At 55.0% G+C, this 55965-nt stretch carries 59 protein-coding genes and 1 other annotated feature (1 of these 60 only partly in view); of the genes, 30 read left to right on the forward strand and 29 right to left on the reverse strand.

The window, feature by feature from the left end:
* The 4 genes from WFK85_RS06125 to WFK85_RS06140 all read left to right on the forward strand — a co-directional run.
* Positions 1–1084 (forward strand): polymorphic toxin type 25 domain-containing protein (locus tag WFK85_RS06125; RefSeq protein ID WP_336714243.1); only part of this gene is annotated, 1084 nt, incomplete at its 5' end.
* A 4-nt stretch (positions 1085–1088) separates the two neighbouring features.
* The gene (locus tag WFK85_RS06130; RefSeq protein WP_336707329.1) at positions 1089–1547 is read left to right on the forward strand and encodes a hypothetical protein; all 459 of its coding nucleotides are present in this window, start codon (positions 1089–1091) and stop codon (positions 1545–1547) included.
* A gap of 109 nt (positions 1548–1656) precedes the next feature.
* Positions 1657–1854, forward strand: a complete 198-nt coding sequence (locus WFK85_RS06135) for a hypothetical protein (protein ID WP_336707328.1) — start codon at positions 1657–1659, stop codon at positions 1852–1854.
* Entirely contained in the window at positions 1851–2126 is a 276-nt protein-coding gene (locus WFK85_RS06140) for a DUF6966 domain-containing protein (RefSeq protein WP_336707327.1), read from the forward strand. Before WFK85_RS06135 ends, WFK85_RS06140 begins: the two co-directional genes overlap by 4 nt.
* A gap of 194 nt (positions 2127–2320) precedes the next feature.
* Here the strand turns inward: WFK85_RS06140 and WFK85_RS06145 are convergent, their stop codons facing one another.
* Complete coding sequence (locus WFK85_RS06145) at positions 2321–2977, reverse strand: SDR family oxidoreductase (RefSeq protein ID WP_336806086.1); 657 nt, start codon at positions 2975–2977, stop codon at positions 2321–2323.
* 75 nt (positions 2978–3052) lie between these two features.
* Between WFK85_RS06145 and WFK85_RS06150 the strand changes: the two genes are divergently transcribed.
* Positions 3053–3979, forward strand: coding sequence for a LysR family transcriptional regulator (locus WFK85_RS06150; RefSeq protein WP_336707323.1), 927 nt, complete (start codon positions 3053–3055; stop codon positions 3977–3979).
* Between the two features lie 38 nt (positions 3980–4017).
* Here WFK85_RS06150 and yciA read toward each other — a convergent pair whose 3' ends face one another.
* The 4 genes from yciA to WFK85_RS06170 are packed head-to-tail and all read right to left on the reverse strand — an operon-like array spanning position 4018 to position 6191.
* Positions 4018–4413: an acyl-CoA thioester hydrolase YciA gene (yciA, locus tag WFK85_RS06155; RefSeq protein ID WP_008454281.1), complete on the reverse strand. Its 396-nt coding sequence runs from the start codon at positions 4411–4413 to the stop codon at positions 4018–4020.
* A complete protein-coding gene (locus tag WFK85_RS06160; protein ID WP_166992051.1) occupies positions 4413–4949 on the reverse strand; it encodes a septation protein A in 537 nt (178 codons plus the stop codon). Before WFK85_RS06160 ends, yciA begins: the two co-directional genes overlap by 1 nt.
* Before the next feature lie 59 nt (positions 4950–5008).
* Positions 5009–5752, reverse strand: a complete 744-nt coding sequence (locus tag WFK85_RS06165) for a YciC family protein (protein WP_166992054.1) — start codon at positions 5750–5752, stop codon at positions 5009–5011.
* A 28-nt stretch (positions 5753–5780) separates the two neighbouring features.
* The gene (locus WFK85_RS06170) at positions 5781–6191 is read right to left on the reverse strand and encodes a YkgJ family cysteine cluster protein (RefSeq protein ID WP_336707320.1); all 411 of its coding nucleotides are present in this window, start codon (positions 6189–6191) and stop codon (positions 5781–5783) included.
* 285 nt (positions 6192–6476) lie between these two features.
* Between WFK85_RS06170 and ompW the strand changes: the two genes are divergently transcribed.
* Together ompW and WFK85_RS06180 are read left to right on the forward strand one after the other, a co-directional pair.
* Positions 6477–7109: an outer membrane protein OmpW gene (ompW, locus tag WFK85_RS06175; RefSeq protein WP_008454288.1), complete on the forward strand. Its 633-nt coding sequence runs from the start codon at positions 6477–6479 to the stop codon at positions 7107–7109.
* Positions 7110–7237: 128 nt separating this feature from the next.
* Positions 7238–7663: a PH domain-containing protein gene (locus WFK85_RS06180; protein WP_008454289.1), complete on the forward strand. Its 426-nt coding sequence runs from the start codon at positions 7238–7240 to the stop codon at positions 7661–7663.
* Between the two features lie 72 nt (positions 7664–7735).
* Here the strand turns inward: WFK85_RS06180 and trpA are convergent, their stop codons facing one another.
* From trpA to WFK85_RS06205, 5 genes are read right to left on the reverse strand one after another with little or no spacing between them, the layout of a single operon-like run.
* Positions 7736–8542, reverse strand: coding sequence for a tryptophan synthase subunit alpha (trpA, locus tag WFK85_RS06185; RefSeq protein ID WP_008454291.1), 807 nt, complete (start codon positions 8540–8542; stop codon positions 7736–7738).
* Entirely contained in the window at positions 8542–9732 is a 1191-nt protein-coding gene (trpB, locus tag WFK85_RS06190; protein WP_008454293.1) for a tryptophan synthase subunit beta, read from the reverse strand. Before trpB ends, trpA begins: the two co-directional genes overlap by 1 nt.
* Before the next feature lie 12 nt (positions 9733–9744).
* The gene (gene trpCF / locus WFK85_RS06195; protein ID WP_336707317.1) at positions 9745–11106 is read right to left on the reverse strand and encodes a bifunctional indole-3-glycerol-phosphate synthase TrpC/phosphoribosylanthranilate isomerase TrpF; all 1362 of its coding nucleotides are present in this window, start codon (positions 11104–11106) and stop codon (positions 9745–9747) included.
* Between the two features lie 4 nt (positions 11107–11110).
* Positions 11111–12706: a bifunctional anthranilate synthase glutamate amidotransferase component TrpG/anthranilate phosphoribosyltransferase TrpD gene (trpD, locus tag WFK85_RS06200; RefSeq protein WP_166992071.1), complete on the reverse strand. Its 1596-nt coding sequence runs from the start codon at positions 12704–12706 to the stop codon at positions 11111–11113.
* On the reverse strand, positions 12706–14268 hold the full coding sequence (locus WFK85_RS06205) for an anthranilate synthase component 1 (RefSeq protein WP_336707314.1): 1563 nt from the start codon (positions 14266–14268) through the stop codon (positions 12706–12708). The genes trpD and WFK85_RS06205 overlap by 1 nt, the downstream gene beginning before the upstream one ends.
* A gap of 21 nt (positions 14269–14289) precedes the next feature.
* Positions 14290–14387 (reverse strand) — a sequence feature (Trp leader region).
* 142 nt (positions 14388–14529) lie between these two features.
* On the opposite strand from WFK85_RS06205, the gene rnm reads away from it, so the two are divergent.
* The 4 genes from rnm to rluB all read left to right on the forward strand — a co-directional run bounded on the left by rnm (position 14530) and on the right by rluB (position 17953).
* Positions 14530–15426, forward strand: coding sequence for an RNase RNM (gene rnm / locus WFK85_RS06210; protein WP_442892190.1), 897 nt, complete (start codon positions 14530–14532; stop codon positions 15424–15426).
* Positions 15423–16043: an L-threonylcarbamoyladenylate synthase gene (locus tag WFK85_RS06215; RefSeq protein ID WP_008461305.1), complete on the forward strand. Its 621-nt coding sequence runs from the start codon at positions 15423–15425 to the stop codon at positions 16041–16043. The genes rnm and WFK85_RS06215 overlap by 4 nt, the downstream gene beginning before the upstream one ends.
* Before the next feature lie 10 nt (positions 16044–16053).
* Complete coding sequence (locus WFK85_RS06220; protein WP_336707310.1) at positions 16054–16875, forward strand: MerR family transcriptional regulator; 822 nt, start codon at positions 16054–16056, stop codon at positions 16873–16875.
* Positions 16876–17065: 190 nt separating this feature from the next.
* Entirely contained in the window at positions 17066–17953 is an 888-nt protein-coding gene (gene rluB / locus WFK85_RS06225) for a 23S rRNA pseudouridine(2605) synthase RluB (protein ID WP_008461308.1), read from the forward strand.
* Positions 17954–17983: 30 nt separating this feature from the next.
* On the opposite strand, the gene cobO is transcribed toward rluB, so the two are convergent.
* Positions 17984–18574, reverse strand: coding sequence for a cob(I)yrinic acid a,c-diamide adenosyltransferase (cobO, locus tag WFK85_RS06230; RefSeq protein ID WP_336707308.1), 591 nt, complete (start codon positions 18572–18574; stop codon positions 17984–17986).
* Positions 18571–19332 carry a YciK family oxidoreductase gene (locus tag WFK85_RS06235; RefSeq protein WP_336707306.1) on the reverse strand — a complete coding sequence of 254 codons (762 nt, stop codon included), beginning with the start codon at positions 19330–19332 and terminating at the stop codon, positions 18571–18573. The genes cobO and WFK85_RS06235 overlap by 4 nt, the downstream gene beginning before the upstream one ends.
* 256 nt (positions 19333–19588) lie before the next feature.
* On the opposite strand from WFK85_RS06235, the gene sohB reads away from it, so the two are divergent.
* Positions 19589–20638, forward strand: a complete 1050-nt coding sequence (sohB, locus tag WFK85_RS06240) for a protease SohB (protein ID WP_008461314.1) — start codon at positions 19589–19591, stop codon at positions 20636–20638.
* Between the two features lie 36 nt (positions 20639–20674).
* On the opposite strand, the gene WFK85_RS06245 is transcribed toward sohB, so the two are convergent.
* Positions 20675–20926, reverse strand: coding sequence for a YciN family protein (locus tag WFK85_RS06245; RefSeq protein ID WP_008461316.1), 252 nt, complete (start codon positions 20924–20926; stop codon positions 20675–20677).
* Between the two features lie 400 nt (positions 20927–21326).
* Between WFK85_RS06245 and topA the strand changes: the two genes are divergently transcribed.
* The 6 genes from topA (at position 21327) to acnA (ending at position 28904) form a co-directional block, all read left to right on the forward strand.
* Entirely contained in the window at positions 21327–23924 is a 2598-nt protein-coding gene (gene topA, locus WFK85_RS06250; RefSeq protein WP_008461318.1) for a type I DNA topoisomerase, read from the forward strand.
* Positions 23925–24122: 198 nt separating this feature from the next.
* Positions 24123–25097 (forward strand): HTH-type transcriptional regulator CysB, encoded by a 975-nt coding sequence (gene cysB / locus WFK85_RS06255; protein ID WP_008461319.1) that lies wholly within the window; start codon positions 24123–24125, stop codon positions 25095–25097.
* Between the two features lie 344 nt (positions 25098–25441).
* Positions 25442–25555 (forward strand): YmiA family putative membrane protein, encoded by a 114-nt coding sequence (locus WFK85_RS06260; RefSeq protein WP_336707302.1) that lies wholly within the window; start codon positions 25442–25444, stop codon positions 25553–25555.
* A gap of 17 nt (positions 25556–25572) precedes the next feature.
* A complete protein-coding gene (locus WFK85_RS06265) occupies positions 25573–25743 on the forward strand; it encodes a hypothetical protein (protein ID WP_157141453.1) in 171 nt (56 codons plus the stop codon).
* A gap of 158 nt (positions 25744–25901) precedes the next feature.
* Positions 25902–26000, forward strand: a complete 99-nt coding sequence (gene ymiC / locus WFK85_RS06270; protein WP_273969969.1) for a small membrane protein YmiC — start codon at positions 25902–25904, stop codon at positions 25998–26000.
* Positions 26001–26228: 228 nt separating this feature from the next.
* The gene (acnA, locus tag WFK85_RS06275; RefSeq protein WP_166992086.1) at positions 26229–28904 is read left to right on the forward strand and encodes an aconitate hydratase AcnA; all 2676 of its coding nucleotides are present in this window, start codon (positions 26229–26231) and stop codon (positions 28902–28904) included.
* Between the two features lie 48 nt (positions 28905–28952).
* Here acnA and ribA read toward each other — a convergent pair whose 3' ends face one another.
* Positions 28953–29543, reverse strand: a complete 591-nt coding sequence (ribA, locus tag WFK85_RS06280; protein ID WP_008461322.1) for a GTP cyclohydrolase II — start codon at positions 29541–29543, stop codon at positions 28953–28955.
* A gap of 206 nt (positions 29544–29749) precedes the next feature.
* On the opposite strand from ribA, the gene pgpB reads away from it, so the two are divergent.
* From pgpB to yciH, 5 genes are all read left to right on the forward strand, one after another.
* On the forward strand, positions 29750–30514 hold the full coding sequence (pgpB, locus tag WFK85_RS06285) for a phosphatidylglycerophosphatase B (protein ID WP_166992090.1): 765 nt from the start codon (positions 29750–29752) through the stop codon (positions 30512–30514).
* Positions 30515–30654: 140 nt separating this feature from the next.
* Positions 30655–30960 (forward strand): LapA family protein, encoded by a 306-nt coding sequence (locus WFK85_RS06290; protein WP_008461324.1) that lies wholly within the window; start codon positions 30655–30657, stop codon positions 30958–30960.
* A 6-nt stretch (positions 30961–30966) separates the two neighbouring features.
* Positions 30967–32136 (forward strand): lipopolysaccharide assembly protein LapB, encoded by a 1170-nt coding sequence (gene lapB / locus WFK85_RS06295; protein WP_008461326.1) that lies wholly within the window; start codon positions 30967–30969, stop codon positions 32134–32136.
* Between the two features lie 193 nt (positions 32137–32329).
* Complete coding sequence (gene pyrF / locus WFK85_RS06300) at positions 32330–33067, forward strand: orotidine-5'-phosphate decarboxylase (protein ID WP_166992093.1); 738 nt, start codon at positions 32330–32332, stop codon at positions 33065–33067.
* Positions 33067–33393 carry a stress response translation initiation inhibitor YciH gene (gene yciH, locus WFK85_RS06305; protein ID WP_166873417.1) on the forward strand — a complete coding sequence of 109 codons (327 nt, stop codon included), beginning with the start codon at positions 33067–33069 and terminating at the stop codon, positions 33391–33393. Before pyrF ends, yciH begins: the two co-directional genes overlap by 1 nt.
* A gap of 130 nt (positions 33394–33523) precedes the next feature.
* On the opposite strand, the gene osmB is transcribed toward yciH, so the two are convergent.
* From osmB to WFK85_RS06325, 4 genes are all read right to left on the reverse strand, one after another.
* Positions 33524–33742, reverse strand: a complete 219-nt coding sequence (osmB, locus tag WFK85_RS06310; RefSeq protein ID WP_166992953.1) for an osmotically-inducible lipoprotein OsmB — start codon at positions 33740–33742, stop codon at positions 33524–33526.
* A 259-nt stretch (positions 33743–34001) separates the two neighbouring features.
* Complete coding sequence (yciT, locus tag WFK85_RS06315) at positions 34002–34760, reverse strand: DNA-binding transcriptional regulator YciT (RefSeq protein ID WP_166992097.1); 759 nt, start codon at positions 34758–34760, stop codon at positions 34002–34004.
* Positions 34761–34802: 42 nt separating this feature from the next.
* Positions 34803–37235: a formate C-acetyltransferase/glycerol dehydratase family glycyl radical enzyme gene (locus tag WFK85_RS06320; protein WP_336707294.1), complete on the reverse strand. Its 2433-nt coding sequence runs from the start codon at positions 37233–37235 to the stop codon at positions 34803–34805.
* Positions 37236–37240: 5 nt separating this feature from the next.
* Entirely contained in the window at positions 37241–38140 is a 900-nt protein-coding gene (locus WFK85_RS06325) for a glycyl-radical enzyme activating protein (RefSeq protein WP_336707293.1), read from the reverse strand.
* Between the two features lie 136 nt (positions 38141–38276).
* On the opposite strand from WFK85_RS06325, the gene fsa reads away from it, so the two are divergent.
* Complete coding sequence (gene fsa / locus WFK85_RS06330) at positions 38277–38939, forward strand: fructose-6-phosphate aldolase (protein ID WP_166992106.1); 663 nt, start codon at positions 38277–38279, stop codon at positions 38937–38939.
* A gap of 44 nt (positions 38940–38983) precedes the next feature.
* On the opposite strand, the gene yciZ is transcribed toward fsa, so the two are convergent.
* Complete coding sequence (gene yciZ / locus WFK85_RS06335) at positions 38984–39166, reverse strand: protein YciZ/DeoL (RefSeq protein WP_336707292.1); 183 nt, start codon at positions 39164–39166, stop codon at positions 38984–38986.
* A 222-nt stretch (positions 39167–39388) separates the two neighbouring features.
* Here yciZ and WFK85_RS06340 point away from each other — a divergent pair, with 222 nt between their 5' ends.
* The gene (locus tag WFK85_RS06340; protein WP_008461339.1) at positions 39389–40258 is read left to right on the forward strand and encodes a crotonase/enoyl-CoA hydratase family protein; all 870 of its coding nucleotides are present in this window, start codon (positions 39389–39391) and stop codon (positions 40256–40258) included.
* Here WFK85_RS06340 and pdeR read toward each other — a convergent pair.
* The 10 genes from pdeR to pspF all read right to left on the reverse strand — a co-directional run bounded on the left by pdeR (position 40255) and on the right by pspF (position 53307).
* On the reverse strand, positions 40255–42246 hold the full coding sequence (pdeR, locus tag WFK85_RS06345; protein ID WP_166873431.1) for a cyclic di-GMP phosphodiesterase: 1992 nt from the start codon (positions 42244–42246) through the stop codon (positions 40255–40257). The two genes, WFK85_RS06340 and pdeR, sit on opposite strands and share 4 nt — an antisense overlap.
* Before the next feature lie 194 nt (positions 42247–42440).
* The gene (locus WFK85_RS06350) at positions 42441–44375 is read right to left on the reverse strand and encodes an exoribonuclease II (protein WP_166992109.1); all 1935 of its coding nucleotides are present in this window, start codon (positions 44373–44375) and stop codon (positions 42441–42443) included.
* Positions 44376–44460: 85 nt separating this feature from the next.
* On the reverse strand, positions 44461–45636 hold the full coding sequence (locus WFK85_RS06355; RefSeq protein WP_336707288.1) for a CMD domain-containing protein: 1176 nt from the start codon (positions 45634–45636) through the stop codon (positions 44461–44463).
* A 212-nt stretch (positions 45637–45848) separates the two neighbouring features.
* On the reverse strand, positions 45849–46640 hold the full coding sequence (gene fabI, locus WFK85_RS06360; protein WP_039294025.1) for an enoyl-ACP reductase FabI: 792 nt from the start codon (positions 46638–46640) through the stop codon (positions 45849–45851).
* A gap of 276 nt (positions 46641–46916) precedes the next feature.
* Positions 46917–47723, reverse strand: a complete 807-nt coding sequence (gene sapF, locus WFK85_RS06365; protein ID WP_008461344.1) for a putrescine export ABC transporter ATP-binding protein SapF — start codon at positions 47721–47723, stop codon at positions 46917–46919.
* Entirely contained in the window at positions 47723–48715 is a 993-nt protein-coding gene (gene sapD / locus WFK85_RS06370) for a putrescine export ABC transporter ATP-binding protein SapD (RefSeq protein WP_336707285.1), read from the reverse strand. Before sapD ends, sapF begins: the two co-directional genes overlap by 1 nt.
* Positions 48715–49605 carry a putrescine export ABC transporter permease SapC gene (gene sapC / locus WFK85_RS06375; protein ID WP_008461347.1) on the reverse strand — a complete coding sequence of 297 codons (891 nt, stop codon included), beginning with the start codon at positions 49603–49605 and terminating at the stop codon, positions 48715–48717. Before sapC ends, sapD begins: the two co-directional genes overlap by 1 nt.
* Positions 49592–50557: a putrescine export ABC transporter permease SapB gene (gene sapB, locus WFK85_RS06380; protein WP_336707282.1), complete on the reverse strand. Its 966-nt coding sequence runs from the start codon at positions 50555–50557 to the stop codon at positions 49592–49594. The genes sapC and sapB overlap by 14 nt, the downstream gene beginning before the upstream one ends.
* Positions 50557–52194, reverse strand: a complete 1638-nt coding sequence (gene sapA / locus WFK85_RS06385) for an ABC transporter substrate-binding protein SapA (RefSeq protein ID WP_336707280.1) — start codon at positions 52192–52194, stop codon at positions 50557–50559. The genes sapB and sapA overlap by 1 nt, the downstream gene beginning before the upstream one ends.
* A gap of 114 nt (positions 52195–52308) precedes the next feature.
* Positions 52309–53307 carry a phage shock protein operon transcriptional activator gene (pspF, locus tag WFK85_RS06390; RefSeq protein WP_336707278.1) on the reverse strand — a complete coding sequence of 333 codons (999 nt, stop codon included), beginning with the start codon at positions 53305–53307 and terminating at the stop codon, positions 52309–52311.
* 172 nt (positions 53308–53479) lie between these two features.
* Here pspF and pspA point away from each other — a divergent pair, with 172 nt between their 5' ends.
* From pspA to WFK85_RS06415, 5 genes are all read left to right on the forward strand, one after another.
* Positions 53480–54148, forward strand: coding sequence for a phage shock protein PspA (gene pspA / locus WFK85_RS06395; RefSeq protein ID WP_336707276.1), 669 nt, complete (start codon positions 53480–53482; stop codon positions 54146–54148).
* A gap of 61 nt (positions 54149–54209) precedes the next feature.
* A complete protein-coding gene (pspB, locus tag WFK85_RS06400; RefSeq protein WP_008461355.1) occupies positions 54210–54434 on the forward strand; it encodes an envelope stress response membrane protein PspB in 225 nt (74 codons plus the stop codon).
* Positions 54434–54793, forward strand: coding sequence for an envelope stress response membrane protein PspC (gene pspC / locus WFK85_RS06405; RefSeq protein ID WP_336707274.1), 360 nt, complete (start codon positions 54434–54436; stop codon positions 54791–54793). Before pspB ends, pspC begins: the two co-directional genes overlap by 1 nt.
* A 127-nt stretch (positions 54794–54920) precedes the next feature.
* A complete protein-coding gene (gene pspD, locus WFK85_RS06410; RefSeq protein WP_008461357.1) occupies positions 54921–55151 on the forward strand; it encodes a phage shock protein PspD in 231 nt (76 codons plus the stop codon).
* Between the two features lie 112 nt (positions 55152–55263).
* Positions 55264–55965, forward strand: the 5' portion of a protein-coding gene (locus WFK85_RS06415) for a YcjX family protein (RefSeq protein WP_336707273.1). It continues 696 nt past the right edge of the window; only the first 702 of its 1398 coding nucleotides appear in the window; it begins with the start codon at positions 55264–55266; the stop codon falls past the right edge of the window.

Genomic DNA, 55965 nt, shown 5'->3' on the forward strand with positions numbered 1-55965 from the left:
GCAGGCGCTGGATGCCGTGCGTGCCAAAGATAGCAAATACGCCAGCATGAGCGCTGCAGAACTGCGTAATACGGAGGACTACCAAAAAGCCTTTGGCGACTACGGCATCGGCGGTAAATACCAGATGGTGGCGCAGTCGGTGAGCGGCATTCTGGCGGGCGCCGCCGGGGGCGATTTCAATAAAGCCCTGGCGGGTGGCCTGAATCCGGTGATGGCGCAAGTAATTAAGGGCGCCACAACCGACGGTAACAAAGTCGATGAACCGGCTAACCTGATGGCGCATGCGGTCTGGGGCGCCCTGGCGGCCCAGCTCTCAGGCGGCAATGCGGCGGCAGGCGCGGCGGGGGCATTCAGCGGTGAACTGGCGGCAAGGCATATTGCCGCCGAGATGTTCCCGAATACAAAACCTGGGGATTTGAATCAGGACCAGAAACAGCTCGTTAGCCTGTTAGGCACCATGGCGGCAGGGATCGCCGGCGGCGTGGTGGGGAATAGCACCGCAGCGGCGACCACGGGCGCGCAGGCCGGGAAGAATGCGGTTGAGAATAATGCTGCATCACCCTGGGGAGCGTTGGTTCCGAGTAGAACACAAGAAGAAGCATCGTTGGCTTTCAGTCTAGGAGATAAAGGCGTCGCCCGCGACAAAATAACCAAAGCAATAGAAAAATCACATCTCAACCCACCATTCGGAGATGTAGCAAAAATTAAAGGTGATATGAAAGGACAAGTGGTGGCAGGTGTTGGTGCCGGAGGGTATCTTGAAAGTGTTCTTTCCGAAGATAAATTCGCGATCAATGGAGGTGTGACAAAGGCCTTCGGCTGGCGAGCTGATGCATCTGTAGGTTTGACTTTTGGACCTTACCCGATTAAAGATTTCAGCCCTTCCTATGATTATGCAGGTTCCCTATCGGCAGGAATTATTTCTGTTGAGGGGTCTATTGGTAAAGACGGTATTGGTGGTTCTTTGAGATTTGGTGGAGGAATTGGTGCAAGTTTCCGACAAAGTGAAAACCACAATAATCAGCCCGAGCTTAATGGTTCCGGTAGTACCGAAATAATGTCGTGGCCTATCAAAAAGGACTAACTAAATGATGCTGTTGCTGTTAGGTATTGCCCTGATTGCGTTTGCTGTTGGAACAGTCATATTCCATCGGTTCGGTAAGATAACGGAGAGAAATCTTCAGTCTCCCGTAACAACAATGCATTTTTTTGATGCACTTTTTTTTGGACTCGGAAGAAAAAACGAGATGAACATTGCTGCCTGTTCTTTCTTTATTTTTTTACTAAGCCTGTGGGGAATCTTTTATTTAAAATTGAAACCTCATTTTTGGGGGAGTTCCGAAAGTTATTTTGGCTTGGGGATCGCCGGAATTTTCTTTCTGGTAATGCATTGTCGCTATAGTGCAAAGCATGTTGTTATCAAGCATGATGGCTTGGCACCGATGAGGGAATTAACTAATATCAGAAGATCTGGATTAACCAGCCCATTTTTATGGTTAAGTCGGATTGGGTATCTGGGATGGTTGATCGGGATGGCAAGTTGGTAAGGTTGTACCTCAACCTCATCGTGGTGGGGTATCAGATAAGCCTTTTGGACAGTTTTTCAGTTCGGAACCACCTCAAGGTGTCCTACAAACTAGGATTGATAAGGCTGTATTGCCAAAGTGGCCAGAAGGCGGAACTTCGCCAATAGACTCATCAATAGCAATTAAAATACCGGCAGGAACAAAAGTCTATATAGGTGAAGTTGGTTCCCAAAATGGTGTATATGTTGGCGGAACCCAGCAGATTGTTGTTCCAAAGGCTTGGGAGATTAAAGGTGCTGAAGTTATGGAGATTAAGCCATTAAAATGACTACCGAGAAAACAACACTTGTCGTAGAAAAAATGGAGCGCATGGCTACTTTATTAGAATTAGGTGGTTATGCAGAATGGTCAGTCAGCATTTTTAAACTGGCTAAGAAATATGTGATTGATCCTGATAGTACCAAGCACACGTTTCGAAATTTTTATGGTGGTATGGGATCTTTAAATGATCTAGTCCTGTACAGGAATGGAAAAATATTAATAAGTGAAAACAATGAATTAGATCAGATCAGGAGTGATCTGTTTAATCTTCTTTCTTAACAAAAACCCCGGCCACTGAGCCGGGGTTTTGCTTTATATGCCAGTCAGTTAGCACCTTACCTATACGGCCTGCCGATCACCTCCATAAGCTCACCTGGCGTTGCCTGCGTGCTGAGAACTTACAGACCTTCTTCAGGATTTGCATGATACCCGGCGCTGCCGGGCGTTTACCGCCATCAGAATCAGGCTAACTTTTATCCGCTAAACGTCATCTCTGCCACCCATTCGGCTTCGGGCTGCTGGTACAGCGCCCAGAACGTATCGGCCACGCCGGTGGCCTCGGCGGAGTCCGGCTCAATCAGCGCCGCTACCGTGACGGACCCCACGTGCACGCCATGCGATCTGGCATACGGGAAAAGCCCCAGCGTCAGGGCGCGAACGCCTGCTTTGCCAATGCTGATCGAAATGAATTCCGGGTTGGGGTGCACTCCCCAGCCGCCACCGGTGAACAACAGGGCGCCACGTCCGCGGGCAAACATAGTTTTCAATGCGGCCTGGGAGGCAGCCAGCGCCCCGCCGATATTGACCGCAAGGTCGGTGTTAAAGGTGGCGATCTGCTGGTCGAGCACTGACCCCGGGTGCAGATGTGCCGCGTTGTAGTGCACCACGTCGAGGGTGCCGAATTCGGTCTCAGTCTCCTGTATTAAAGCTGCAACGGCATTGGCATCGGCGGCATCGACAACCTTAGCGTACGCCTGGAAGCCTTTGCTGGCGAGGCGCGCCGCAAGTTCGCCAAGTTTCGATGCATTCCTTGCGGCTAAAATCACCACAAAACCTTCACGGGCGAAGCGTTCCGCCGTGGCATAGCCGATCCCCGGCCCGGCCCCAATGCTAAGAAAAGTTTTCATCATTTACTCCCCAATAAGTTCGCGAGCACTGTATCATCTGCATAAATGTAGATAATTCATCACTGGAGCAATTGCTTAATGCAAAATATGCAGGAATTCAGCGAGCATCTTAAAATTGACGAGCTGGCCGCCTTTGCTGCGGTGGTGGAAAACAACGGTTTTGCCGGAGCCGCGCGCGTGATGGACCGTAACGCTACCGTGATATCCAGAAGAATTCAGCATCTTGAATCCCGGTTGGGCACCCGGCTGTTGGCTCGTTCCACGCGTCATGTTGTGCTGACTGAGGCCGGGGAGCTTTTTTACCGCCGCGTGCGGGGCATCCTGGATGAGTTACGCAATGCTCAGCTGGAAGTCAGTGAATTCACGGCTGCCCCGGTTGGAAACCTTAAAATCTCTCTGCCGCTGACCTTTGGCCGACGCTGTATTACCCCCAAACTGTCGGCCTTTTTAGCCCAGTATCCCGGCATTCACCTGGACGTCAGGTTTACCGACAGGCTGGTGGATCTGGTGGCCGAGGGCTACGATGTGGCCATCCGCGTCGGGCGTCTGACCGACAGCGCGTTGATTGCCCGCACGCTGGGGCAGTTTGAATACCAGCTTGTCGCTTCCCCGGCCTGGCTGGCACAGCGCGAGATCGCTTCCCCCGCAGACCTCAGCGGGCATCATTGCCTGGGGCTGGTGAGTCATGCCAGCTGGCCAGACTGGATTCTGGTGAACGGTGACAGCAAAGCCACCGTGAGAATTAAGGGCCCGCTGCAGACGGACAATTCAGAAGCCCTGTTGCAGGCGGCGGTGGATGGGTTGGGGATTGCCCTGGTGCCAGACTGGCTTATCACGACTGAGCTTGCCCACGGGCAGCTGGTTCGGGTGTTACCGGCCTGGAAAGGCCAGGATCGGGGCGGCGTCTACGGCATTATGCCGCCGGGTAGATTGATTCCGGCCAAAACGCGCCTGTTTATTGATTATCTTCTGCAGGAAATGGGGGAAAAGCGGTCGGTCGCGTGAGGGGAAAATAAACTGCCCGGCGTAACCGGGCAGGAGAGTTACTCGGCTTGAGGTATCGCGCGAGGCTTGCCTTCTTTATCCACGGCGACATAGATAAATATCGCCTCGGTGGCTTTGTAGCGCTGGCCGATAGGCTCGGAAGAGACTTTTTTCACCCAGACTTCCACGTTGATGGTGATGGACGTTGTCCCGCGCTTAACGCAGCGGGCGTAACAGCACACTACGTCTCCCACTGCCACTGGCTTCAGGAAGGTCATGCCGTCCACACGCACGGTCACCACGCGGCCATGAGCGATCTCTTTGGCCTGAATGGCGCCGCCCATGTCCATCTGCGACATCAGCCAGCCGCCAAAAATATCGCCGTTGGCGTTGGTGTCCGCTGGCATCGCCAGGGTGCGCAGCACTAATTCACCTTGCGGTAATTCGTTCGGCATTACTGCTCTTCCTTTGGCATATGACGGTAGATGTAGACGCCGCTTAGCAGGGTAAAGACCAGCGTGATGGCGGTCAGCCCGAACACTTTAAAGTTAATCCAGATGCTTTCCGGGAGCCAGAACGCCACGTAAATATTCAATAAACCACAGGCGATGAAGAACAGCGCCCAGGCGATATTCAGGCGAAACCACACTTCGGTTGGCAAAGTGATTTCTTTGCCCAGCATGCTCTGAATCAGCAGCTTGTTCATGCCGAACTGCATCACCAGCAGCGCCGCCGCAAAAAGGCCGTAAATCAGCGTGACTTTCCACTTAATGAATTCGGCATTGTGGAAATAAATGGTCAGGCCGCCAAATACGGCAACCATCACGAAGGTGACCAGCGTGGTCTTTTCCACCTTGCGGTACTTAACCCAGCTGTAGACCAGCGCGAGAGCGGTGGCGATGATCAGCGCCCAGGTGCCGACAAAAATGTCGTACATCTTATAAAAAGCAAAGAAGACAATCAGGGGCAGGAAGTCGAGAAACTGCTTCATAATCTGTTCCGTAAAGAGGTGACTCCTGACTATAACGCGCGGTCAGGAGTCGGGGAAGGTTATTGACGTATCAACATGTACAGGCGGAATAAGTAGATCAGCAGCACGGCTGAAATCAGGTTGCTTATGGTATTCGCAATCACGGCCCCGGCTTCCGGCGACAGCGCGGCAAAGCTGGATGCCAGCAGCAGTAACGCCGTTTTGGCCGCCAGCCAGCCGACGACCGCAGGGGCAACAAGGCGCATGTTGGCCCACACCAGGCGCAGGCTGCTGCGCATAGAGCGGAAAATCCCGATTTTATCCTGCACCAGCATTACCGGGGCAAGCGACAGCAGGATTGCCAGCAGCACGCCGGGCACAACCACAAGCATAATGCCGATTTGCACCAGCAGCGTGGTCAGGAAGATCAGAATGAACATTTTTGGCAGCACGGGCGCAGAGGCACCAATCGCGCGCAGGGCGCTAACGCGCTGGCCTGCAGAAACGATTTGCATCAGCACCATCATGCTGGCCGCCAGAATAGCGTTGCCAATCAGGCCCGAAAACGTGGAGGCCGCAGACGCTTTCAGTAACACTTGCTGCTGTTCCAGCGACATATTCTGCACTAAATCAAACAGCCCGACGCTGCCCGCCAGGTTATCTCCCTCACTCAGAATCGCCATTTGTTCTTCGCTGGGCGAGAACGCGCGGCCAATAATCACCGAAATTAAGGCGCAAAGTAACGCAATCAGCAATATGGTAACAAACTGATTACGCAAAAAATTCCCCGTGTCACGGTATACGGAACCTGCCGTGATAGACATGCACTCTCCTTGATGTTGCTAGCGGTTATCAATCTGGGGGCAATTGTACCCTGGATGAGGCTGCCGTGGCACCACAAAGACTTTCTATAAGCGGTTGAATAGCGTCAGTTCCGTACAGGGGCACAAGGCCGTAGCGGGCTCGTGCCCGGTTGCAGGCATCGTTGGTGACGCCGTCTTCCCCGGACATCGCAAACTCGCGGCACGGCGAAGGACGATTTTCATAAATGCTGCATCTGACCCGCTGACCTGGCTCGCCCTCCAGCGCTACGCAGCGGCTGTTGCGCTGGTTAGTGCCGCTCATGCAGCGCAGAAAAGGGGTAACCGGCTCGGTTAAATGCGAAGGGACCAGGCCGCCGGCGTCGTCGGCTTCAGCCCAGTAGAAAGAGACACGAAAGTAAGCACAACAGGCACCACAAGTCATACAAGGGTTATCGCTCATCTTGCACCTGCAACTTCTGATTTCACGTTTCAACGGTTGAGGAGAACACCCAAATTAGCCAGGTCAGGGGTTTTTACAAGGGGTGGATGGGGAAGAATTTTCAGGATGTGATTATTAACAAAGTTGATCTGGTTTAGGTTTGTTGTTTTTCACTGCGCTACCAAAAATTAATCCAGATCATTGAATGTTAAATTAGAGGATAAAGTGTGATCGGTGTTAGATCACTTTGTACTTCTTTCTGAGTATATTCAGCCCGCTGTTAAAAACCATAACAAGGGAAGGGCTATGAAAAAACTCACACTGGCATTACTGGCGATGGGATGTCTGTCCGGTGCGGCGTCGGCGCATCAGGCGGGAGAATTCTTTATGCGCGCGGGGACCGCGACGGTTCGACCCACCGCGGGCTCGGATGACGTGCTCAAAATGGGCGGCTTTAAAGTTGATAACAATACGCAGCTGGGGCTGACCTTCGACTATATGGTCACCGATAACATCGGGATTGAGCTGCTGGCGGCGACGCCGTTCCGTCACAAGGTCGGGCTTGGGCCAACCGGCGATCTTGCCACCGTGCACCAGCTGCCACCTACGCTGATGGCGCAGTGGTACTTTGGCGATGCGGGTAGCAAAGTGCGGCCTTACGTGGGCGTCGGGGTAAACTACACCACTTTCTTTGATGCAAGCTTCAACGACACCGGCAAAAGCGCGGGCCTGAGCGATCTGAAAGTGAAAGATTCGTGGGGCGCTGCGGGTCAGGTCGGGCTGGATTATCTGGTGAACGAAGACTGGCTGCTGAACATGTCCGTCTGGTATATGGACATCGACACCACGGTGAAATTTAAAGCCGGGGAAGACCAGCAGAGCATCAAGACGCGCATCGACCCGTGGGTGTTTATGTTCTCTGCGGGCTACCGTTTTTAAGTCTCTCTTCATCGGAAGAAACTGGCTGTTTAATGGCCAGTTTCTTTGAGTGCGTACATTAAATTTCAATTAGTCATATTCTGAAACGAGATGCTATTATTCCCCGTCTTCTTTTAATGGGTAGAAAAATGGCATATATCGACTCCAACTTAATTGGCAATGAAGAAGTTTTATATCGTGGGCAGGTGACTCTGTGGGCATGGCTGCCCTGGATCCTTTGGGGAATCATTTTAGGGTTCATGACCATCGTTGGTTTTATCCTGATTCCATTGGGGTATTTTGTTGTACGCTCCAATGAAGCGGCTATTACCAATAAGCGACTGATTGCTAAATCGGGCTTAATTAAGCGTGATACCGTTGAAATCCCGATTAAGAAAATATCCAGCCTTCAGGTTCGACAAGGGATTATTGGTCGCATGCTGGGTTATGGTTCTCTGGTGATCAGTGATTCCGGGGCTGGTCACGCGCCGATTCGTTTTATTAAAGATCCAATGAGATTCAGACAGCGCTTTTTTGAATATCAGGAAGAGCTGGAAAATAAAGCAGCCAGTTAACATAACCACAATTTCTGTTAATACGGCGGCAGATCGGGGGACTAAACCGGTCGGCCGCCGTTTTTGTTTACCTTAACCCCGCGTGGCGGCTTTCATGTTCTGCACGAACTGTTTCAGTTCGCTGAGCATTACTTCAGGCTGTGCCAGGTTCTTTTCGATGATTTTCACCACCGCAGAGCCTGAAATCGCGCCTGCAGCACCGGCGGCAATGGCATCGCGTACCTGAGACGGTTCGGAAATACCAAAGCCTTGCAGAGGCGGCGCGGCCTGATACTCACCCAGTTTCTCAATTAAATGATGCAGCGGAAGCTGAGCGCGCGTTTCGGTGCCGGTAACGCCTGCACGGGAAAGCAGGTAAGTGTAACCCCGGCCATGAGCCGAAATTTCGCGCAGCAGCGTTTCGTCGGCGTTTGGCGGGCAGATGAAAATAGGCGCGACGTTGTGGCGCATTGCGGCATGGCGGAATTCAGCGGACTCTTCCACCGGCACGTCGGCAACCAACACAGAATCCACGCCCACTTTGGCGCACAGCGCATAAAATTCGTCGATGCCACGGTTGAAGACCAGGTTGGCATACATCAGCAGACCAATCGGGATCTCCGGGTATTTTTGGCGGATCGTCGCCAGCATTTCAAAGCACTGGGTTGGCGTCACGTCAGAGGCGAAAGCCCGCAGCGCCGCGCCCTGGATGGTTGGGCCATCCGCCAGCGGATCGGAGAACGGAATGCCCAGCTCGAGCGCGTCCGCGCCGCCCTCAACCAGTGCATCAATAATTTTCAGCGAAAGCTCAGGGGTTGGGTCGCCCAGCGTCACAAAGGGAACGAATGCGCCTTCCTTGCGGGCCTGCAGCTGTTCAAACAGATGATGATAACGTTCCATTACATTTCCCCTCGTGCTTTCAGAATATCGTGGACGGTGAAGATGTCTTTGTCGCCGCGGCCAGAGAGGTTCACTACCAACAGCTGCTCTTTTTCAGGGTTCTCACGCATCATTTTCAACGCATGGGCGAGGGCGTGGGAAGACTCCAGCGCAGGAATAATCCCCTCGCTGCGGCACAGTGCTTTAAAGGCATCCAGCGCTTCGTCATCGGTAATGGAGACGTAATCGGCGCGGCCGGTGCTGTTCAGGTACGCGTGCTGCGGCCCCACGGACGGGAAGTCCAGCCCGGCAGAAATAGAGTAAGACTCTTCGATTTGACCTTCGTCGGTTTGCATCATTGGCGACTTCATACCGAAGTAGATCCCCACGCGGCCATGTTTCAGCGGCGCCCCGTGTTCGCCGGTTTCGATCCCGTGCCCGGCTGGCTCAACACCAATCAGGCCCACGCTGGTTTCATCGATAAAGTCGGCAAACATACCGATGGCGTTGGAACCACCGCCCACGCAGGCGATTACCGCGTCAGGCAGGCGACCTTCTTTTTCCAGAATCTGCGCTTTGGTTTCTTCGCCGATCATGCGCTGGAATTCACGCACGATGGTCGGGAACGGGTGCGGACCTGCGGCGGTGCCGAGCATGTAGTGCGCGGTTTCATAGCTTGCAGACCAGTCGCGCAGCGCCTCGTTACAGGCATCTTTCAGGGTGGATGAGCCGCTGTGCACAGGAATGACTTCGGCCCCCATCAGGCGCATACGGAAGACGTTTGGCGACTGGCGCTCGACGTCTTTGGCTCCCATATAAATACGGCATTTCAGGCCGAGCAGGGCGCTGGCGAGGGCAGAAGCTACGCCGTGCTGACCCGCGCCGGTTTCGGCGATGATTTCGGTTTTGCCCATACGCTTGGCAAGCAGCGCCTGGCCCAGCACCTGGTTAGTTTTGTGCGCGCCGCCGTGAAGCAGATCTTCACGCTTGAGGTACAGCGTGGTGTTGGTGCCTGCGGTAAGATTTTTGCATTTAGTCAGCGCCGTTGGACGGCCCGCGTAGTTCTTCAGCAGATCGGTAAACTCCGCCTGGAACTCAGCGTCACTTTGCGCCGCCACAAAAGCTTCTTCGAGCTGGCGCAAAGCAGGCATCAGGATCTGCGGCACGTACATCCCGCCAAATTCACCAAAATAAGGGTTCAGTAAAGTCATGGTATCTCTTCCTTAGTAAGCCCGCAGGGTCCGGAAGACCGCAGCCAGCTTGTTAGCATCTTTTATTCCCGGCGCACTTTCCACGCCAGAGTTGAAATCCAGTCCCGCGCAGCCGGCTTTAGCCGCTTCCACGCAGTTATCCGCTCCGAGGCCGCCCGCCAGAATCACGTTGTCCAGCTTTTGTCCGGCTAACAGTCGCCAGTCAAAGCTTTGCCCGGTGCCGCCCTGGCCGTTATCGAACACGTATTTGTCAACGTGCTGCAGATTCCGCTCAGGAAGCGTGTCGGCTACGCTCAACGCTTTCCAGATTTGTGTTTTCTCCGGCAGCAGCGCTCGCAGCTCAGTAATGTATGCCTGGGTTTCAGCGCCGTGAAGCTGAACTGCGCTCAGTGAGAACGTCTCTACTTTCTGCACAACTTCTGTTATCGGCGTATTTCTGAATACACCCACGTAACGAAGCGGGGCGGAGGCAATGACTGCAGCGGCTTTCTCATCGCTGACAAAACGCGGCGAAGTCGGGACGAAGATCAGGCCACCGTAAATAGCTCCGGCTTCCTGAGCCGCACGAGCATCTTCCCCCCGCGTCAGGCCGCAAACTTTGTTTTCACCCAGCAACACGCGGCGTACCGCGGCGTTCAGGTCATCCTCGCTCATCAGCGCGGAGCCAATCAGGAATCCGTTGGCGAAGTGGCTGAGTTCACGAACCTGAGCGTAATGATTAATGCCCGATTCGCTAATTACCGTGACGCCGTGGGTCAGACGCGGGGCCAGCTGGCGAGTGCGGTCCAGGTCAATGGACAGATCGCGCAGGTCGCGGTTGTTGATGCCGACCACTTTGGCCCCGAGCGCGATGGCGCGCTCCAGCTCTTCTTCGTTGCTAACTTCGGTCAGCACGCCCATGTTCAGGCTGTGGGCCACGGCGGCCAGTTGGCGATACTGTTCATCGTCCAGCACCGAGAGCATCAGCAGGCAGGCGTCCGCCTGGTAAAAGCGCGCCAGATGAATCTGGTAGGCGTCGATAATAAAGTCTTTGCACAGCACCGGCTGGCTGACAATGCCGCTGACGATCGGCAGAAAATCGAAGCTGCCCTGGAAGTATTTCTCGTCGGTCAGCACCGACACGGCAGAGGCATAATGCTTATAAACACCGGCGATATGAGCCGGGTCGAAGTCATCGCGGATCGTCCCTTTGGACGGGGATGCCTTTTTGCATTCAAGAATAAAGACGGTGCGGGCCCCCTGCAGCGCGTCATAGAAGTTCCGCGTGGCGGGCACAATCTCATTCTGGAAGCTCGCCAGTGGCTGCTGCTGTTTGCGGGCTTCGACCCACAGCGCTTTGTCAGCCACGATACGGTTTAAAACGGTCTCCTGCATTCCCTTATCCTCTTCCTGCGAGCGCGGTGACGCGGTCATATGCGGCCCCGCTGCGCAATACATCCAGCACTTTTTTGGCGTTAGCCTTCAAGTCTTCATGGCCGTGCAATCGCATCAGCATCGCAACGTTAGCCGCGACGGCAGACTCGTGCGCGGTCTCACCTTTACCTTGTAGCAGGCGAGTCAGAATGTCACGGTTTTCTTCCGGCGTGCCGCCCGCCAGTGCTTCCTGGTGATAGGCCGGAAGGTCGAAATCGGCGGCGGTCAGCTGGTAGCTTTTGATTTCACCCTGATTCAGTTCGGCGACCAGCGTCGGCGCATGGAGCGACACTTCATCCATGCCGCCGCTGTGAACCACAGCTGCGCGTTTATAGCCGAGGACGCGCAGGGTTTCAGCAATCGGCAGCACCAGTTCCGGGCTGTAGACGCCGATCAGCGCCAGCGGCGGATGCGCCGGGTTAATCAGTGGCCCCAAAACATTGAACAGGGTGCGCGTTTTCAACTGCTGGCGAACCGGCATCGCGTGGCGGAAACCGGTGTGGTACTTAGGCGCAAACAGGAAGCAAACGCCCAGCTCGTCCAGCGCTTTACGGGAAGCATCCGCGTTCATTTCCAGGTTGATGCCAAACGCTGCCAGCAGATCGGAGGAACCCGAACGGCTGGAAACGCTGCGGTTGCCGTGTTTGGCGACCTTTAGCCCGACCGCGGCGGCAACAAAGGCGCTGGCGGTGGAGATGTTAATGCTGTTGCTGCCGTCGCCGCCGGTGCCGACGATATCGGCAAACTCGTAGCTCGGGCTTGGGAACGGCGCGGCGTGCTCAAGCAGGGCAGATGCGGCGCCGGCAATTTCGTTCGGGTGTTCACCGCGCACCTTCATGCTGACCAGCGCGGCCGCCAGCTGTTCTGGCTTCAGCTCACCGCGAACGATGGCGGAAAACAGCTGGTGGCTCTCTTCGCGGCTCAGGGTTTGCGCCTGATAAAGCTTGTCGAGGATCGGCTGCAGCGTATTGGCCTGCTTCAGCTTCTGCAGCGCCCAGTCGAGGGTCTGCTCCAGCAGGCGAGCGCCGTGGCTGGTGAGAATGGATTCCGGGTGGAACTGGAAGCCCACAACCCGGTCAGCCTCGTGGCGAACCGCCATCACCATGCCGTCGAAATGCGCGTTGATGGTCAGGCCGGCAGGGATGTTGCTGCCGACCAGGGAGTGATAGCGCGCCACCGGCAGCGGGTTAGGCAGCCCGGCAAACATCGCTTCGCCGTCATGGGAGATAGAAGAGGCTTTGCCGTGCAGGATTTCGCCCGCCTGGCCGACGTAGCCGCCGTAAGCCTCCACAATGGCCTGGTGGCCGAGGCAAATGCCAATAATCGGCAGTTTACCGCGCATTCGTGTCAGTAATTCCGGCATGCAGCCCGCTTCGCTTGGGGCACCTGGCCCAGGGGACAGCATCAGCACCGGGTTATCCATGGTGGCCAGGCGTTCGATCAGCGTTTGTGCCGGGACGTGGTTACGGTAAATCACCACGTTGTGGCCGTTCGCGCGCAGCTGGTCCGCCAGGTTATAGGTGAATGAGTCGATATTATCGAGCAGCAGAATGTCAGCCATTAGAAAATCTCCTGGGCGTGATGCGCGGTAGCAATGGCGCGCAAAACAGCGCGGGCTTTGTTGCGGGTTTCGTCGGCTTCGGACTGCGGGTCTGAATCAAGGACAACGCCAGCGCCGGCCTGCACGGTGGCTATGCCGTCTTCGACGTAGGCTGAGCGGATGACGATGCAGGTATCGAGGTCGCCGTGGGCGGTGAAGTAACCCACCGCGCCGCCGTAGCTGCCGCGACGAACGCCTTCGGCCCCGGCAATCAGCTGCATCGCACGCACTTTCGGCGCGCCGCTCAGGGTGCCCATATTCATACAGGCGCGGTAGGCGTGCAGCACGTCCAGGTCGTGACGCAGCTCGCCGACAACACGGGAAACCAGATGCATCACGAAGGAGTAGCGGTCGACTTTGGTTAAATCCGCCACGTAGCGGCTGCCCGGCGTACAAATGCGGGCAAGATCGTTCCGCGCCAGGTCAACCAGCATCAGGTGTTCTGAGAGTTCTTTATGGTCGGTACGCATTTCCAGCTCGATGCGGCTGTCCAGGTCTCGATCCAAGGATCCGTCGGCGCGGCGGCCACGAGGGCGGGTGCCGGCAATCGGGTAGATCTCAATCTGGCGATTCGTCGCATCGTATTTGAGCGAGCTTTCCGGGGACGCGCCGAACAGTGTGAAATCGTTGTCCTGCATAAAGAACATGTACGGGCTTGGGTTGCTCTTCTTCAGCGTCTGATAAGCCGCCAGCGGTGACGGGCAAGGCAGCGAGAAGCGGCGGGACGGCACAACCTGGAAAATTTCACCGATGCGAATGGCTTTTTGCATCTGGCGCACAACTGCCCCGAACTCTTCGTCTGTCTGATTGACATCGCAGCTCATGTTCTCAACTTTCTGCACCGGCAGGGCAGCAGGCTCTTCACTGATTTGCTGGCGCAGCTGTTCGGTGCGTTTCTGCAGGCGTTGTTTTTCGCTCACGGAAGGCGTAAAGAGGCTGGCCTGAATGCGGGTTTGTTTTTTCTGATGATCGATGGTCAATAAGGTTTCGGCCAGGTAGAAGCAGTAGTCCGGGCAGCGGTTGTCCTGTTTAAGCTGCGGCAGGTCCTCAAAACCGGCCACCAGGTCGTAGGCAAACAGACCGCCGAAGAACATCGCATGGCGTTCATCCGCGGGCACGCTCACCAGTTCCTGCATAATGCGGAATGCGTCAAAGACCGACAGCGAGCACAGGCGCGCGTCTTCATCTAATAACGTGCTGACCGTTGGGAAGCGAAGGGTGCGGCCATCCGGGAAGTGCTCGTTTTCGACACCAGCCGGCAGGGCGGCATCCAGCAGAGGCAGCAGGGAAGCGCCGTTAGCAGACAAGGCCTGTAAGGTGACGGTGTCACCTAAGGCCGTAATGCGCATGGCGCTATCGACCAGCAGCAGGCTTTTTAAGTCGTCTTTGCTGTCGATGTCTGCGGACTCCAGCAGCAGCGTCGCAGGGCGCGCACCGCACAGCTGGTGGAAAAGGGCCGTTGGGTTTTCACGGTAGGCAGCTTCGCTGCTCAGGAGTTCAAGTGCCGGTTTTTGTGTTTGCATTTTAGTTCTCAAATTTTGTTCAAAAAAAAGCCCGCATCGTTGGCGGGCCTGGTATCTGTGCTGTTAAACAGCGTACGCGATCGCACCGCCCGAGTTCAGGGAGTACGCCACCAACCGTGCAGGGAATTCATCGCTTTCATTTCAGATACCTCGTTATGTGAACTTGCGTACTAGTAAACTGGTTCGCGGCTTTATTGTCAATACTGATTTTTTAAAATAGACGATTATCGTTATCATGGGCCGCTAAATTTCTGTCTATCCATTTCTGGAGCCATTTTGAGCGAGCCCACCCTGGCCACGATCCACGATTTACACAGCCACACTACCGCCTCGGACGGCCTGTTGTCTCCTGAAGCTTTGGTTAATCGCGCGGTAGATATGCGCGTCACGGTACTTGCCATTACCGATCATGACACCGTCGCTGGTCTGCCTGCCGCAAGGGCTGAAATCCAGCGCCTGAATTTACCGCTACAGTTAATTAGCGGCGTTGAAATCTCCACCGTCTGGGAAAATCACGAAATCCATATCGTTGGCCTGGGTATTGATGAACAGCACCCGGCGCTGAAGCTTTTTCTTGAACAGCAAAGTGAACGCCGCAGCCAGCGCGCGGTAATGATTGCCGAACGTCTGGATAAAGCGCGTATTCCCGGTGCGCTGGAAGGGGCAATGCGTCACGCAGGCAGCGGGGCAATTACCCGCGGGCATTTCGCTCGTTTTCTGGTCGAGCAGGGCAAAGCCAGCACTATGGGCGATGTTTTCAAAAAGTATCTGGCTAAGGGGAAAACCGGATACGTTCCGCCCCAGTGGTGTACAATAGAACAAGCTATTGATGTGATTCATCATTCTGGCGGGCAGGCGGTGCTGGCGCATCCAGGGCGCTACGGCCTGACCGCAAAATGGCTAAAACGACTGCTGGCGCACTTTGCCGAACACGGTGGCGATGCCATGGAAGTTGCGCAGTGCCAGCAGGCTCCCAACGAACGTACCCAGCTTGCCAGCTACGCTAAGCAGTTTAATCTGCTGGCGTCGCAGGGGTCTGATTTTCATCTACCCTGCGCGTGGATTGAACTGGGCCGTAAGCTGTGGCTACCGGCGGGCGTTGAGCCCGTCTGGCAGCACTGGGAGCAGAGCCGCATCGCTAAAGAGAGGGCAGTATGAGTCAGTTTTTTTATATCCACCCGGATAACCCGCAGCCGCGCCTGATTAATCAGGCCGTCGATATTATTCGTAAAGGCGGGGTCATTGTTTACCCTACCGATTCCGGCTATGCGCTGGGCTGCAAGATTGAAGACAAGGGCGCCATGGAGCGCATTTGCCGCATTCGTCAGCTCCCTGACGGCCACAACTTTACCCTGATGTGCCGGGATCTGTCGGAGCTGTCGACATACGCCTTCGTCGACAACGTGGCATTCCGTCTGATTAAAAACAACACGCCGGGGAATTACACCTTTATCCTGAAGGGCACCAAAGAGGTTCCCCGTCGCCTGCTGCAGGAAAAACGTAAAACTATCGGTTTGCGCGTGCCGTCAAATCCGATTGCGCTGGCGCTGCTTGAAGTGCTGAATGAGCCGATGCTGTCGACTTCGCTGATGCTACCGGGTAGCGAGTTTACCGAGTCCGATCCTGAAGAGATCAAAGATCGCCTCGAGAAAGTGGTGGATCTGGTTATCCACGGTGGCTATCTGGGGCAGCAGCCCACCACGGTTATCGATCTGACTGAAGACGCGCCGGTTGTTATGCGCGAGGGCGTCGGGGACGTTAAACCTTTCCTGTAAGGAAATCGCTATGGCCCGATTTAACATTGATGTTCTGGCTTCTCAATGCGGCGTGACGCCCGCCAATATTCGGAGCTGGCAGCGTTATGGGTTGATCAAGCCGCAGGTGGATGAGAACGGGCACCGTTTTTTTGATTTTACCCACTGTTCGCAGGTCGCCGCGATTGTTGGCTGGCTTGAGAAAGGGGTAGCTCTGTCGGATATGCTGGCGCTGCTGAAAGGCGAGGAGATGTCTCCGCCTTTCAGATGGCTCGACGTTCAGGAAGCCCTGCTGGCGCAGTGTGAAGCGATGCAGCCTGCGAAGCTCCGGGGGCTTATCTGGCGCTATGGCCGCGAAGTCCCGCCCGCTATTTTTATTGATGAGGTTATCCGCCCGCTGAGACTATGGCTTAACGCTGATGCACAGCAGGAACAGGCGATGAATAGCGCATTGCTTGATACGGCGCTGATTGAATATGCGACGTTCGTCCTGGCCAGCGGGCGTAAGCGTCCGGGCGGCAGTCTGTTTATTCTGGCACTTTCGCTAAAAGATCCCGTCGAGCTTTGGCTGGAAGGGATCCGTTTTGCCAGCGACGGTTTTTGCGTTGAGGTTCTGGATCGCGGCATTCCCTGCCCGGATCTTAGCCGTATTCATGCGGACCACATTATGATTTGGGCCGATAAGGCGCTGAATGCTAACCAACAGGCACAGTATCACCGCTGGCTGAAGAGCGGAATTCCTGTTTTTCTGGGAGGCAGTGAGGCCGCCAGAGGAAATAAAAATGTGGCTACTCCGCGCAATTGTGCTTCCGGCGAGCAAGCTGCACTGCTGGATACTCAGAACCAGCGGTGAGCGAATCTGTAAACGGGTTTTCACTCCATTTACGTTAAAATTCGTGTAGTATGTGCGGCCACGATGCTGTCAGCGGTTTTCCTGCATTGCCGGGCAGCCATTCAAATTCGTATTTATACTTCATCAGGCCCATGCCTTTTGATTTCAAAGTATCTGAGACGCCTGTGAAGGCGACACCCGAGGAAGCTCAATGAGCGAAAAGTTACAAAAAGTGCTGGCTCGCGCTGGCCATGGTTCCCGTCGTGAGATTGAAACCATTATCTCTGCAGGCCGCGTAAGCGTTGACGGTAAAATTGCCACGCTGGGCGATCGCGTTGAAATTACCCAGTCGCTTAAAATCCGCATCGATGGTCATTTGATCTCCATCCGTGAATCAGCGGAACAGATCTGCCGCGTGCTGGCCTATTACAAGCCGGAAGGTGAGCTCTGTACCCGCAGCGACCCGGAAGGGCGCCCAACCGTTTTTGACCGTTTACCAAAGCTGCGCGGTGCACGTTGGATTGCCGTTGGGCGTCTGGACGTGAATACCTGTGGTTTACTGCTGTTCACCACCGACGGGGAGCTGGCAAATCGCCTGATGCACCCAAGCCGTGAAGTGGAGCGTGAATACTCCGTACGCGTGTTTGGCCAGGTGGATGACGACAAAGTAAGACAACTGTCTCGTGGCGTGCAGCTTGAAGATGGCCCGGCGGCGTTCAAAACCATCAAGTTCACCGGCGGGGAAGGCATTAACCAGTGGTATAACGTGACCCTGACCGAAGGCCGTAACCGTGAGGTTCGTCGCCTGTGGGAAGCTGTCGGTGTTCAGGTGAGCCGCCTTATTCGCGTGCGTTACGGTGACATTAAGCTACCGAAAGGCCTTCCGCGCGGGGGCTATACCGAGCTTGATCTGGCGCAGACAAACTACCTGCGTACGCTGGTGGAACTGCCGGAAGAAACCAGCAGTAAAGTGGCGGTAGAAAAAGATCGCCGCCGCATGAAAGCGAACCAGATTCGTCGTGCCGTGAAGCGTCACACCCAAGTGACCGGCGGTAACCGCCGCGCCAGCAGCAGCCGTAATAACGGCAGCGGCAGCTAAATCTTAACCCCTCTTTTGAGGGGTTTTTTATTAGTAATCAATACCCATCTGCGCCTTCACCCCGGCGTCAAACGCATGCTTAACCGGGCGGAGTTCGCTCACCGTGTCGGCCATCTCCAGAATATCGCGGTGGCACCCGCGGCCAGTCACAATCACTGTCTGATTCGCCGGGCGGTTAGCCAGCGCGATTAAGACGTCTTCCAGCGGCAGATAATCATAGGCCACCATGTAGGTCAGCTCGTCGAGGATCACCATATCCAGCGTGGCGTCTGCCAGCATCCGTTTGCCGTGCTCCCACACCGCAAGACAGGCGGCGGTATCCGTTTCCCGGTTTTGCGTTTCCCAGGTAAAGCCTGTCGCCATCACCTGAAACTCAACCCCGTGTGGCTCCAGCAGATTACGTTCGCCGTTCGGCCACTGGCCCTTGATAAACTGAATGACGCCGACTTTTTTGCCGTGGCCTACGGCGCGGGTAGCGGTGCCGAATGCGGCGGTTGTTTTACCTTTCCCGTTGCCGGTGAAGACTATCAGGATCCCGCGCTCCTGCTGGGCTTCTGCAATGCGCGCATCAACCTTTTCTTTCTGGCGCTGTTGGCGCTGCTGATAACGCTCTTCGCTCATTCTGAAATCCCCGGTTTACGGTTAGGCTGGGCATCAAAACTCATGCCGGTCTTACGGCGGCTGTCGTCGCCCATCAGCCAGAGATAAAGCGGCATTAAATCCCGGGGCGTTTTCAGTTTAGCCGGATCTTCCGTGGGGAAGGCGCTGGCGCGCATTGCGGTGCGAGTACCGCCTGGGTTGATGCAGTTTACGCGCAGGTTCTGCTGCTTATACTCCTCCGCCAGCACCTGCATCATGCCTTCCGTCGCAAACTTCGATGCGGCGTAAGCGCCCCAGCCAGCGCGGCCCTGGCGACCCACGCTTGAGGTGGTGAACACCAGAGAGCCAGATTCGGATTTAAGTAATAAAGGAAGCAAAGCCTGAGTCAGGAAAAAGGTCGCATTGACGTTCACCTGCATGACGGCCTGCCAGGTGTCGGGATCCTGCTTGTCCATCGACACGACATCGCCAAGAATACCGGCATTATGCAGGACGCCATCGAGGCGAGGAACCAGCGCGCTAAGCTTGTTAGCCAGCGCATGGCAATCTGCCGACGTGGCGGTAGCCAGGTCGAGCGTGAACCAGTGCGCGGGGAGCAAACCGTGAGACTGGATCTCACCGGCGACGGCGCGGAGCTTTTGCTCATTGCGCCCCAGCAAAATCACCGAAGCACCAAATCTGGCATAGGTGAGTGCGGCGACACGGCCGATGCCATCGCTGGCACCGGTCACTAAAATAATGCGATTTTTCAGTAAATTATCTTGCGGCTGATAGTGCACGGTTTTACTCCTCGCGTGATGCAATATGCTCACGTCTTATTTCTCGTTAAGTTACCTGGCTTTATGCCTTAAAGACGGGCGTATTTCAATCAGTCAGCCGGAGACAATGCTAAGGATTAACATTTTGCAAAAATTTCCACGAGCCAAATCTTTTAAGGATGCCCTCATGCTGCCTTTATAGTTACTTACAGACGAACGTGTGCCTGCTCGGGTACACTGCGGAGATTAACAATGCTTGGTGATAAAGGCGGTAAATGTGGATCTGATTGCTGACTATGGACTTTTTTTGGCTAAAGCGGTGACCATCGTGGTGGCAATTGGTGCCATTGCACTTATCCTAGTGAACGTTGCGCAACGTAAGAAACAGGGCCGGGGTGAACTAAGGCTGACGAATCTGAGCGAGCAGTATCAGGATGTACAGCAGGAGATGCAGGTCGCTATGCTCGACCCGCATCAGCAGAAGCTGTGGCTTAAAGAAGAAAAGAAAAAGCTTAAGCTCGAAGCGAAGCAGGCAAAGGCGCGGGCTAAACGTGGCGAAAAGGCCAGTTCAGGCAAGCCGACGCTTTACGTCCTCGACTTTAAAGGCAGTATGGATGCCCACGAAGTCAGCTCGCTCCGTGAAGAAATTACCGCCGTGCTATCAGTTGTTAAACCCAAGGATGAAGTTTTGCTGCGCCTGGAAAGCCCTGGCGGAGTGGTTCATGGCTACGGGCTAGCGGCATCACAGCTCCAGCGCTTGCGGGACAAAGCCGTGCCTTTAACCATTGCGGTGGATAAAGTGGCGGCCAGCGGCGGCTATATGATGGCGTGTGTGGCCCAGCGCATTGTGGCCGCGCCCTTCTCGATCATCGGCTCGATTGGCGTTGTCGCGCAAATCCCTAACTTCCATCGCCTGCTTAAGCGCAATGACATCGACGTGGAGCTGCACACCGCGGGGCAGTACAAGCGCACGCTGACCCTGTTGGGTGAGAATACTGAGCAGGGGCGTGAGAAGTTCAGGGAAGATCTCAACGAAACGCATCACCTGTTCAAACAGTTTGTCAGCAGCATGCGTCCGGGCCTTGATATTGAATCAGTGGCTACGGGCGAGCACTGGTACGGTACCCAGGCGAAAGAAAAAGGTCTGGTTGATGACGTGGCGACCAGCGACGATCTGCTGCTGGGGATGATGAAAGATTTTGACGCTATTAATGTACGTTATTTGCAGCGTAAAAAAATGATGGACCGCTTCACCGGTAGCGCGGCGAATAGCTTAGATCGCCTGCTGTTGCGCTGGTGGCAGCGTGGTGAAAAACCACTGCTGTAAAGCAAAAAAGCGAGGCGTTTAAGCCTCGCTTTTCGTTTAGCCCTGCAGCGTATACTTTTCTGACAGGACGTGGGCCAGGTGTTTAAACATATTAAACACCGCCGTACTCTTCGGCGTGGGCAAACCTTGTTCGTCCAGGAAGTATTCTCCACTAAAGACCAGCACGCCGTTTTTTTGCTCCACGCCGGTGGCTTCCATTCCGTGCAGGAAATCCTCATGTTCACGAATGATTTTGTTCGCCTCTGCGAGGAGGGATTCGCGGTCAATAGGCTGAGTTGTCTCTTGCATGATGTTCTCCTTAAAAAACTGGCGCTAGTTTACGTCCGCTTGAGGGAAAAGGGCAAATTTTCCCTGTAAACCCTGTGGCCTTAAAAAAGTTAACCGTGCTGGCGGGATCCGGTATTGCATGCTAATAAAGTTGCGTAACATATTTTATCAGGTAGAGTGTGACGCTTTCGCAAATCTGGCAACAGAATTGCTTGACATTCGACCAAACTTCCGTCGTGCTATGCCACTTGTTTGAGACTTTAGGCCTTTAATACCCGACGAGTGAGCCGTGGGTGTTGCAGGTTATTGAAAAAAAGAGTTGATCTCCTTCTACGCTGCCGCAATATAAAAAAGCGCGTCGCCAGTGGAAGGTGAAAATTTGCGACGTATTCCTGGAAGAATTAAATAGGTAAAGGTGAAAATGGGTAAAGCTCTCGTTATCGTTGAGTCCCCGGCAAAAGCCAAAACGATCAACAAATATCTCGGAAACGACTACGTGGTGAAGTCCAGCGTCGGTCATATCCGTGATTTGCCGACCAGTGGATCAACCACCAAGAAGAGCGCTGACTCTACCGCCGCCAAAGGGGCCAAAAAGGTCAAAAAGGATGAACGCGGAGCGCTCGTCAACCGTATGGGTGTCGATCCCTGGCATGACTGGGATGCTCATTACGAAGTGCTGCCTGGCAAGGAGAAAGTGGTCTCCGAGCTGAAATCACTGGCAGAAAAAGCAGACCACATCTATCTCGCAACCGACCTTGACCGCGAAGGGGAAGCCATTGCCTGGCACCTGCGGGAAGTTATCGGTGGCGACGACACCCGCTACAGCCGCGTGGTGTTTAATGAAATCACCAAGAATGCGATTCGTCAGGCGTTTGAAAAGCCCGGTGAACTGAATATTGACCGTGTGAATGCCCAGCAGGCGCGCCGTTTTATGGACCGCGTTGTGGGCTATATGGTGTCTCCGCTGCTGTGGAAAAAAATTGCGCGTGGCCTGTCTGCCGGGCGCGTTCAGTCCGTGGCCGTTCGCCTGGTGGTTGAGCGTGAACGCGAAATTAAAGCGTTCGTCCCGGAAGAGTATTGGGAAATCGATGCCAACCTGTCGACGCCGAAGGGCGATGCGCTGCCGGTACAGGTGAGTCACCATAAAGACAAACCGTTCCGTCCGGTTAACCGCGAGCAGACCATGGCGGCCGTTAGCCTGCTTGAAAAAGCGCGTTACACCGTTCTGGATCGTGAAGACAAGCCGACCAGCAGCAAACCGGGGGCGCCGTTCATCACTTCCACACTGCAGCAGGCTGCCAGCACCCGCCTTGGCTTCGGCGTGAAGAAAACCATGATGATGGCGCAGCGTCTTTACGAAGCGGGCCACATTACCTATATGCGTACTGACTCTACTAACCTGAGCCAGGACGCGGTGAGCATGGTACGCGGCTACATCGAAGAAAACTTCGGTAAGAAATACCTGCCGGCGGATGCCAATCAATACGCCAGCAAGGATAACTCTCAGGAAGCGCACGAAGCGATTCGTCCTTCTGACGTGGCCGTGCAGGCGGAAGCGTTAAAAGACATGGAGGCGGATGCCCAGAAGCTTTATCAGCTGATCTGGCGCCAGTTCGTCGCCTGCCAGATGACGCCAGCGAAATACGACTCCACCACGCTGACGGTGGAAGCCGGTGAGTACCGTCTGAAGGCGCGTGGCCGCACGCTGCGCTTTGATGGCTGGACGAAAGTGATGCCTGCGCTGCGCAAAGGGGATGAAGATCGCACCTTACCGGCGGTGAATCCGGGCGAATCTTTGACGCTGGTTGAACTGCTTCCAGCCCAGCACTTTACCAAGCCGCCCGCGCGTTTCAGCGAAGCGTCGCTGGTGAAAGAGCTGGAAAAACGCGGGATTGGCCGCCCGTCCACCTATGCCTCTATCATTTCAACCATTCAGGATCGTGGCTACGTGCGCGTTGAGAACCGCCGTTTCTACGCCGAAAAAATGGGTGAAATTGTTACCGATCGCCTGGAAGAGAACTTCCGCGAGCTGATGAATTACGACTTCACGGCGCAAATGGAAAACAGTCTTGACCAGGTGGCCAATAACCAGGCCGAGTGGAAAGGCGTGTTGGACAACTTCTTCACTGATTTTAGCGGCCAGCTTGAGAAAGCGGAGCAGGATCCGGAAGAAGGCGGTATGCGTCCGAACCAGATGGTTCTGACCAGCATCGACTGCCCAACCTGCGGCCGTAAAATGGGGATCCGTACCGCGAGTACCGGCGTGTTCCTCGGCTGTTCTGGCTATGCGTTACCGCCGAAAGAGCGCTGCAAAACCACCATCAACCTGGTACCGGAGAACGAAGTTCTTAACGTGCTGGAAGGTGACGATGCGGAAACTAACGCCCTGCGTGCCAAGCGTCGCTGCCAGAAGTGCGGCACGGCGATGGACAGCTACCTTATCGATCCGAAGCGCAAGCTGCACGTGTGCGGTAATAACCCGACCTGTGATGGCTACGAAATCGAAGAGGGTGAATTCCGCATCAAGGGGTATGACGGCCCAATCGTTGAGTGTGAGAAATGTGGCTCCGAAATGCACCTGAAAATGGGGCGTTTTGGCAAGTACATGGCTTGTACTAATGACGAGTGTAAAAATACCCGTAAGATCCTGCGTAACGGCGAAGTAGCGCCACCGAAGGAAGATCCGGTGCCGCTGCCAGAGTTGCCGTGTGAGAAGTCTGACGCGTATTTCGTGCTGCGTGATGGCGCCGCTGGTGTCTTCCTGGCCGCGAACACGTTCCCGAAATCTCGTGAAACGCGCGCCCCGCTGGTTGAAGAGCTGCATCGCTTCCGCGATCGCCTGCCTGAGAAGCTGCGCTATCTGGCCGACGCTCCTCAGGAAGATCCAGAGGGGAATAAAGCGTTCGTTCGCTTTAGTCGTAAAACGAAGCAGCAGTACGTGGCTTCTGATAAAGACGGTAAAGCGACCGGCTGGTCAGCCTTCTTCGTTGACGGCAAATGGGTCGTTGGTAAGAAATAATTCTGCCTGAACCTGTGAAAACCGGAGCCTGTCTCCGGTTTTTTTATGGCGCCTTATATAACTCGTTTATTATCTTTTTATCCCATCTATACAAAGTAGCTATAACTGATATAGTGAGTAAAGCAATGTCAATTTTCGTTTTTTCTGCGTCTTAACCCCGCCCATTGCGCCGGGGCCTTTGACCCTGGACGGTAAGCTATGAAATTACAGCAGCTGCGTTATATCGTTGAAGTCGTAAACCACAATCTTAATGTCTCTTCTACGGCGGAAGGGCTCTATACCTCTCAGCCGGGGATCAGTAAGCAAGTTCGTATGCTGGAAGACGAACTGGGAATACAAATATTTGCCCGAAGCGGAAAACACCTGACCCAGGTTACGCCAGCGGGGCAGGAAATTATCCGTATCGCCCGTGAAGTGCTGTCGAAAGTCGACGCCATCAAATCCGTTGCCGGAGAACACACCTGGCCTGACAAAGGCTCGCTCTATGTGGCGACAACCCACACACAGGCCCGTTATGCGCTGCCTGGCGTGATTAAAGGCTTTATTGAGCGTTATCCTCGGGTTTCACTGCATATGCATCAGGGCTCGCCGACGCAGATTGCAGAGGCAGTTTCCAAAGGCAATGCCGATTTTGCTATCGCCACCGAAGCGCTTCATCTCTATGATGACCTGGTGATGCTGCCTTGCTACCACTGGAACCGCTCCATTGTGGTTACGCCCGATCACCCATTGGCTTCGAAAGAGTCGGTTAGCATCGAAGAGTTGGCGCAGTATCCGCTGGTCACCTACACCTTTGGTTTTACCGGCCGTTCCGAGTTGGACACTGCTTTTAACCGCGCAGGGTTAACGCCGCGAATCGTCTTTACCGCCACCGATGCCGATGTGATTAAAACCTATGTTCGCCTGGGACTCGGAGTAGGGGTCATTGCTAGCATGGCGGTAGATCCGATTTCAGACCCGGATTTAGTCCGTATCGAAGCCCAGGGCGTATTTAGCCACAGCACGACGAAAATAGGTTTCCGTCGCAGCACTTTCCTGCGCAGTTATATGTATGATTTTATTCAGCGTTTTGCGCCACATTTAACCCGTGACGTGGTGGATACCGCCGTGGCATTACGCTCGAACGAAGATATTGAAGCGATGTTTAAAGATATAAAATTACCCGCCAAATAATTCCCCAGGGTATCTTCGGCACATCCGAAGATACCCGAGTCATTATTAAACAAGAATTAAACGCATTTCTTCGTCTATTCCCATTCCCGTAAATAAGCCACATCCTACTAATGGTTATTGTGTCGCAATTAAGAGACACAGCTAGTAAATAATTCGTGGTTGCGCAAACCTGGCGTTTCGATTATTTATTTCAGGTCAAAAGATTAAATCTTTTCTCCTGCTTATTGCGCAATTTTTCTGGCTTTTGAGCTAGAGTTTCTTTAGGATTAATCCCAACTGGCGATTAGTTATACCGATTGTTTAGAAACGTTACGATAAGTGGTGTCGATTGTATGAGGCTAGCAATGTCTTCAGGCAGTGAGGAATCGCAGCAGGATCCATCCCTGAAACGTAAGGCATGGATGGCGGTGTTTTTGGTGTCAGCCTTGTTCTGGCTGGTTGTGGCGCTGGTTGCCTAGCATTTTTGGGGGTAGCTATGTCTACTCGGGATAGGGGTCCTGCACCTAAAGTTGTGGCCCGCAACAGCGGCAAACCACGAAAAGACGTTAAGAAAGAGGGAAGCACGCCACCTGAAGGCTGGACGCTGACGAAACAGCAGCAGGCCTTTATTGATTTGTTTTCTGAAGACGATAGCAAAAAACAATAAAATCGTTATTGAATTGTTTATTTTTTCTGCGGAATTAAACGTGCTTTTTATTTGCCGCAGGGCAACCTGTTATTCACTAATAATTACACACAGCAATACATTCTGGTGATTGCTTAATTAAGCAGTCTTGTTGCATATAGTCACATTGAGTTAACTCTATGAATAATCACAATGCCGTGAAATATTGGTCATGGATCGGTGCTTTCACGCTGTCTGCCTTGTTTTGGGTAGAAGTGCTGCGTGTCTTCGCGAATTAATCTTCGTTGAGTGGCTGAGCGCCGCTGTCTTACTGCTTCGAATAATCCTCCCGATTCGCCTCTCGCCCCGACATTCCGTTGGGGCGTTTGTTTATTCACGGTTTATTCCCTTCGCCTCATTTATCAATTTGGGTTGTTATCAAATCGTTACGGCAGGTTTGTGTTATCTTTAATAGTGACCCTGCGAATAATCAGGGCACTCGCTATCCCTGTCATAAAGGAGGAGCTATGTCGTTAACCCTACGCGAAGCCAGTAAGGACACTCTACGGGCGCTAAATAAAACCTGGCATTACTACAGCTTGCCGCTGGCCGCAAAAGAGCTGGGGGATATCAGCCGGTTACCTAAGTCGCTAAAAGTTTTACTGGAGAACCTGCTGCGCTGGCAGGATGAAGACTCCGTCACCCGCGAAGATATTCATGCCCTGGCCGGCTGGCTGAAACAGGCCCACGCCGACCGCGAAATTGCCTATCGTCCTGCCAGGGTACTGATGCAGGACTTCACTGGCGTACCGGCGGTGGTCGATCTTGCCGCAATGCGTGAGGCCGTTAAGCGCCTCGGCGGTGATGTGGCGAAAGTTAACCCGCTTTCCCCGGTCGATTTGGTGATTGACCACTCGGTGACCGTCGACCATTTCGGCGACAACGATGCTTTCGAGGAAAACGTTCGTCTTGAAATGGAGCGCAACCACGAGCGCTATGTCTTTCTACGCTGGGGCCAGCAGGCCTTCAGCCGTTTCAGCGTTGTGCCACCCGGTACCGGCATTTGCCACCAGGTGAACCTTGAGTACCTGGGCAAAGCCGTCTGGAGTGAAGAACAGAACGGCGAACTTGTCGCTTACCCTGACACGCTGGTTGGCACCGACTCGCATACCACGATGATTAATGGCCTTGGCGTGCTGGGCTGGGGAGTGGGCGGTATCGAAGCTGAAGCGGCGATGCTGGGCCAGCCGGTATCTATGCTGATCCCCGATGTGGTCGGCTTTAAGCTTGAGGGCAAACTGCGGGAAGGGATCACCGCGACGGACCTTGTGCTGACCGTCACCCAGATGCTGCGTAAACACGGCGTAGTGGGCAAATTTGTTGAGTTTTACGGCGACGGGCTTGATTCGCTGCCGCTCGCCGACCGGGCAACTATCGCCAACATGTCTCCAGAATACGGTGCGACCTGCGGTTTCTTCCCGATCGACGGCGTAACGCTGGAATATATGCGCCTCAGCGGGCGTAGCGAAGAGCAGGTGGCTCTGGTTGAAGCTTACGCTAAGGCGCAGGGCATGTGGCGCAATACGGGAGATGAACCCGTGTTTACCAGCACGCTCTCTCTAAACATGCATGACGTTGAGGCAAGCCTGGCCGGGCCAAAACGCCCGCAGGATCGTGTCCCGCTCGGCGGAGTGCCAAAAGCGTTTGCCGCCAGCAACGAGCTTGAAGTCAACGCTTCCCACAAAGATCGTCATCCGGTCAGCTACACGCTGGCGGGCGAAGAGCATCAATTGCCGGATGGCGCCGTGGTGATTGCCGCTATCACCTCCTGTACCAACACGTCAAACCCCAGCGTGCTGATGGCGGCAGGGTTGCTGGCTAAAAAAGCCGTCAGTCTGGGGCTGAAGCCGCAGCCCTGGGTGAAGGCCTCGCTTGCGCCGGGATCTAAGGTGGTCTCGGATTATCTGGCGAAAGCCAAATTAACCCCATACCTTGATGAGCTGGGCTTTAACCTGGTGGGTTACGGTTGTACTACCTGCATAGGCAACTCTGGTCCGCTGCCCGATCCTATCGAGCAGGCGATTAAAAAAGGCGATCTTACCGTGGGCGCGGTGCTTTCCGGCAACCGCAACTTCGAAGGCCGTATTCACCCGCTGGTGAAAACGAACTGGCTGGCCTCACCGCCGCTTGTCGTCGCCTACGCGCTGGCTGGAAACATGAACATCGACCTGACTAAAGAGCCATTAGGGCAGGATAAAAATGGCGCTGACGTCTACCTGAAAGACATCTGGCCGGGCAGCCAGGAAATTGCTGCGGCTGTCGCGCAGGTGACTACCGAGATGTTCCACAAAGAATATGCTGAAGTGTTTGAAGGTACCGAAGAGTGGCGCAGCATTGAGGTGGCGCGGTCGGCCACCTACGGCTGGCAGGACGACTCAACCTATATCCGACTGTCGCCGTTCTTTGACGAGATGGGCGCCGAGCCAAAACCAGTGGAAGATATTCACGGGGCTAACGTGCTGGCGATGCTGGGGGATTCAGTCACTACCGACCATATTTCCCCGGCGGGGAGCATTAAACCTGACAGCCCGGCGGGGCGCTACCTGCAGGGGCATGGCGTAGAGCGCAGAGACTTTAACTCCTACGGTTCGCGTCGTGGTAACCATGAAGTCATGATGCGCGGGACGTTTGCCAACATTCGTATTCGCAACGAGATGGTGCCAGGCGTTGAAGGCGGCATGACGCGGTTACTGCCGGGTGAAGAAGTTCTGTCTATTTATGACGCTGCAATGCGTTACAAAGAGCGGGGCATTCCGCTGGCGGTGATCGCCGGGAAAGAGTATGGCTCCGGTTCAAGCCGCGACTGGGCGGCCAAAGGCCCTCGCTTGCTGGGCGTCCGGGTGGTCATTGCCGAATCGTTCGAACGTATTCACCGCTCGAACCTTATCGGCATGGGCATTTTACCGCTGGAGTTCCCTCAGGGCGTCACGCGAAAAACGCTGGGGCTGACGGGGGAGGAAAAGCTGGATATTAGCGGGTTAAACCAACTGAAACCTGGCGCCAGCGTGCCGGTTACGCTGACCTTTGCCGACGGGCGCCAACAGGTCATTGATTGCCGCTGCCGCATTGATACCGGCAATGAGCTGACCTATTTCCGTCACGACGGCATCCTGCATTATGTGATCAGGAATATGCTGAAGTAAGAAACGACAAAGCCCCTGAAAAGGGGCTTTTTTACGAGATGAGCGTCTTTACTCAGACAGCAGATGGCCCATTTTGGCGGCTTTAGTGTCGAGATAATGCGCATTTTTCGGGTTACGGCCGACGATGAGCGGTACGCGCTCAACAATGTTGATCCCGGCTTCAGTCAAAATTTCGACTTTTTTCGGGTTGTTGGTGAGTAAACGCACGGCATCCACGCCCAGCAGCTTGAACATGTCGGCGCACAGCGTAAAGTCACGTTCGTCGGCGGCAAAGCCGAGCTGGTGATTAGCCTCTACCGTGTCGTAGCCTTTATCCTGCAGCGCATAGGCCCGGATTTTATTCAGCAGCCCGATATTACGGCCTTCCTGGCGATGGTAAAGCAGCACGCCACGGCCTTGTTCAGCTATGTGGGTTAACGCGGCTTCAAGCTGGAAGCCGCAGTCACAGCGCAGGCTGAACAGCGCATCACCGGTCAGACATTCGGAGTGGACGCGCGCGAGCACGGGCTCTTCACCGCTAATATCCCCGAAAACCAGGGCAACATGATCCTGCCCCGTTGCCACTTCTTCAAAACCCACCATCAGGAAATCGCCCCAGGGGGTTGGCAGTTTGGCTTCTGCCACACGTTTAAGCTGCATGTGATTCTCCAGGTACTTATTTTGACACCGTGGTGTCTGCCAGAAGTCTGGCCTGTACGTTAATGTCAGATATTTTGCCATAACGCGCGGTCGTTCGCTTCATTGACAGATTAAAAAGCCATTTTTGCCAATGACGGCATCGCGGTTTAACCTTCCTGGGCATTTTTCGGTTATTCTTTAAAGGCTTTCATTATCATGAGGTTTTCATGCAGGCAATAGCAAAACGCATCACCGCAGGCACAACGCTTCTGTTAATCATGCCGTTAATCGTCTGGTTCAGCGGCTGGAAATGGGCCCCTGGGGGCGATGAAAGCGTGTTAAAAATGCTTTATTGGGTCACTGAGACCGTGACGCAGCCCTGGGGAGTCATTACGCATGTTGTGCTTTGTGCCTGGTTTCTGTGGTGCCTGCGTTATCGCCTTAAGCCTGCGCTGATGTTATTTGCTATCCTCGCTGCCGCTATCCTTATAGGTCAGGGCATTAAGTCCGTTATCAAGAACAAAGTGCAGGAACCCCGGCCATTCGTCGTCTGGCTTGAAAAAACTCACCATATCACTACCGACCAGTTCTACACTTTAAAGCGTACTCAGCGTGCGGAACTGGTGAAAGCGCAGCTGGAAGGGCAGGATGAAATTCCCGGGTGGTTACGTAAACACTGGCAGTTCGAAACCGGCTTCGCTTTTCCTTCTGGTCACACGATGTTTGCTGCCAGTTGGGCGCTGTTGGGCGTAGGATTACTTTGGCCGCGCAGGCGGACGTTTACGCTGGTGGTATTGTTGTTATGGGCAACGGGCGTAATGGGAAGCCGACTGTGGCTGGGCATGCATTGGCCACGTGACCTGGTTGTCGCCACGATTATCTCTGGTTTGTTAGTTATTCTGGCGACCTGGCTGGCGCAGCGCTGGTGTGGGCCGCTGACTCCGCCTGCAGAAGAAGACCAGGAAATAGCCGAACGGCATGAAAAAAGTTGAGAATAGTGTTTTAACCCCCATTTCTTATGCATTCGGGGAGGTTAATGGATTCCCCGGTTTCGCCTGAAATGGTAGTTTATACCTCCGGGACTCATTTTTGGCATAGCTAAGCCAGCTGTGACCACATAACGGGATGTCATGTGAAATATTTACTCATTTTCTTACTGGTACTTGCCATCTTTGTGGTGTCTATCACTTTAGGGGCGCAAAACGATCAGGTTGTGAACTTTAATTACCTGTTAGCGCAAGGCGAGTACCGGGTGTCTACTTTGCTGGCGACGCTGTTTGCGGCAGGGTTTATTCTTGGATGGCTGATTTGCGGTCTGTTCTGGCTGCGCGTCCGTGTGTCCCTGGCCCGTGCTGAGCGAAAAATTAAACGTCTTGAGCAACAGGTTACCCCTACTACTGATGTTTCGGCGCCCGTTGTGCCGGCCGTGAAGGAATAATCTTTTATGTTGGAACTGCTGTTTCTGCTGTTACCCATTGCAGCCGCTTATGGCTGGTATATGGGGCGCAGAAGTGCGCTGCAAGACAAACAGCAGGAGGCCAGTCGCCTTTCTCGCGACTATGTCGCCGGGGTGAACTTCCTGTTGGCTAACCAGCAGGACAAAGCGGTTGATCTGTTCCTCGACATGCTTAAAGAGGACACCGGCACCGTTGAAGCTCACCTCACGTTAGGGAATCTCTTCCGCCAGCGTGGCGAGGTTGATCGGGCTATCCGTATTCACCAGTCGCTGATGGAAAGCGCGTCGTTGAACTACGACCAGCGTCTGCTTGCCGTGCAGCAACTCGGCAAAGACTACATGGCCGCCGGGCTTTATGACCGCGCCGAAGATATGTTCAGCCAGCTTATCGACGAAACCGACTTCCGCATCAGCGCGCTGCAGCAGCTGCTGCAAATTCACCAGGCAACAAGCGACTGGCAGAAAGCCATCGACGTGGCCGAACGGCTGGTTAAGCTCGGCAAAGACAAACAGCGTGTGGAAATCGCGCACTTCTACTGTGAACTTGCGCTGCAAAACATTGGCAATGACGACACGGACAAGGCCATGTCCCTGCTTAAAAAAGGGGCGGCTGCAGATAAAAATTGCGCCCGGGTCTCCATCATGATGGGGCGTATTTTCATGGAAAAAGGCGAATATGCCAAAGCGGTAGATTCGTTAAAACGCGTAATTGAGCAAGATAGCGAACTGGTCAGCGAAACGCTGGAGATGCTGCAGGTGTGCTATCAACAGCTAGGCAAACCTGACGAGTGGGAAACTTTCCTCAAGCGTTGCGTGGAAGAAAACAGCGGGGCAGTGGCAGAGCTTATGCTGGCGAGCATTCTCGAGCAGCGCGAAGGCGCTGAAACGGCTCAGATGTATATCAACCGTCAACTGCAACGGCATCCAACAATGCGGGTATTCCATCGTCTGATGGATTACCACCTGCATGAGGCGGAGGAAGGGCGAGCGAAAGAAAGCTTGATGGTACTGAGGGATATGGTGGGCGAGCAAATTCGCACCAAGCCCCGCTATCGCTGTCAAAAATGCGGCTTTACTGCCTACACCATGTACTGGCATTGCCCATCCTGCCGCGCCTGGTCAACGGTGAAACCAATTCGCGGGCTGGATGGGCAATAGCCCGCGTTTTTTAAAAATCCATACTTTAGTTACAACATACTATTAAATGCTTCATCGTCCCCAGCTTCAGCATCGTGCAACTTTCGCTTAGCAGGGGGCAATCGCGGCTGTAAATTTACCTGGCTGACGAGTAGAATGCTGCCGTTTAACTTTTTTGCGCCGCGCTGGTGCCCAACAGTCAGAAGGTTTTGCCATGAATTCAACTGCGTCATCCTCCTCCCGTGTTGCCACTGAATCGCCGATAGTCGTTGCTCTTGATTATGATAATCGCGATAGCGCCCTGGCCTTTGTCGACCGTATCGACCCGCGCGACTGCCGTCTGAAAGTTGGAAAGGAGATGTTTACCCTGTTTGGTCCACAGCTGGTGGGTGACCTGCAACAGCGCGGGTTTGATGTCTTCCTCGATCTGAAATTCCACGATATCCCGAACACCACCGCGCGGGCCGTAGCTGCTGCTGCAGAAATGGGCGTGTGGATGGTCAACGTTCATGCTACGGGTGGAGCCCGAATGATGCGCGCCGCAAAAGAAGCACTTGCCCCATTTGGGAAAGATGCGCCGTTGCTGATCGCCGTTACCGTTTTGACCAGCATGGAAGCCAGCGACCTGGCCGATCTGGGCATTACCGCCAGCCCGGCAGATTATGCCGAGCGTCTGGCGACGCTGACCAAAGAGTGTGGCCTGGACGGCGTAGTGTGCTCTGCGCAAGAGGCGGTACGTTTTAAGGCGGCGTTAGGCCGAGAATTCAAGCTTATTACCCCAGGCATTCGCCCGATGGGCAGTGATGCCGGCGATCAGCGCCGCATCATGACACCGCAGCAGGCTCTGCAAGCCGGAGTAGACTTTATGGTCATTGGGCGTCCGATCACCCAATCGGCTGACCCGGCGCAGACTTTGCGCGATATTCGCGCCTCGCTGGTGCAGGGGGCTTGATGAAAGACAATAACAGCCGGCTGGTTTACTCCACGGAAACCGGGCGTATAGACGAACCTAAAGTTGAAGTTCAGCGCCCAAAAGGCGACGGCATTGTGCGCATTCAAAAGCAGACCAGCGGCCGCAAAGGGAAGGGCGTATGCCTGATTTCTGGTATTGATGCCGACGATGCGACGCTGGCAGCCATTGCTGCGGAGCTGAAAAAGAAATGTGGCTGCGGTGGCGCGGTCAAAGACGGCGTGATTGAAATCCAGGGCGATAAGCGCGATTTGATAAAATCATTGCTTGAAGCGAAAGGCATGAAAGTGAAACTCGCGGGCGGGTAATTCGGAATAATATTAATTATTGGGCCACGGCAAATACCGTGGCCTTTTATTTTTACTGCTGTTAGTCAGACCTGAAAATTAACACGTAATGAATTCGTCAAAGCGAGTTAGCTTTTGCTGGCGTCCTGCCTTATTTACCCACCTGGTGACCGATAATACCGCCTACTGCCGCACCGCCAAGCGTACCCAGCGTGCTGCCGTCGGTCAGTACTGCGCCACCCAGCGCACCGGCACCTGCGCCGATTGCCGTGTTGCGGTCACGCTTAGACCAGTTAGAACATGCACTCAGGGACATTGCGAGGGTAATAGCCAGCATTGCAGCGGCCATTTTTTTGTTATTTAAGGTCATCATACTTTCTCCAGAATAATTGATTCACGGAAGCCAGTCTCAGGTAAGTATAGTAAGAATTCACCACTTTACCGGGCGGTTCGTGAAACGATGTCGCGATATAAGCTTAAAAAAGGGCAGGTGCGTTTATTACTCCCTGTTATATCGCTAAATTCTATTCTATTTTTTCCGTATGATTAACACAGGTAAAAACTCTTAATTCCAGCGTGGGAATATTCTGAGAGAGAAGAAGCCCACGCGCGGCGCGGGCAGCAGAGACTTAGACGGCGGCGTAGGGGTCAACAATATCCACCTGCAGGTGGACTGCTTTCAGTTGCTCCAGCGTCTCCTGGCTAATTGCAGCGTCGGTGATAACGCGGTTGAAGCGTGAAATCGGGCCCAAAGTATACGGATGCACGTTGCCAAACTTGCTGCTGTCCGTCAGCACAATGGCCTCGCTACCTTTCTCCAGCACAGAATTCACCACGTCGGTACGCAGCATATCGCGCCCGGTAAAACCGGTTTCCGGCAAGAAACCGTCGATGCCGATAAAAGCCTTACTGAAATGCAGCTGCTGGATAAACTGGCGGGTAAGCGGCCCGACCATGCTTTCGCTTTTCTTCTGATAGATCCCGCCGACCAGAATGACTTCACAATCGGTGTCTTTCAGCAAATGGGCAATGTAGCTGCTGACGGTGATCAGCGTGACCTTTTTTTGCTCCGCCAGAGTACGGGCGAGAAGCGCGTTGCTGCTGCCGTTTTCGATAAACACGGTTTCACCATCACTCACCAGCGAGGCGGCATATTGCGCAAGCTGCAGCTTGAGGGTGTAGTTGTTCATCATGCGAGTTTCAACATCATCGCTATCCAGCGGGACGGCAAAACCATGCGTGCGACGAAGGTAATTATTTTTTTCAAGCAGGTTCAAATCCTGGCGGATGGTGACTTCTGAAACGCCGGTTGTTTTCGCCAGAGAGGCGACGCTAACCCGGCCTTGATCGATAACCATCTGCAGGATAATTTGTTGTCTTGAGTTCATGTCAGCCAGTAGTCAGGCGGGGGGATTAACCCCGCCTTCTCGTCAAAGAGTATGTTCCGTGCGGGCTATAATATCATCCTGCGCGTCAGGAGATAAGGCCGTAAAGAAGGCCGAGTATCCTGCAACCCTTACCACCAAATCTCGATATTTATCAGGATTTTGTTTGGCTTCCAGCAGTGTTTCGCGGGAGACAATGTTGTACTGAACGTGCCAGCCCTTGTGTGATTCGAAGAAGGTGCGCAGCATAAACATTAATTTTTCACGATCGCGTGGATTATCTAACGTTGAAGGATTCAGTTTTTGGTTCAATAAAACACCGCCGAGGATTTTATTGGTCGGCAGTTTGCCCACGGAACTGATGACCGCCGTAGGGCCAAAATGATCGGTCCCGGACGCGGGGCTGGCGCCTTCTGCCAAAGGTGTATGTGCTCTCCGGCCATCCGGTGTGGCCATCGTGGCTGCGCCAAACGGCACGTTTGCTGAAATAGAAGAGGTTCCCGCGTAGTATGTTCCGCCAACAGGGCCGCGGCCAAAGCGCGTGTTGTGATAGCGCTTAAGTTCATCAATGTAGGTTTGATAGGCGCGGGCGAGCAGCATATCGACTTCGTCATCGTCGTTGCCGTATTTTGGCGCGCCGTTGATTAGTCGCTGGCGAAGCTGCTCGCCGCTCAGCCCGACAAAATCGTTGGCCAGGGCATCCGCCAGCTGTTGCTGCCCGATGATGCCCTGTTCAAAGACCAGTTTTTTTACGGCTGAAAGGCTATTCCCAAGATTGGCAATCCCGACCTGAAGTCCTGAAACCCAGTCGTATTTGGCGCCACCTTGCTTGATACTTTTGCCTCGTTCAATGCAATCATCCACCAGCGCCGAACAAAGAATATCGTGCGCGTTTTCTTCCAACACGGTATCTACCACGCATTCGATCTCGATCGATTTTTGCGTGTAATAACGAATTTGCTGGTCCCAGGTTTCGAGGACTTCGTCAAACGAAGTGAAATTGCCTTCAGACAGCGCCTTTTGCTGTGGGAGGAAGATGCTCCCGCTGGTGGCATCCCGGCCATGTTCAAGGCTTGCCAGCATCACGCGGGCAAAGTTGATGAAGCTCATGCCGGTGCAACGGTAGCCCCATTTTCCGCCGACGGCGGTTTCAATGCAGCCGATAGCCGCATAGTCATAAGCATCTTCCCGGCTAACGCCAAGCTTAATGAATGCCTCGATAACAATTTCATCATTGTTAAACGCCGGCATGCCGAATCCGCAGCGAATCACCTGCACACAGGCATCAAGGAAGTCGCTGCTCATCCCGGCGTGATAGCGAACGCTGAGGTTAGGCTGCGTTGAGCGCAGGCGGCCGCAGGACTCAAGAATGTCCCAGGAGAGCGGGTTAACGGCATCCACCGCGACGCCGTGCACCAGCGTTTGTCCTCCGATGGTGACGTTTTGGTAAAGCGGGCTGCCGGCGGAAGCTTTTGAATGCGAGCCGGAGCGAATTTTATTCACCTCAAGCAGCTTCAGCCAGCAGCTTTGCAGCAGTTCAATGGCCTGTTCCCGGCTGGTGGTTCGCTGTAATTCTACATCCCGGCGGTACCACGGATAAAGGTACTGATCGAGCCGACCAAAGGAGACGGAGTGCCCGTTGGATTCAATTTGCAGTACAAGCTGTACGAAATAGCTGAGCTGTAAAGCCTGCCAGAAAGTGACCGGCGGATTGCTGGCGATATGTTCGCAGTTTTCAGCGATCGCCAACAGTTCATCCCGGCGTGCCTCTCGTTTTTCGTCGGAGGCCATTTTCTTCGCCAATTCTGCGTAGCGTAATATATGGTCGCTCAGGGCAACAAAAGTCATATCAATGGCTTTCAGGAACTGTTCTTTGTGCAGGTCGTCCCAGTCGGTAAGTTGCAAACGCCCGCGTCGCTCGGCGACTTTGTCACGCAACCCACTAATACCCAGCTCAAGCAGCAGCGGGAAATTCACCGCCAGGTGAGCGTCGCCGGAAGTCATATTGCCTTCGGCTTTTATGATCCCGGTCGCCAGCAGTGCCTTTTGCTCGTCGGTAAACATGCCATAACAGCGATCCTGCACCGTTTGTCCGCGCCACCAGGGGCAAACTTCATGCATGACCGCTTTATCCGCGTCGGAAATTGAAAAGCCGGCACCCGGACGGTCGCCAAGATCGTCGATTTCGCTCTCAATCCAACCCACGGTGTATTCCGGGAAGAACGGCGCCCCGCGCACATGGCTTGCCTGGTTGCCGACGATCAGCTCGTCATGTTTTATCCAGATGGTCCGCTCCGCCAGATGATGGGCTAGCGCCATCGCGCGGCGAACCGGCAGCGGTTTATCCTGATGCCGCTGGTAAACAGCAGTATAGTGGCGGGCACGCTCGGTGCAGACCGGCGGCTTCACGATATGTATCAGCGCTTCTTTGTGCGCCTTTATACGTGGGCTGAGAAAATTCAGGTTCAGTTCGGTCATGATGATTATCCTCTAATCCAGGCTGTCATGCCTTTTTGGCTGGCGTACTGTTCGGCGAAGTGCAGAAGGTCTGGTGCATCAAGCGGCCTGCTGGCGGCCAGGTAGGGCTGTTCCAACAGGGTGTATTTGTTTATCCCTAAGGTGTGATAAGGCAGAAAATGGATAGATTTCGCGCCAATTTCGTCGGCGGCGAAATTGCTGATGGCGCGGATGGAACGTTCATCGGCGTTAAAATCGGGAATCAACGGCACGCGGATGGTCATCTCTACGCCGCGGGCGGCCAGCTTGCGAAAGTTATCCATCACGCGTTCGGCGTTGCCGTCGGTCCACTGCTGAAAGCGCGCTTTGTCTACGTGCTTAAGATCCGCCAGCAGCAAATCCAAAAAAGGTAATGAAGGCGCAATGTATTTCCAGGGCACGTGCAGGCAGGATTCCACGGCAGTATGCAGGTCGGCCTCTTTACTGCGCTGTAGCAGTTCCCGCGCCAGCTCCGGCTGCATAAAAGGCTCCCCGCCGGAAAGGGTAATTCCCCCTCCGCTGCGAGCATAAAAAGGTTTATCGCGCAGCACGGTGGCCATAATAGAATCCGCCGTTTTTACTTCACCGCAGACGGTCAACGCCTGGGTAGGGCAACACTCTCTCAGCGCATTGATAGCATTGGGGTTGAGTTTGCCACGGGAAATAACCAATTCGCTGTCTACACGGGAAATCACGTCCGGTACGGCTTGCTGGCAAAGTTCGCAGCCGGCGATGCACAAACGGCGGTCCAGCAAAACGTCGCATTCACGGCTACGGCTTTCGGGATTCTGGCACCAGCGGCAGCCCAGCGAGCATCCTTTCAGGAAGACCACCGTGCGGATCCCAGGGCCATCGTGCGTGGAGTAGCGCTGAATATTGAACAGCATGGCATTCTCTCTCTTTGTTTCTTTCGTAAATTAAATTACTTTCGAATGAAAGTTATATTGATATTGATCAGCTAAGCAATCGACAGTCGGGTTATGATGCGGTCAATGAGAGATGACTCTAATTCTGGAGAGCGTAATGGAACTGTATTTAGATACCGCAGATGTTGCCGCCGTTAAGCGTCTTGCCCGTGTTCTGCCGCTGCAGGGCGTAACCACCAACCCTTCCATCGTTGCCAAAGCGGGAATATCCCTGTGGGAAGTGCTGCCTGCACTGCAGGACGCGCTGGGGGGCGAAGGTCAGCTGTTTGCTCAGGTGATTGCGAACCAGGCTGATGAAATGGTGAAAGAAGCACAGCTGCTAACCACGCGGGTACCGGGGCTGGTTGTTAAGGTTCCCACTACGCCGGAAGGCCTGGCGGCACTTAAACAGCTTAAAGTCCTCGGGATCCCAACGCTGGGTACGGCAGTTTATGGCGCGACGCAGGGGCTACTGGCCGCGCTGGCGGGCGCTGAATATGTTGCGCCTTATGTGAACCGGCTGGATGCTCAGGGCGGGGACGGGATTCAGATGGTACAGGATCTCCAGCAGCTTCTGACGCTGCATGCCCCTGACGCGAAAGTGCTGGCGGCCAGCTTCCGCACGCCGCACCAGGCGATGTCATGCCTTCTGGCCGGCTGCGAAGCGATCACGCTGCCGATTGATGTGGTTGAACAGATGCTGGTCACGCCTGCGGTGACGGCGGCGATAGACGGGTTTGAAAAAGACTGGCAGGGGGCTTTCGGCTCGTTAACGCTCTAATCATTTATGGCCACCGTTCGCGGTGGCCTATATTTCCCAAAGAATTAAATTTCCCAGGGCGATTTTTTTTGCTCGCCGTCCTGCTTGTTTTCATCGTTATCTATGCTCAGCAATTCCGCTTTAAGGATCTCAAGGTTGTTTATCGCGGAGGCATAATCTTTGGCAACCAGAATATCCAGCACGGTATCAATACGTTTGGCAAGCTGCTGCGGATCCAGTGTTGGCATTGTTAATCCTGTCTGTGTTAGGGGATGAATCATTCGCCCATAATGCAAAAAATAGCCGATAAAGAGAAGGGCACTCGGCGAATTCTTAGCCTTATTCTTCAATAAATTATCGCACAACATATAAGCATTAATTATTAATCCTTACGCTGCATTCATCAAACTACAGCCGTGGATTAGTCTGATCCTGCGATGACCGCACTTTCATTTAATGAGGATCTGGCTATGACAGTTATCAACCAACCAACCTGCAAACTCTTTACTGACACTGCACGTTTTACTCAACTGTCTGGATATTACGAAGAAGAACGCCGTACAGTCTGGATGATGCTTCGTGCCCGCCCGCGTCCCTGCTTCAATCACGGACTTATCGAGGAAATAATGAACCTGGGATATATCGTCCAGAAGGCCGGATTTAAAGTCGATTTCTGGGTTACCGGCTCGCTGGTCCCCGGAATGTACAATACCGGCGGCGATTTAGGCTTTTTTGTGGAAACTATTCGTAATGGGCGTCGGGAAGCGCTCCGCGCCTATGCCCGTGCCTGTGTGGACTGCGTGCATGCCGCGTCTCGCGGTTTTGATACGGGGGCTATCAGCCTGGCGATGGTTGAGGGCAGTGCGCTTGGCGGCGGATTTGAGGCGGCGCTCGCGCACCATTTCCTGCTGGCACAGCGCGATGCCAGGCTGGGATTCCCGGAAATTGCCTTCAACCTGTTTCCCGGGATGGGGGCGTACTCTTTGGTTGCTCGCCGTTCGGGCATGAAACTTGCTGAAGAGTTGATCTATAAGGGCGAGTCCCACACGGCGGAATGGTACCAGCAGTATGGGCTGGTGGATCAGCTGTTTGAGCCGGGACAGGGATACCTGGCCACGCGCACCTTCATCGATACCCTCCAGCCTAAACTTAACGGCGTGAAGGCCATGCTGCGCGCGCGACAGCGCGTGTTACAGCTGCCGCGCTCAGAGCTGATGGACATCACCGAAGACTGGGTGGATGCCGCATTCTGCCTGGAGGACAAGGACATTGCCTATATGGAACGGCTGGTCATGCTGCAAAATCGCCATACGTCGACGGCTCTGCGTAAAGCGGGCTAGCGCTTTGTTCTGGCCTGATAGCGCTTAAACCAACGCTCAAACACGGCAGCGGGCATTGGTTTTGCAAATAAGAACCCCTGCCGTTCGTTGACGCCGTTCTTGGTAAGAAAGGCGTCTTCTTTTTGGTTTTCCACGCCCTCGGCGATCACCTGTAAATTCAGCGCCTGTGCCACTGCCACGATGGCTCTCACCAGCGACTGAGACACGGAATGTTTATGCACGTCGCGCACAAAAGACTGATCGAGCTTAATGGCGTCGATTGGGAAGCGCGCCAGCTGCGATAAGGACGAGTACCCCGTGCCGAAGTCGTCCAGATGCACCTGCGCTCCCAGTTGACTGAATTGCTTGATAACCGACAGCGCCAGCTCTTCGTTTTCGATAAGACAGCTCTCGGTCAGCTCAACGTCAATCGGGCAGTATTCAAAATTCAGATCCTTCAGCGCTTGCTTGAGATCGCTAAAAATAGTCTGATCGGCGAGCTGGCGGGCGGACACGTTGACCGCCACGCGGAGATTAATGCCTTTGTCCCGCCACTTTGCCACCTGCTGCACAACGCTAACCATCACCCAGCGCCCTAGCGGCACAATCAGGCCAGACTCCTCGGCATAGGAAATAAAGCCATGAGGAGGAATCAGACCCCGTTCGGGAGACTGCCAGCGCACCAGCGCTTCCAGGCTACGGACTTCGCCGCGCCAGGTCATCTTGGGCTGGTAATGGATCACCAGTTGATCGTTATCCAGCGCTTTACGCAGATTGGTATCCAGCCACAAATACTCAAATACCCGCTGGTTCATCTCGGGAGAGAACACGCAAAACTTCCCGCGGCCGCTCTCTTTGGCGGTGTACATGGCGGTGTCGGCGTTACGAATCAGATTCTCTCGTTCATCCCCGTGCTGCGGGGCGAGAGAGATACCCAGCGAACAGCCGCTATAGACCTCAATCAGGCCGATCCTGAAGGGCTGCTTCAGGCGGGTCAGAATGCGGGAAGACATCGCTTCCAGCGAGCCCTGAGAGGTGTTTGTTGCCAGCACAATAAATTCATCGCCTCCGAGGCGCGCCAGCACCTGGCCTTCTTCGAGGCAGCTTAAAATCGCCAGCGACACGGCCTGCAATAGCTGATCGCCAAACATGTGGCCGTAGGCATCGTTCACTTTTTTAAAGTTATCGAGATCCAGATAAACGATGCCGACCTGCGTGTCGCCCCGTTTGGCGATGGCCTCGGTGATCAGGTCGTAAATGGCGTTGCGGTTAGGCAGTCCGGTGATGGTATCGGTATTGGCCAGCACCCGCAGTCGCTCCTGCGCGCGGCGCTCTTCGGTAATGTCGGTGCCGGAACAAATCAGGTAGATTTCGTTTTTGCCGCTGCCGCTGTGGACAAACTTGTTGCGGAACAAAAACAGCCGCTGGCCTTTACGGGTTTTGACCCAACGTTCAACTTCATAGGAGCTGCCATTGCGAAAAAATCCGCTGATATTGCGCTTTGAGGCGGCGGCTTCGCTGCGGCTCATAAACAGCTTGAAGACATTCTGACCGATGACCTCATGTTCTTTCATCCCGGTGTATTCTTCACTTAACCGATTGAAGCGCTGGATATTTCCCTGTTTATCAAGAATGACAATGACTGAATTCGCTTCAGAGACAACCTGCTCGGCAAAAGAGAGGCCCTGGACCAGGTCGCGAGCCACCGAATGGGTGTCGTGCCAGGCCGAGGCGGTGCCCGCCCACTCGCGTTTAGACACTTTGCGGCCGACCATATGCACCGGGACTTCTATGCCGAACAGCGACAGCGTCATGGTCAGGCTGGAGGTAATCACCGTCATCTGACGAATTTCGTCGGCCTGTATCATGTCCAGCGCCACCACCTGGCCGGTGTCTGAATCTTCACTGGCCGCCAGCTGAAGGGCGTTGCTGTCCGCCGGTAGACGCCAGTAGGGGCTGGTCGTCCCCAGGTAACGATAAAGCAGGTTCTGCTCCAAATCGTCTTTCATTCGTGCTCCTGAGCCTCAGGGGAAAATATCACCTAAATCTATTATTTATAGTAGCAACAGACGGCCGATGTTAAAGCCCCGGTAAAGAGGAAAAGATCTTGTTTTTGCAGAGGATGTGCAATATATCGGCACATGAGATGACAGAAATGAAAAAGCCGGGCAGAGCGCCCGGCTTTATAGGGTGAAAATCAGGATCAGGCCGCAGGGCGAGCGATAACGCTGCGCGTTTCCATGCGAACTTCCGCGATGGTCACGTCGATAACGTCGGTCACTTTATAAACGACTTCGCCCTTGATCTGCACGGTGCCGTTTTCCTGGCTGCAAACCAGCTCATCACGTACCGCGTGAATGAACGGTGCAGGGATAAACGCCACGGCCCCGTTGTCCACCAGGCGTACGCGCATCCCGCCGCGGCTAACATCGATAATTTCTGCTGCGAAGCGAGTATCGGTGCCGGCTTTCGGGCTCAGGAAGCGAGCGTACAGCCAGTCGCCCACGTCACGCTCGGCCATCCGGTTCAGACGGCGACGTTCCGCCATCTGGACGGTGGTTTCTTCCGCCGGACGCGTCGCCGCTTCGCCTTTAATAATCGCTTTCAGCAAACGGTGGTTAACCATATCGCCGAATTTACGGATTGGGGAAGTCCAGGTGGCATAGGCTTCGAGGCCAAGGCCGAAGTGCGGGCCAGGTTCGGTGCTGATCTCGGCGAACGACTGGTAACGGCGAATGCGGCTGTCCAGGAACCCGGTAGGCTGAGCGTCCAGTTCGCGGCGCAGTTTGCAGAAACCTTCCAGCGTAAGGACTTCCTGCGCGTCCACGGTGATGCCGTGGGTTTGCAGCATGGTTGCCAGCTGTTCAGTATTGGCCGGATCGAAACCGGTATGGACGTTATAAATCCCGAAGCCCAGTTTCTCGCGCAGCACGATGGCCGCACAAACGTTAGCCGCAATCATCGACTCTTCAACGATACGGTTTGCGATACGACGCGGCTCGGCCACGATATCCAACACTTCGCCTTTCTCGCCCAAAACAAAGCGGTAGTCAGGGCGATCTTTAAAGACCAGAGCGTGGGTCTGGCGCCATTCGCTGCGGGTCAGACAAACGCGATGCAGCAGGCGAATTTGCTGTGCAATGGCGTCGCTCTGCGGCTGCCAGCCACCTTTCTCTTCCAGCCAGTCAGAGACTTCGTCATAAACCAGCTTGGCTTTGGACTCGATATTGGCGGCGAAGAAATGAATGTCGCTGGCGATAGCGCCGTCCTGCTCAATGGTCATGCGGCAGGCGAGGACAGGGCGGACAACGTTGGCACGCAGGGAGCAGAGATCGTCTGACAGCTCGCGCGGCAGCATTGGAATGTTGAAGCCAGGCAGATAGTTGGTAAAGGCACGAATTTTGGCGATGCCGTCGAGTTTGCTGCCTTCTGCGATCCACGCCGTTGGGTCAGCGATGGCCACGGTCAGCTGCAGTTTGCCGTCGGCAAGTTCTTCAACGTACAGCGCATCGTCCATATCTTCGGTGCTGGCGCTGTCGATGGTGACAAAATCCAGCGACGTTAAGTCTTCGCGCACCAGGCCGTCGTCAAGCATCTCGGTGGCGACGCCGTCCGGCGCTTCGCGTTCAAGATTATGACGTGACAGTGTCACCCACCACGGCGCAAGATGATCGTCGCCGAAGGTGATGAATTGCGTTAACTCGGCATAGAAGCCACGGTCGCCCTTTAGCGGGTGACGGCGCATTTCAGCTACCGCCCAGTCACCGTTCTGGAAGTCATGGGTCACGTCGCGAGCTGCGCGGCACTGAATGGCATCTCTCAGCAGCGGATGATCCGGCACAATTGACAGGCGGTCGTCTTTTTTCTGAACGCGGCCAACAAAACGCGTCAGGAAAGGTTCGATAAGCGTTTCCGGCTCGGCGGACTCACGGTCTTTATCGGTGTGGATGACGGCGCTGATACGGTCGCCGTGCATCACTTTTTTCATCTGCGGCGGCGGAATAAAGTAGCTTTTATTCGCATCGACTTCGAGGAAGCCGAACCCTTTTTCCGTGCCTTTCACCACGCCTTCAGCGCGTGGAGTCTGAGAATGCAGTTGCTGTTTTAGCTGCGCGAGCAGCGGGTTATCCTGAAGCATATCGTTTCGTTTTCGTGGCCAAAAGAGCGGCTGACAGTTTTACGCGAAACCGTACCTTGCGGCAAGCGCTGATTGCCGTGAAGGCTTATGGATTCAGCGCTTGAGCGGTATTTCCCAGGCCAATTTTCAGGCGGTTTATCCACCCGGCCAGCCCGGCACTAACCAGTAGTTTCAGCACCTGCTGCTCGCTAAAACCTTGCTCATACAAAGGTTGAATCTGCGCGGCGCTAAATCTGTCCGGGGCGCGGGTTAACAGCTGCACGGCCTGAATAATTGCTTTTTCACGAGGGTGATTGTGACTCCAGGCGTTAAGCGCCCGTTCCCCGTTGCGCATCGCGTCCGGTAATCCAGCATCTCCCTGCCAGGCCGCCGCGGCATCGCTAAAGCAGGCGGCGCTGCCGTTAATCCGTGACGTCAGCATCACCACCAGCAGCGCATCGTCTGGTTGCTGCGCGGTGGTTTGCCAGAACAGGCGGGTAAGCTGGCTGAGGTAAGACAGCGCCCGCTCATCGTGAGCAAGCAGCCAGGCAATATCACGCAGCGTGCGCAGCGGCTGGCTGATGCTCAAGACTTCCAGCTGTTCCGCCCGGGCATAGCGCATTTCAACGGGTGCCAGCCCCGGAAGCCAGTTGACCGGGTACGGCGTAAACAACGCAGGTTCCGCGTCCTGTTGCCTGTCCAGCCCCGGCAGCCAGCGAACGGGCAGCCCCTGCAGCGCTTGCCAGGCGGCAATAGCGCGCGCCTGGAAGCCCACGAAGCCGATAATCTGGGTAAAGGAGACAATATCGTCCACCGAGAGGCCGCATTCATCCAGCTGCGCTAAGGCGCTATCGTCGATAAGCGTCGGCTGGCTGGCAAGCTGGCGGGCAAACTGGGTGATCTGAGTCAGGCGACGATTGCTTTCGCGGGATGAGTCGGGGCCGGGCTGGGGAGCAAGGCGAGCGGCATAGTGGTTACACAGGCGTTGGACCCCGTAGACCTGCGCAACGGTCAGCGCCGTGCTCAGGCGATCGTAGCTACTCAGGGTGTGTAAACGCGTCACGTTAATCCTTTCCGGCAGCAGCACATCGGCTACCGCTCGGGCGGCATCAAGCCACGGGGCTTCAACAATCAATTGTGCTTCAGAAGGGGCTACATCAAGCAGAAAGCGGTCTTCAACCTGCGCTGCTTCGGGAACTAAAGGCAGTACATCCGCCGGGCACAGACTGGACTGGGTTTCATGATACCAGTGGCTTTTACCAGAAAAGCGGCGTTGTTCCATGGTCGTTCCTTGGTCAAAAAGTTTGCAGACCCGGATACAACGTGGAAGCCGGGCCTGGTTCGCTGTTTTATCCTGGCGCAAGCTCGGGAGGTGACAAAAGAATGATCGGTGATAATAAATATCGGAAAGGTATAACTAAATCGGATTCAGGGGAGGAAAGCAGGGGGGAAATAGCGAAGCGGGCCGCAGCCCGCTTCGCCCAGGAACAGAAATTAGTCTTTCAGTTCCAGCTCGTTCATGGCTGCGATGCTGAAGCCGCCGTCAACGTGAACCACTTCCCCGGAGATACCGGCAGACAGGTCAGAACACAGGAAGGCTGCGGAGTTACCCACGTCTTCAATGGTTACGGTGCGACGAATCGGGGTAACGGCTTCACAGTGGGCCAGCATTTTACGGAAGTCTTTGATGCCGGAAGCGGCCAGAGTACGGATTGGGCCAGCGGAGATGGCGTTCACGCGCACGCCTTCTGGACCCATGGCATTAGCCATGTAGCGAACGTTAGCTTCCAGAGACGCTTTGGCCAGGCCCATAACGTTGTAGTTAGGGATTGCACGCTCTGCGCCCAGGTAGGACAGGGTCAGCAGGGCGGAACCTGGGTTCAGCATTTCACGGCAAACTTTCGCCATGGCAACGAAGCTGTATGCGCTGATGTCGTGGGCAATTTTAAAGCCTTCACGGGTAACGGCGTTCACGTAGTCGCCATCCAGCTGATCGCCAGGGGCGAAGCCGATGGAGTGAACGAAACCGTCAAATTTCGGCCAGCTTTTCGCCAGTTCGGTAAACAGCGCTTCGATGCTCTCATCTTCAGCCACATCGCAAGGCAGCACGATGCTTGAACCCAGCTCGGCAGCAAAACCTTCCACACGGCCTTTCAGCTTCTCGTTCTGGTAGGTGAATGCCAGCTCGGCGCCTTCGCGGTGCATCGCCTGTGCAATACCGTAGGCAATGGAGAGTTTACTGGCGACGCCAGTGATCAGAATGCGTTTACCGGTAAGAAAACCCATAGCTTTAATCCTTAATAGTCATTGTTGTTGCGGCCAGCAGGTGAAAAAACAGGCAGGCCGACGTTAAGACCGGGCGATTCTAACATGACTCCCGCGTAAGCGTTAATCCGACCACTTTTCCACGTCATAATTTGAGCTGCAGGGATGTTGGCTGCACGCCCATTTCTCAGTCACTTACTTCAGTAAGCTCCTGAAAACTGCTCCCTTGCCGCCTACCCGCAACTCAAATTATCTAGTGGAAGTTGGGGGAGAATGATCGTGGCGAAGTAGTCTAAATTAACGATCCCTACGCCAGGCGTCAGCGGTTAAGGCCTCGCCGAAGTGGCTGTTAATCAGCCGTTTAGTCAATTCATGCAGCGGGGAGGCGAGCACGTCGGCCGTGCTGCCGCGCTCCACCACTTCGCCTTCGTGCATCACCATCACCTGGTCGCTGATGTGCTTCATCATGCCAATGTGCTGGGTCACGTAAATATAAGAAATTCCTTGTTTTTCCTGCAGTTCAAGCATCAGGTTAATCAGCTGCGAGCGCATGGACATATCCAGCGAGGCCAGCGCTTCATCGGCGATAATGACCTTGGGCCGGAGGATCAGCGCGCGGGCCAGGCCCAGACGCTGTTTTTGCCCCGGAGCCAGCATATGCGGGTAATAGCTGGCGTGGTCCGGCAGCAGACCAACCATGCGTAAGGTGTCCAGAATGCGTTTTTGCCGCAGTTCTGGCTCCAGCTCGGTATTCAACCGCAGCGGGAAGTCCAGAATCTGCGAGATGCGCTGGCGTGGATTCAGGGAAGTACTGGGATCCTGGAATATCATGCGGATCCGCTGGCTCCGCCAGGAGTAATCGCCGAAGTGGAGAGGGTGATCGTCAATCACTAACTCGCCGGTGGTCGGCTCAATCATTCCCGCCAGCATTTTTGCCAGCGTAGATTTACCCGAGCCATTCTCCCCGATAATCGCCAGCGTCTGCTTCTCGCGCAGCGTAAAGTTGAGCGGCTTCACCGCTTCGACGTGCTGGCGGTGAAACAAACCTGTACGGTAGCGAAACGTCTTACTTAAATTGCGGACTTCCAGCAGCGTTTCGACCATTACTGACTCTCCATATTCAGCGGGAAATGACAGGCGTAAAGGTGATTTTTCGCCCCTTCAAGCCTTGGTGCTTCAATGCATTTGCGCTGGGCATAAGGGCAGCGTGGCCCCAGACGGCAGCCCAGCGGCAATTGCTCCAGCAGCGGAATCGCGCCCGGCATGGTGTTTAACCGGCTCTTGTGCGGCATCGGGCTACCAAAGTCAGGGATCGCGCGGATCAGCGCCTGAGTATACGGGTGGTGTGGCGTGGCAACCAGCTCTTCGCTCGTCGCGCTTTCCACGGTTTGCCCGCAGTACATCACGTTAATTTTATCCGCCCACTGGCTCAGCATCTGCAGGTCGTGACTAATCAGCAGAATGGTGGTGTTGTTGTTCTGATTGAGCCGCGTTAACAGACGGAAGATCTGCGACTGCGTGGTCGGCTCCATGGCGTTGGTGGGCTCATCCGCAATCAGCAGGCGAGGCTGGTTTGCCAGCGCGATGGCGATCATCACCTTCTGGCATTCGCCTTCCGTCAGCTCGTACGGATAGCTGCTCATGGCGTCTCTGTGATCTTTAATCCCCACGCGGTGCAGCAGTTCGATGGCGCGGCGCTTGCGCCAGCCAAAGCGTTGCCACCAGCGGCCTTTATAAGTCCAGCCGGGAATATTTTGGGTCAACTGACGGCCAATTCTTTCCGACGGATCCAGGCAGGACTGTGGCTCCTGGAAAATCATCGACACGTTGTGTCCCACCAGGCGGCGGCGCTCACGCGGCGAGAGCCGCAGCAGGTCGATATCGTCAAAGCGCATACGGTCGGCGGTAATCCGCCAGTTATCTTTGGTGACGCCACAGATAGCTTTCGCGATGAGACTTTTCCCTGAGCCGGATTCGCCGACCAGGCCGCGAATTTCCCCTTCGCCCAGCGTCATGCTCACGCGATCGACGGCTTTTACCCAACCTTCGGAGGTCATAAATTCGATGGTCAGATTGCGGATATCAAGTAACGGCATTATTGCACCCCCGCGTTAATCGCGCGGCGCAGGCCGTCGCCAAGCAGGTTAACCAGCAGGACGCTTATCATGATGGCCGCCCCCGGCAGCATCACCGTCCAGGGCGCAACGTAAATCAGCTCCAGCGCATCACCGAGCATTGCACCCCATTCCGGGGAAGGGAGCTGCGCGCCAAGATCGAGAAAACCGAGTGCGGCAATGTCCAGAATCGCCATAGACAGCGCTCGTGTGATTTCTGTTACCAGCGTGGCGGTGATATTGGGCATGACGGCAAACCAGAGAATATTTAGCGTGGAAGCGCCATCCAGACGGGCGGCGACCACGTACTCTTTCTCCAGTTCATCGTGCACCGCGCTGTAGACCGAACGTACCATTCGCGGCAGCAGCGCCAGCCAGACGGCAAACATCGCATGGCTGAGATGGGGGCCAGCAAAGGCGACAACAATAATCGCCAGCAGCAGGGAAGGAATCGATAGCAGTGTATCGAGAATGTGGTTCAGCACCGCGGAGCGCAGACCGTGGGTCGACCCCGCTATCACGCCGAGCACGATGCCGCAGATTGTTGCCGCAAGCGTGACGACAAACGCGCCGCCCACCGTCGGAGCTGCGCCGCTCAGCAGGCGGCTTAGCACGTCACGGCCAAGATCGTCGGTACCGAGGAAGAACGAAACTTCCCCATAGCGGGACCATGACGGCGGCAAAAGCTGATAGCCCAGAAACTGTTGGTCAATTTGATACGGGGCAAAAAGACCGCCAAACAGGCACAGAATAGCCAGGCCGCCGCAGCCGTAGAGGCCAATCATCGCGGTGGTATCGCCATAGAATTTACGCCACGTCAGACGCAGCGTGCTTGGCGGTCGCTTTTCGCGGTAGACGCTATCGTAAGGCATACCATTCCTTATGCTTCAGTGGGTTGGCCATAGCGCCCAAAATATCGGAAATCACGTTAACAACAATCACCAGCGAGCCAATCACCATCACCCCGGCGGAAATCGCCATGTAATCCTGCTGGCGAATGGCGTTAATCAGCCAGCGGCCCAGGCCTGGCCAGCTAAAGACCACTTCGGTGATCATCGCCAGCGTCAGCATGGTTGAAAACTGCAGGCCCAGGCGAGGGATCACCGGCGGCAGCGCGTTGTGCAGCACGTGGCGATGCAAAATAGTGAAGCGGGAAAGCCCGCGCGTGGCGGCGGCTTTGACGTAGTTCTGATCGAACACCTCGATGGTGCTGATGCGCATCAGGCGAATCACTTCGGTGGTCGGGGCGACGGCCAGGGCGGCGACCGGCAGCACCATGTGGCGCAGGGCGCTGACGATCATTTCGCTGCGATAAGGCGAGTCCGAGAGCCACGCATCCACCAGCGCAAAGCCGGTGACGGACTTAACCTCATAAAGCAGGTCAAAACGCCCTGAAACCGGGAACCAGCCCAGCGTCAGCGAGAAGAACAGCGTCAGCAGCAGCGCCAGCCAGAACACAGGAATAGAAAAACCGAGCAGCGCCAGGGCGCTGATCAGCCTGTCCTGCCACTTATTGCGCATGATGCCCGCCAGCATCCCCACCGGAATACCAATCAGCAGCGCCAGGCCGAAGGCCAGAATGCACAGTTCCATGGTGGCCGGGAACACGTCGCGTAATTGCTCGTTAATCGACTGGCCGTTGATGCTGGAAACGCCAAAATCCCAGTGCAGCAGACTCTCAAACCAGAACACCCAGGCGTTCCACAGCGAAGCCCCCTGCAGCGGTGCGTGGGGCGTAAAATAGTTGAGGCTAAAGCCGACAACCGCCAGAAACAGCAGAGTGATCAGCAGCAGCAATAATCGCCTTAGCGTGAAAATGATCATTATTTTTTCGCCTCTTCATTTTCCCTGAACACGCCTGCAAACGAGGCGTTGCCGAACGGGCTGAGCACCAGGCCTTTCATGTCGTAGCGGTAGGCCTGCAGCCTTAACGAAGAGGCCAGCGGCAGCACAGGCAGCTCTGCGGAAAGAATATCCTGCGCTTCGTTGTAGGCTTCAATACGGGCGGAAAGCTGCTGGGAAGAGAGCGCTTTTTGCAGCACGCTGTCGAAATGCGGGTTACACCAGCGGGCATAGTTAGTTTGCGAGCCGATGGCCGCGCAGCTCAGCATCGGGCGGAAGAAGCTGTCCGGGTCGTTACTGTCCGTTGCCCAGCCGGCAAGCGTCAGATCGTGGTTCATGTCCATCAGTCTGGCTTCCTGGAAGCGGCCCTCCATCGGCACGATAATCACCTTCACGCCAATCTGTGCCATATCCGCCTGAATCAGCTCGGCGGTTTTGAGCGGGCTTGGGTTCCAGGCCTGGGAGCTGGTCGGCACCCACAGGCGGAGTTCCAGTTTATCCACGCCCAGGGCCTGTAACTGCTCACGGGCTTTCGCCGGGTTGTATTCGGTAATTTTTGCGTCGTTATCGTAGGCCCAGGAGGCGCGAGGCAAAATGGATGCGGCCGTTTCTGCCGTGCCGTAATAAATAGACTGCATCAGGCGCTGATTATTAATGGCAAGGGACAGCGCGTGGCGAACGGCCGGGTTATTCAGCGGCGGTTTGTTGGTGTTAAACGCCAGGTACGCGATATTCATGCCCGGGCGCAGCGTCAGGCGCAGACGCGGATCGTCACGCAGAATAGTCAACTGACTTGCCGCAGGCCAGGCCAGCACGTCGCATTCGCCGGTGAGCAGTTTGGAAAGACGGCCGGTGCCGCCGGAACCCAGATCGACCACCACCTGCGGCATCAGCGGTACGCCGCGCCAGAAGTGCTGGTTACGCGCCAGGCGAATGTACTGCCCGGCGCGGTATTCGCTGAGCAGGAAAGGGCCGGTGCCGACCGGCTGCCTGTCCATCAATTCCTGGTGGTCAGCTTTGGTCAACTGCGCGGCGTATTCGGCGGACATCACTGATGCGTAATGCGTAGCTAAATGCCAGAGGAAGGAGGCGTCCGGCTTATTGAGGCGGAATTCAACGGTATTGTCATCCAGCTTGCGAACGCTTTTCACCGTTTCCGGGAACTGGAGACTGTCGAAATAGGGGTAGCTGCCGCCGTTAACGTTATGCCACGGATGGTTGCGGTCGAAGATACGCTCAAAGGTAAACACCACATCATCGGCGTTTAGCGCGCGGGTGGGTTTAAACCAGGCGGTAGTCTGGAACTGGACATTGTGGCGCAGGTGGAAACGGTAAGTCGCGCCGTTATCCAGCACTTCCCAGCTTTCCGCCAGTTCAGGCACCAGGCGATAGGTATAAGGGTCAACGTCCAGCAGGCGGTCATAAAGCTGCGCCGCCAGCGTGTCGACGGTCAGGCCGCCGCTGGTCATTTGCGGGTTAAAGGTGTTGACCTGCCCGTTGACGCAATAAACAAAGCCACTGCGGCGAATATCTGCCGGTTTTTCAGCGGGCGCAGCGGCACGCGCCGCGCCGCTCAGGCAGCATAAACCCAGTAACAGGGAGGAGAGCATTCCGCGCATAAGTTTTTGAGTTATCTCAAGTGATGGGCAAAGTGTATCGCACTCTTGCCTTCTCCCCAAAATTACTGGTGACGATCGGCAATTTTCTGCGCAGGACGATGAAAAAAACGCCGCTCAGTCCGGCGTCAGGCTGCTTAATTGGTGTTTTTTCAGCATCGCTCGTAGCTGATGATAACTCACGCCCAGCAGTTCTGCAGCCCGGCGCTGGTTAAAAGTTGCCTGCTTCAGGCTTTGTTCCAGCAGGTTTTTCTCCTGTTCGTTTTGCCAGCTTCGCAGATCGAGCGGCAGGCCGGGCAGGTGCGCCGGAGCCTCTTGTCTGGCCTGATGGAGCGGGGCAGGTTTATGAGTGAAAGGGTTAAGGATAATGTTGTCCAGCGCTTCATCGCTTGATCCGTGGCGGTACACCGAGCGCTCAACCACGTTTTTCAGCTCGCGGATATTGCCCGGCCAGCCATAGTTAAGCAGCGTCTCGCAGGCCCTTTCGGTAAAACCGGGGAACAGCGGCAAATTAAGTTCCCGGCACATTTGAATCGCAAAGTGATCGGCCAGCAGCAGGATATCCGATCGCCGCTCGCGCAGCGGCGGGAGCATCACCACGTCAAACGCCAGCCTGTCGAGCAGGTCGGCGCGGAATTTCCCTTGTTCGGCCAGCTCCGGCAAATCGGCATTGGTGGCGCAGACCAGGCGAGTATTCACCTGTAGCGGCTGGCTGCCGCCCACGCGCTCAAGTTCGCCGTATTCCACCACCCGCAACAGCTTCTCCTGCACCAGCATTGGGGCCGTGGCCAGCTCATCAAGAAACAGCGTGCCGCCTTCAGCTCGTTCAAAACGACCCTGATGGCGCTTCTGCGCGCCGGTAAACGCGCCGGCTTCGTGGCCAAACAGCTCGCTGTCGAGCAGGTTTTCGTTCAGTGCCGCACAGTTGAGGGAGATAAAAGGCCCCTGCCAGCGCTGGGAGAGGAAATGCAGGCGGTTGGCGATGAGTTCCTTCCCGGTGCCGCGTTCGCCGATGACCAGCACCGGTTTATTCAGCGGGGCCAGGCGGGAAACTTGTTCCATGACCTCCAGAAAGCTATTAGCTTCTCCAATGAGGCTGTCCTTGTTTTCAGGCATGGTTAAATTCCCTAATAGTTAGTTAATTTAACCACTATAGCGGCTTTTGTGGGATCGTCAAATTTACATTAATTCTTATTAATCAATGAAGTAAAAAGTTGGCACGGATTCTGCAATATCCTGTCAGAGCAGAGTGCCTGGCACCTGAGATAATGACTAAGAGGATTGAATTATGGGTATTTTTTCTCGTTTTGCCGACATCGTGAATGCGAACATCAACTCCCTGCTGGAGAAAGCGGAAGATCCGCAGAAGCTGGTGCGCCTGATGATTCAGGAAATGGAAGACACGCTGGTAGAAGTGCGTTCCACTTCAGCCCGCGCGCTGGCCGAAAAGAAACAGCTGAGCCGCCGTGTGGAACAAGCTACCGTGCAGCAGGCCGAATGGCAGGAAAAAGCCGAGCTGGCGCTGCGTAAAGAGAAAGAAGATCTGGCGCGTGCCGCGCTGATTGAAAAACAGAAGCTGACCGACCTGATCCTCACGCTGGAAAATGAAGTTGTGCACGTGGATGAAACTCTGGCGCGCATGAAGAAAGAAATCGGCGAGCTGGAAAACAAGCTGAGCGAAACTCGCGCTCGCCAGCAGGCGCTGACCCTGCGTCATCAGGCTGCCTCTTCTTCACGCGATGTTCGCCGCCAGTTGGATAGCGGTAAACTGGATGAAGCGATGGCCCGGTTCGAATCTTTCGAGCGCCGCATCGACCAGATGGAATCCGAGGCGGAAAGCCACGCCTTTGGCAAACAGAAGTCTCTGGACGCGCAGTTTGCCGAGCTAAAAGCCGATGATGAAATCAGCGCCCAGATAGCTGCGCTGAAAGCAAAAATGAACCAGGATCGTCAATAATAATCCAGGCCGCGATGCGCCCGGCGCATCGCGACTCAAGCCTGACCCGTAAGGAGTACACATGACTGCGCTTTTTCTTGCTATCCCGCTGACCATTTTTGTGCTGTTCGTGGCGCCGATTTGGCTGTGGCTTCACTACAGCAATCGTCCTGATGCAGGGCAGCTTTCACAGAGTGAGCAGCAGCGGCTTGCCCAGTTGACCGATGAGGCGCGACAGATGCGGGAGCGCATTCAGTCTCTGGAACAGATCCTTGATGCCGAACACCCGAACTGGAGAAACAACTGATGGTGAATTCATTTTCCGGTCGTAAGCTGTGGCGTATCCCTGATAAGGGGATGGTAAAAGGAGTTTGCGCGGGTATTGCGCAATACCTTGATGTGCCGGTCAAACTGGTCCGCGCCATTGCAATTTTATCGATATTCTTTGGCCTGTCGTTCTTTGTGCTGGTGGCCTACATCGTGATGACATTTGTGCTGGACCCGATGCCCTACGGCGCAGATGAAAAAGATACGCAACCGACCAACCGCGATCTGCTGAACGCGGTGGATGCGGAACTGGCCGCCGGTGAGCAACGTTTACGCTCGATGGAGCGTTACATTACGTCTGACACTTTCACGCTGCGCAGCCGTTTTCGCCAGCTGTAAAACAACCCTCTCCCTGAGGGAGAGGGAATAAACAGGTTTTCTCCCTCTCCTGGGGGAGAGGCCCGGGGTGAGGGCGCCCAGGCTCAATGCTAACCACACACCGCAATTAACCGCTTTTGGAGAGACAATGACTACATTCCATTCCGTCAGCCAGAAAGCTAAACCAGGCCTGAAACTTGCCGGGAAGCTTGCTTTACTTGCCGCGCTGCGGTTCGGCCCGGCGGGTTTTGCGGCGTGGGCGATCAAATCGGTAGCCCGCCGCCCGCTGAAAATGATACTGGCCGTGGTGCTGGAGCCGTTACTGACCCGCATCCTGCGCAACGTCTCTGACCGTTACGATCGCCGCATGGCAAAATAACCCTCATCGCGGCGGCGAAATATTCCGCTTAACGTTTTGATTCTTGGTAATCAGCCCCATTTGATATTATCAATAAAGGTATTTTCTGCAGCGGAAGGCAATCAGGACGCTTATGAACCGACTCAAAAACGAATTTAACGCCCTGGTAAACCGGGGCGTTGATCGTCATTTACGCCTCGCGGTAACCGGGCTGAGCCGCAGCGGTAAAACCGCATTTATCACCGCGATGGTCAACCAGTTGCTGGGCATTCACACCGGCGCACGGCTGCCAATGCTTAGCGCCGCTCGTGAAGAGCGTTTGCTCGGCGTTAAGCGCGTGCCGCAGCGCGATCTGGGCATTCAGCGTTTCACCTATGATGAAGGCATGGCGCAGCTTTTCGGCACGCCACCGGCCTGGCCGACGCCGACTCGTGGCGTAAGCGAAATGCGCCTTGCGTTACGCTACCGCTCCAACGATTCGCTGCTGCGCCACTTCAAAGACACGTCCACGCTTTACCTGGAGATTGTTGATTATCCGGGGGAGTGGCTGCTTGACCTGCCCATGCTGGCGCAGGATTACCTGAGCTGGTCGCGCCAGATGACAGGCCTGCTGCAGGGCCAGCGTGCCGAGTGGTCGGCGGAATGGCGTCGCCTTTGCGAGGGTTTAGATCCTCTCGCTCCCGCCGATGAGAACCGCCTGGCGGCGGTTGCCGAAGCGTGGACCGACTACCTGATGCGCTGCAAGAAAGAAGGGCTGCATTTTATTCAGCCGGGGCGCTTTGTCCTGCCCGGAGATATGGCGGGCGCGCCCGCGCTGCAGTTTTTCCCATGGCCG

The sequence above is a fragment of the Cedecea sp. VD22 genome (genome assembly GCF_037150195.1).
Classification (GTDB): domain Bacteria; phylum Pseudomonadota; class Gammaproteobacteria; order Enterobacterales; family Enterobacteriaceae; genus Cedecea.

Coding starts and splice junctions, on each gene's coding strand:
- WFK85_RS06160 (WP_166992051.1), bottom strand. CDS start 4,949: ATGAAGCAGTTTCTCGACTTCCTGCCCCTGATTGTCTTCTTTGCTTTT.
- WFK85_RS06220 (WP_336707310.1), top strand. CDS start 16,054: ATGGCCCGATTTAACATTGATGTTCTGGCTTCTCAATGCGGCGTGACG.
- yciA (WP_008454281.1), bottom strand. CDS start 4,413: ATGCCGAACGAATTACCGCAAGGTGAATTAGTGCTGCGCACCCTGGCG.
- fabI (WP_039294025.1), bottom strand. CDS start 46,640: ATGGGTTTTCTTACCGGTAAACGCATTCTGATCACTGGCGTCGCCAGT.
- WFK85_RS06340 (WP_008461339.1), top strand. CDS start 39,389: ATGACAGTTATCAACCAACCAACCTGCAAACTCTTTACTGACACTGCA.
- WFK85_RS06130 (WP_336707329.1), top strand. CDS start 1,089: ATGATGCTGTTGCTGTTAGGTATTGCCCTGATTGCGTTTGCTGTTGGA.
- sapD (WP_336707285.1), bottom strand. CDS start 48,715: ATGCCGTTACTTGATATCCGCAATCTGACCATCGAATTTATGACCTCC.
- WFK85_RS06320 (WP_336707294.1), bottom strand. CDS start 37,235: ATGACCGAACTGAACCTGAATTTTCTCAGCCCACGTATAAAGGCGCAC.
- topA (WP_008461318.1), top strand. CDS start 21,327: ATGGGTAAAGCTCTCGTTATCGTTGAGTCCCCGGCAAAAGCCAAAACG.
- WFK85_RS06205 (WP_336707314.1), bottom strand. CDS start 14,268: ATGCAAACACAAAAACCGGCACTTGAACTCCTGAGCAGCGAAGCTGCC.
- WFK85_RS06350 (WP_166992109.1), bottom strand. CDS start 44,375: ATGCTTCAGGATAACCCGCTGCTCGCGCAGCTAAAACAGCAACTGCAT.
- pspB (WP_008461355.1), top strand. CDS start 54,210: ATGACTGCGCTTTTTCTTGCTATCCCGCTGACCATTTTTGTGCTGTTC.
- trpD (WP_166992071.1), bottom strand. CDS start 12,706: ATGGCTGACATTCTGCTGCTCGATAATATCGACTCATTCACCTATAAC.
- WFK85_RS06245 (WP_008461316.1), bottom strand. CDS start 20,926: ATGCAAGAGACAACTCAGCCTATTGACCGCGAATCCCTCCTCGCAGAG.
- pspA (WP_336707276.1), top strand. CDS start 53,480: ATGGGTATTTTTTCTCGTTTTGCCGACATCGTGAATGCGAACATCAAC.
- osmB (WP_166992953.1), bottom strand. CDS start 33,742: ATGACCTTAAATAACAAAAAAATGGCCGCTGCAATGCTGGCTATTACC.
- trpB (WP_008454293.1), bottom strand. CDS start 9,732: ATGACTTTACTGAACCCTTATTTTGGTGAATTTGGCGGGATGTACGTG.
- WFK85_RS06325 (WP_336707293.1), bottom strand. CDS start 38,140: ATGCTGTTCAATATTCAGCGCTACTCCACGCACGATGGCCCTGGGATC.
- sapC (WP_008461347.1), bottom strand. CDS start 49,605: ATGCCTTACGATAGCGTCTACCGCGAAAAGCGACCGCCAAGCACGCTG.
- WFK85_RS06145 (WP_336806086.1), bottom strand. CDS start 2,977: ATGATGAAAACTTTTCTTAGCATTGGGGCCGGGCCGGGGATCGGCTAT.
- WFK85_RS06165 (WP_166992054.1), bottom strand. CDS start 5,752: ATGTCTATCACGGCAGGTTCCGTATACCGTGACACGGGGAATTTTTTG.
- lapB (WP_008461326.1), top strand. CDS start 30,967: ATGTTGGAACTGCTGTTTCTGCTGTTACCCATTGCAGCCGCTTATGGC.
- pdeR (WP_166873431.1), bottom strand. CDS start 42,246: ATGAAAGACGATTTGGAGCAGAACCTGCTTTATCGTTACCTGGGGACG.
- pyrF (WP_166992093.1), top strand. CDS start 32,330: ATGAATTCAACTGCGTCATCCTCCTCCCGTGTTGCCACTGAATCGCCG.
- fsa (WP_166992106.1), top strand. CDS start 38,277: ATGGAACTGTATTTAGATACCGCAGATGTTGCCGCCGTTAAGCGTCTT.
- WFK85_RS06170 (WP_336707320.1), bottom strand. CDS start 6,191: ATGAGCGATAACCCTTGTATGACTTGTGGTGCCTGTTGTGCTTACTTT.
- sapB (WP_336707282.1), bottom strand. CDS start 50,557: ATGATCATTTTCACGCTAAGGCGATTATTGCTGCTGCTGATCACTCTG.
- trpA (WP_008454291.1), bottom strand. CDS start 8,542: ATGGAACGTTATCATCATCTGTTTGAACAGCTGCAGGCCCGCAAGGAA.
- WFK85_RS06140 (WP_336707327.1), top strand. CDS start 1,851: ATGACTACCGAGAAAACAACACTTGTCGTAGAAAAAATGGAGCGCATG.
- cysB (WP_008461319.1), top strand. CDS start 24,123: ATGAAATTACAGCAGCTGCGTTATATCGTTGAAGTCGTAAACCACAAT.
- WFK85_RS06150 (WP_336707323.1), top strand. CDS start 3,053: ATGCAAAATATGCAGGAATTCAGCGAGCATCTTAAAATTGACGAGCTG.
- yciZ (WP_336707292.1), bottom strand. CDS start 39,166: ATGCCAACACTGGATCCGCAGCAGCTTGCCAAACGTATTGATACCGTG.
- WFK85_RS06265 (WP_157141453.1), top strand. CDS start 25,573: ATGTCTACTCGGGATAGGGGTCCTGCACCTAAAGTTGTGGCCCGCAAC.
- ymiC (WP_273969969.1), top strand. CDS start 25,902: ATGAATAATCACAATGCCGTGAAATATTGGTCATGGATCGGTGCTTTC.
- WFK85_RS06355 (WP_336707288.1), bottom strand. CDS start 45,636: ATGGAACAACGCCGCTTTTCTGGTAAAAGCCACTGGTATCATGAAACC.
- WFK85_RS06215 (WP_008461305.1), top strand. CDS start 15,423: ATGAGTCAGTTTTTTTATATCCACCCGGATAACCCGCAGCCGCGCCTG.
- pspF (WP_336707278.1), bottom strand. CDS start 53,307: ATGCCTGAAAACAAGGACAGCCTCATTGGAGAAGCTAATAGCTTTCTG.
- WFK85_RS06180 (WP_008454289.1), top strand. CDS start 7,238: ATGGCATATATCGACTCCAACTTAATTGGCAATGAAGAAGTTTTATAT.
- sapF (WP_008461344.1), bottom strand. CDS start 47,723: ATGGTCGAAACGCTGCTGGAAGTCCGCAATTTAAGTAAGACGTTTCGC.
- pspC (WP_336707274.1), top strand. CDS start 54,434: ATGGTGAATTCATTTTCCGGTCGTAAGCTGTGGCGTATCCCTGATAAG.
- yciH (WP_166873417.1), top strand. CDS start 33,067: ATGAAAGACAATAACAGCCGGCTGGTTTACTCCACGGAAACCGGGCGT.
- sapA (WP_336707280.1), bottom strand. CDS start 52,194: ATGCGCGGAATGCTCTCCTCCCTGTTACTGGGTTTATGCTGCCTGAGC.
- pgpB (WP_166992090.1), top strand. CDS start 29,750: ATGCAGGCAATAGCAAAACGCATCACCGCAGGCACAACGCTTCTGTTA.
- pspD (WP_008461357.1), top strand. CDS start 54,921: ATGACTACATTCCATTCCGTCAGCCAGAAAGCTAAACCAGGCCTGAAA.
- cobO (WP_336707308.1), bottom strand. CDS start 18,574: ATGAGCGAAGAGCGTTATCAGCAGCGCCAACAGCGCCAGAAAGAAAAG.
- acnA (WP_166992086.1), top strand. CDS start 26,229: ATGTCGTTAACCCTACGCGAAGCCAGTAAGGACACTCTACGGGCGCTA.
- rluB (WP_008461308.1), top strand. CDS start 17,066: ATGAGCGAAAAGTTACAAAAAGTGCTGGCTCGCGCTGGCCATGGTTCC.
- trpCF (WP_336707317.1), bottom strand. CDS start 11,106: ATGCAGGAGACCGTTTTAAACCGTATCGTGGCTGACAAAGCGCTGTGG.
- WFK85_RS06260 (WP_336707302.1), top strand. CDS start 25,442: ATGTCTTCAGGCAGTGAGGAATCGCAGCAGGATCCATCCCTGAAACGT.
- yciT (WP_166992097.1), bottom strand. CDS start 34,760: ATGAACTCAAGACAACAAATTATCCTGCAGATGGTTATCGATCAAGGC.
- ribA (WP_008461322.1), bottom strand. CDS start 29,543: ATGCAGCTTAAACGTGTGGCAGAAGCCAAACTGCCAACCCCCTGGGGC.
- ompW (WP_008454288.1), top strand. CDS start 6,477: ATGAAAAAACTCACACTGGCATTACTGGCGATGGGATGTCTGTCCGGT.